42 protein-coding genes, 1 tRNA gene and 2 pseudogenes are annotated in these 42,957 nt (G+C 66.0%); 25 read left to right on the top strand and 20 right to left on the bottom strand.

Going from position 1 to position 42,957, the window contains the following annotated elements; translation table 11 throughout:
- Nucleotides 1-124 precede the first annotated feature (124 nt).
- The 7 genes and pseudogenes from Q4C89_RS02970 to Q4C89_RS02945 all read right to left on the bottom strand — a co-directional run.
- Nucleotides 125-1,051, bottom strand: a pseudogene (locus Q4C89_RS02970) (glycosyltransferase family 2 protein); the annotation flags it as partial.
- Nucleotides 1,052-1,162: 111 nt separating this feature from the next.
- A pseudogene (locus Q4C89_RS15125) lies at nt 1,163-1,540 on the bottom strand (1-acyl-sn-glycerol-3-phosphate acyltransferase); the annotation flags it as partial.
- Between the two features lie 43 nt (nt 1,541-1,583).
- Nucleotides 1,584-2,522, bottom strand: coding sequence for a carotenoid biosynthesis protein (locus tag Q4C89_RS02965; protein WP_303101115.1), 939 nt, complete (start codon nt 2,520-2,522; stop codon nt 1,584-1,586).
- A gap of 217 nt (nt 2,523-2,739) precedes the next feature.
- The gene (locus tag Q4C89_RS02960) at nt 2,740-4,275 is read right to left on the bottom strand and encodes an NAD(P)/FAD-dependent oxidoreductase (RefSeq protein ID WP_303101114.1); all 1,536 of its coding nucleotides are present in this window, start codon (nt 4,273-4,275) and stop codon (nt 2,740-2,742) included.
- A 172-nt stretch (nt 4,276-4,447) separates the two neighbouring features.
- Nucleotides 4,448-6,127 carry an FAD-binding protein gene (locus Q4C89_RS02955; RefSeq protein ID WP_303101113.1) on the bottom strand — a complete coding sequence of 560 codons (1,680 nt, stop codon included), beginning with the start codon at nt 6,125-6,127 and terminating at the stop codon, nt 4,448-4,450.
- 102 nt (nt 6,128-6,229) lie between these two features.
- Entirely contained in the window at nt 6,230-7,999 is a 1,770-nt protein-coding gene (locus Q4C89_RS02950) for an ABC transporter ATP-binding protein (RefSeq protein ID WP_303101112.1), read from the bottom strand.
- A gap of 156 nt (nt 8,000-8,155) precedes the next feature.
- Nucleotides 8,156-9,910 carry an ABC transporter ATP-binding protein gene (locus tag Q4C89_RS02945; RefSeq protein ID WP_303101111.1) on the bottom strand — a complete coding sequence of 585 codons (1,755 nt, stop codon included), beginning with the start codon at nt 9,908-9,910 and terminating at the stop codon, nt 8,156-8,158.
- A 160-nt stretch (nt 9,911-10,070) separates the two neighbouring features.
- On the opposite strand from Q4C89_RS02945, the gene rpsF reads away from it, so the two are divergent.
- The 9 genes from rpsF (at nt 10,071) to Q4C89_RS02900 (ending at nt 15,950) form a co-directional block, all read left to right on the top strand.
- Entirely contained in the window at nt 10,071-10,379 is a 309-nt protein-coding gene (gene rpsF / locus Q4C89_RS02940) for a 30S ribosomal protein S6 (protein WP_303101110.1), read from the top strand.
- Between the two features lie 113 nt (nt 10,380-10,492).
- Nucleotides 10,493-11,407, top strand: coding sequence for a single-stranded DNA-binding protein (locus tag Q4C89_RS02935; RefSeq protein ID WP_303101109.1), 915 nt, complete (start codon nt 10,493-10,495; stop codon nt 11,405-11,407).
- Nucleotides 11,408-11,500: 93 nt separating this feature from the next.
- A complete protein-coding gene (gene rpsR, locus Q4C89_RS02930; protein ID WP_010886749.1) occupies nt 11,501-11,779 on the top strand; it encodes a 30S ribosomal protein S18 in 279 nt (92 codons plus the stop codon).
- A gap of 12 nt (nt 11,780-11,791) precedes the next feature.
- On the top strand, nt 11,792-12,232 hold the full coding sequence (gene rplI, locus Q4C89_RS02925) for a 50S ribosomal protein L9 (RefSeq protein ID WP_303101108.1): 441 nt from the start codon (nt 11,792-11,794) through the stop codon (nt 12,230-12,232).
- A 118-nt stretch (nt 12,233-12,350) separates the two neighbouring features.
- The gene (locus tag Q4C89_RS02920) at nt 12,351-12,713 is read left to right on the top strand and encodes a hypothetical protein (RefSeq protein WP_303101107.1); all 363 of its coding nucleotides are present in this window, start codon (nt 12,351-12,353) and stop codon (nt 12,711-12,713) included.
- 120 nt (nt 12,714-12,833) lie between these two features.
- On the top strand, nt 12,834-13,370 hold the full coding sequence (purE, locus tag Q4C89_RS02915) for a 5-(carboxyamino)imidazole ribonucleotide mutase (protein WP_303101106.1): 537 nt from the start codon (nt 12,834-12,836) through the stop codon (nt 13,368-13,370).
- Entirely contained in the window at nt 13,367-14,479 is a 1,113-nt protein-coding gene (gene purK / locus Q4C89_RS02910; RefSeq protein WP_303101105.1) for a 5-(carboxyamino)imidazole ribonucleotide synthase, read from the top strand. The genes purE and purK overlap by 4 nt, the downstream gene beginning before the upstream one ends.
- 131 nt (nt 14,480-14,610) lie before the next feature.
- Complete coding sequence (locus tag Q4C89_RS02905; RefSeq protein ID WP_303101104.1) at nt 14,611-15,798, top strand: VanW family protein; 1,188 nt, start codon at nt 14,611-14,613, stop codon at nt 15,796-15,798.
- Between the two features lie 76 nt (nt 15,799-15,874).
- Nucleotides 15,875-15,950 (top strand) — tRNA-Trp (locus tag Q4C89_RS02900).
- Between the two features lie 213 nt (nt 15,951-16,163).
- On the opposite strand, the gene Q4C89_RS02895 is transcribed toward Q4C89_RS02900, so the two are convergent.
- Genes Q4C89_RS02895 through Q4C89_RS02860 form a run of 8 tightly spaced genes read right to left on the bottom strand, consistent with a single transcriptional unit; the run spans nt 16,164 to nt 22,199 of the window.
- Entirely contained in the window at nt 16,164-16,967 is an 804-nt protein-coding gene (locus tag Q4C89_RS02895; protein WP_303101103.1) for an urease accessory protein UreD, read from the bottom strand.
- Entirely contained in the window at nt 16,964-17,614 is a 651-nt protein-coding gene (gene ureG, locus Q4C89_RS02890) for an urease accessory protein UreG (RefSeq protein ID WP_303101102.1), read from the bottom strand. The genes Q4C89_RS02895 and ureG overlap by 4 nt, the downstream gene beginning before the upstream one ends.
- A 17-nt stretch (nt 17,615-17,631) precedes the next feature.
- Nucleotides 17,632-18,273 (bottom strand): urease accessory protein UreF, encoded by a 642-nt coding sequence (locus Q4C89_RS02885; protein ID WP_303101101.1) that lies wholly within the window; start codon nt 18,271-18,273, stop codon nt 17,632-17,634.
- The gene (locus Q4C89_RS02880) at nt 18,270-18,731 is read right to left on the bottom strand and encodes an urease accessory protein UreE (protein ID WP_303101100.1); all 462 of its coding nucleotides are present in this window, start codon (nt 18,729-18,731) and stop codon (nt 18,270-18,272) included. Before Q4C89_RS02880 ends, Q4C89_RS02885 begins: the two co-directional genes overlap by 4 nt.
- Complete coding sequence (gene hypB, locus Q4C89_RS02875) at nt 18,728-19,408, bottom strand: hydrogenase nickel incorporation protein HypB (protein WP_303101099.1); 681 nt, start codon at nt 19,406-19,408, stop codon at nt 18,728-18,730. Before hypB ends, Q4C89_RS02880 begins: the two co-directional genes overlap by 4 nt.
- Entirely contained in the window at nt 19,405-19,782 is a 378-nt protein-coding gene (locus Q4C89_RS02870) for a hydrogenase maturation nickel metallochaperone HypA (RefSeq protein ID WP_303101098.1), read from the bottom strand. The genes hypB and Q4C89_RS02870 overlap by 4 nt, the downstream gene beginning before the upstream one ends.
- Before the next feature lie 3 nt (nt 19,783-19,785).
- Nucleotides 19,786-21,507: an urease subunit alpha gene (ureC, locus tag Q4C89_RS02865; RefSeq protein ID WP_303101097.1), complete on the bottom strand. Its 1,722-nt coding sequence runs from the start codon at nt 21,505-21,507 to the stop codon at nt 19,786-19,788.
- Nucleotides 21,504-22,199: an urease subunit beta gene (locus tag Q4C89_RS02860; RefSeq protein ID WP_303101096.1), complete on the bottom strand. Its 696-nt coding sequence runs from the start codon at nt 22,197-22,199 to the stop codon at nt 21,504-21,506. Before Q4C89_RS02860 ends, ureC begins: the two co-directional genes overlap by 4 nt.
- 228 nt (nt 22,200-22,427) lie before the next feature.
- Between Q4C89_RS02860 and urtA the strand changes: the two genes are divergently transcribed.
- From urtA to Q4C89_RS02830, 6 genes are all read left to right on the top strand, one after another.
- Nucleotides 22,428-23,606, top strand: a complete 1,179-nt coding sequence (gene urtA / locus Q4C89_RS02855) for an urea ABC transporter substrate-binding protein (protein ID WP_303101095.1) — start codon at nt 22,428-22,430, stop codon at nt 23,604-23,606.
- A gap of 107 nt (nt 23,607-23,713) precedes the next feature.
- Nucleotides 23,714-24,616 (top strand): urea ABC transporter permease subunit UrtB, encoded by a 903-nt coding sequence (urtB, locus tag Q4C89_RS02850; RefSeq protein WP_303101094.1) that lies wholly within the window; start codon nt 23,714-23,716, stop codon nt 24,614-24,616.
- A complete protein-coding gene (urtC, locus tag Q4C89_RS02845; protein ID WP_303101093.1) occupies nt 24,613-25,665 on the top strand; it encodes an urea ABC transporter permease subunit UrtC in 1,053 nt (350 codons plus the stop codon). The genes urtB and urtC overlap by 4 nt, the downstream gene beginning before the upstream one ends.
- Nucleotides 25,655-26,422 (top strand): urea ABC transporter ATP-binding protein UrtD, encoded by a 768-nt coding sequence (gene urtD, locus Q4C89_RS02840; RefSeq protein ID WP_303101092.1) that lies wholly within the window; start codon nt 25,655-25,657, stop codon nt 26,420-26,422. The genes urtC and urtD overlap by 11 nt, the downstream gene beginning before the upstream one ends.
- Nucleotides 26,423-26,575: 153 nt before the next feature.
- On the top strand, nt 26,576-27,280 hold the full coding sequence (gene urtE / locus Q4C89_RS02835; RefSeq protein ID WP_303101091.1) for an urea ABC transporter ATP-binding subunit UrtE: 705 nt from the start codon (nt 26,576-26,578) through the stop codon (nt 27,278-27,280).
- A 212-nt stretch (nt 27,281-27,492) separates the two neighbouring features.
- Complete coding sequence (locus Q4C89_RS02830) at nt 27,493-29,301, top strand: ABC transporter ATP-binding protein (RefSeq protein ID WP_303101090.1); 1,809 nt, start codon at nt 27,493-27,495, stop codon at nt 29,299-29,301.
- Here the strand turns inward: Q4C89_RS02830 and Q4C89_RS02825 are convergent.
- The 3 genes from Q4C89_RS02825 to Q4C89_RS02815 form a co-directional block, all read right to left on the bottom strand.
- A complete protein-coding gene (locus tag Q4C89_RS02825; RefSeq protein WP_303101089.1) occupies nt 29,286-29,801 on the bottom strand; it encodes a GNAT family N-acetyltransferase in 516 nt (171 codons plus the stop codon). The two genes, Q4C89_RS02830 and Q4C89_RS02825, sit on opposite strands and share 16 nt — an antisense overlap.
- Before the next feature lie 74 nt (nt 29,802-29,875).
- On the bottom strand, nt 29,876-30,262 hold the full coding sequence (locus Q4C89_RS02820) for an MmcQ/YjbR family DNA-binding protein (RefSeq protein WP_303101088.1): 387 nt from the start codon (nt 30,260-30,262) through the stop codon (nt 29,876-29,878).
- A 22-nt stretch (nt 30,263-30,284) separates the two neighbouring features.
- Nucleotides 30,285-30,557 (bottom strand): hypothetical protein, encoded by a 273-nt coding sequence (locus Q4C89_RS02815; RefSeq protein ID WP_303101087.1) that lies wholly within the window; start codon nt 30,555-30,557, stop codon nt 30,285-30,287.
- Nucleotides 30,558-30,629: 72 nt separating this feature from the next.
- Here Q4C89_RS02815 and Q4C89_RS02810 point away from each other — a divergent pair, with 72 nt between their 5' ends.
- The gene (locus Q4C89_RS02810) at nt 30,630-31,553 is read left to right on the top strand and encodes a metallophosphoesterase (protein WP_303101086.1); all 924 of its coding nucleotides are present in this window, start codon (nt 30,630-30,632) and stop codon (nt 31,551-31,553) included.
- A 21-nt stretch (nt 31,554-31,574) separates the two neighbouring features.
- Here Q4C89_RS02810 and Q4C89_RS02805 read toward each other — a convergent pair whose 3' ends face one another.
- A complete protein-coding gene (locus Q4C89_RS02805; protein ID WP_303101085.1) occupies nt 31,575-32,408 on the bottom strand; it encodes an enoyl-CoA hydratase/isomerase family protein in 834 nt (277 codons plus the stop codon).
- A gap of 178 nt (nt 32,409-32,586) precedes the next feature.
- On the opposite strand from Q4C89_RS02805, the gene Q4C89_RS02800 reads away from it, so the two are divergent.
- The 9 genes from Q4C89_RS02800 to Q4C89_RS02760 all read left to right on the top strand — a co-directional run bounded on the left by Q4C89_RS02800 (nt 32,587) and on the right by Q4C89_RS02760 (nt 42,360).
- On the top strand, nt 32,587-33,261 hold the full coding sequence (locus tag Q4C89_RS02800) for a hypothetical protein (RefSeq protein WP_303101084.1): 675 nt from the start codon (nt 32,587-32,589) through the stop codon (nt 33,259-33,261).
- Nucleotides 33,262-33,413: 152 nt separating this feature from the next.
- Nucleotides 33,414-38,225, top strand: coding sequence for a glutamate synthase-related protein (locus Q4C89_RS02795; RefSeq protein ID WP_303101083.1), 4,812 nt, complete (start codon nt 33,414-33,416; stop codon nt 38,223-38,225).
- 123 nt (nt 38,226-38,348) lie between these two features.
- Nucleotides 38,349-39,815, top strand: coding sequence for a glutamate synthase subunit beta (locus Q4C89_RS02790; RefSeq protein WP_303101082.1), 1,467 nt, complete (start codon nt 38,349-38,351; stop codon nt 39,813-39,815).
- A gap of 69 nt (nt 39,816-39,884) precedes the next feature.
- Nucleotides 39,885-40,106: a DUF433 domain-containing protein gene (locus tag Q4C89_RS02785; RefSeq protein ID WP_303101081.1), complete on the top strand. Its 222-nt coding sequence runs from the start codon at nt 39,885-39,887 to the stop codon at nt 40,104-40,106.
- Complete coding sequence (locus Q4C89_RS02780; protein WP_303101080.1) at nt 40,103-40,441, top strand: DUF5615 family PIN-like protein; 339 nt, start codon at nt 40,103-40,105, stop codon at nt 40,439-40,441. Before Q4C89_RS02785 ends, Q4C89_RS02780 begins: the two co-directional genes overlap by 4 nt.
- A 60-nt stretch (nt 40,442-40,501) precedes the next feature.
- Nucleotides 40,502-40,891, top strand: coding sequence for a hypothetical protein (locus tag Q4C89_RS02775; RefSeq protein WP_303101079.1), 390 nt, complete (start codon nt 40,502-40,504; stop codon nt 40,889-40,891).
- A 76-nt stretch (nt 40,892-40,967) separates the two neighbouring features.
- Complete coding sequence (locus Q4C89_RS02770; protein WP_303101078.1) at nt 40,968-41,552, top strand: TetR/AcrR family transcriptional regulator; 585 nt, start codon at nt 40,968-40,970, stop codon at nt 41,550-41,552.
- Nucleotides 41,549-41,866: a hypothetical protein gene (locus Q4C89_RS02765; RefSeq protein WP_303101077.1), complete on the top strand. Its 318-nt coding sequence runs from the start codon at nt 41,549-41,551 to the stop codon at nt 41,864-41,866. Before Q4C89_RS02770 ends, Q4C89_RS02765 begins: the two co-directional genes overlap by 4 nt.
- Before the next feature lie 47 nt (nt 41,867-41,913).
- Entirely contained in the window at nt 41,914-42,360 is a 447-nt protein-coding gene (locus Q4C89_RS02760; RefSeq protein WP_303101076.1) for a hypothetical protein, read from the top strand.
- 76 nt (nt 42,361-42,436) lie between these two features.
- Here Q4C89_RS02760 and Q4C89_RS02755 read toward each other — a convergent pair.
- On the bottom strand, nt 42,437-42,957 hold a 521-nt coding region (locus Q4C89_RS02755; protein WP_303101075.1), incomplete at its 5' end, for an SRPBCC family protein.

The following is a 42,957-nucleotide window of genomic DNA, read 5'->3' as shown; positions in this document are numbered from 1 at the left end:
TTCACGCGAGGATTTGGACAAAGGCGACGACAGGTCACCGGCGGAAAACGTCATGAGCCCAGCATAGCGGGGCGGTCCGGGGCAGGGGGCAGGCACCGGGTCCGGCGCACTCCTGGCGGTACTGCTACTGGCGATACTGGCGCCCCTTCCAGCTCACCTGCCGCCGCAGGGCCCGGCGGTAGACCGGCAGCATCAGCAGCGGCGTGAGCGGCCCGAGCAGGCCCTCGGCGAGGTCGGCGGGGCGACGGCGCCCGGCAATCAGGTTGGTGACGAGACGCTCGGCCACGCTCGCCAGCCGCAGCCGCCGCGCTCCCGGCACGGGCGCGAGCCAGGGCACCGTGTAGCTGGCGAGCAGGACAACGAACGACAGCGCCAGCAGCGCCCGGTTGCCGCCGTGCACGGCGAGCAGGTTCTTGCCGAAACCCTGCACCGAATCGGGATACGAGCGGTACATCCGCACGCTGATGCACTCCTGCCCCAGCGCGAGCGAGAGGGTGCCCCCGGCCCGGCGCAGCCGCTGAGCGAAACGGACATCTTCCAGCACCTCGCCGCGCACCGCTGCGTGCCCGCCAAAACGCCAGTAGGACGCCCGGCGAAAGGCCATCACCTGCCCGTTGGCGGCGCTGGCGGCGGGGACAGGAAACCGCAGCAGCGGCAGCGGAAACAGGGCGATCAGGGGCAGCTCGGCCAGGGGGGTGAGCAGCCGCTCGCCGGGGGTGACGTTGCGCTGGCGCGGCCAGACGCTGAGCAGGTCGGCCTGCGAGCGCTGAAGCTGCGCCAGGACCGCGCCCAGGGCGCCGGGATGCCAGGTGACGTCGGCATCGGTGAAAATCAACACGTCGCCGCTGGCGGCCTGCGCGAGCTGCTGGCAGGCCCAGGTTTTGCCCACCCAACCGGGCGGCAGCGGTTCGCCGGTCAGCACCCGCGCCCCGAGGTGCCGCGCGACCCCGGCGGTGCCGTCGCGTGAGCCGTCGTCCAGCACCAGCACCTCTGCCGCGCCCTGGGCCAGCAGGCCGGGCAGATTGTGCCGCAGGTCGGCGTCCAGCCGGGCCACCGTCTGGGCGAGGGCCCTCGGCAGCCCGTCAGAAGGAGTCGCCTCCCCGAACCGCACGAACCCTTCGGGCTTCTGCGTCCCGCGCACCAGCACCCGCAGGCCGACGGGAACGAGGGGCACGCCCGCCTGCCGCGCGGTCCACGCCGCGCCGGGGTGCAGGGGTCCGGGCGGGCCGGGGGGTTGCAACGCGCCTTCTGGGAAAACCACGACCCAGCCGCCGCTCCGGGCATGGCGCACGGCGGCGCGGACTTCTCCGGTGCCTATGGCCCCTGCCCGCCGCAGAAAGGGAAAGCGGGCGAGTTGCCGCTCGGTCATCATCACCCGGCAGTCCTGCCCGAGTTGCCAAGCGAGTTCGGCCAGCAGGTAGCCGTCCCACCACGACTGGTGGTTGGGGGCCAGCACCGCGCCGCCGGGCGGCAAAGGCCCGGTCACGAACACCCCGGCGAGGTCGGTGCGCAGGCTGCGGCGAATGCTGCCGCGTACCATGCCGCCTGCCCAGTCCCACCCGGCTGTCCACTTGTCTGCCCGCCTAGCCGCCACGCCGCACCGCCCGCGCCAGCAGCGCCCCCAGCACCATCGCCGCGAGGGTGACCGCCGCTTCCTTCAGCCGCCCGACGAGCACCAGCCCCCCCGGCAGAAAAAACGCCTCGGTAAAGTAAGCCAGCGAAAACGACGGCGAGAAGCCCTTTACCCTCTGCTCTCTCCCCTCAGCAAACAAGTCAGGTGCCAGTCGCGTAAAACCCCAGGCAATCAGCGTGCCCACTGCCCACCAACCCAGGAAATTCTGCACGGGTGCGCCGGCCCACAGCGGCTGCGGGTCGCTCCACAACCAGTAGCGCTGCGCGGTCATCAGCGGTTCCAGGCCCACGTCCCAGAGCATGATGAGCAGCCCCGCCAGCCAGGGCCGCCCGCCCGAGAGCAGCAGCCCCGCCAGGGTGAAGGCGAACCAGCCGAGCGGCACCATGAGCGGCACCGTCAGGACGGTGGGCGGCGGCGACGTGGCGTAGGAGTACTGTCCGAAAGGAATGCCGGTTCGACTGCCCAGCACCTCCACCCCCAGTCCGGTCAGGCAGGCGAACAGCGCCATCGCCCCTGCCCGCGCCCAGCCCACCCGCTCCGCCGCGAAACTCAGGGCCGAGGCGAACAGGGCCGCCGTGCTGAGCAGGCCCAGCAGGGGAAAGCCTTCAGGCCACAGCGGAACCGGGATTTTGAGGGCCACCGAGAGCGCCAGCCACCACAGCCAGGGCCGCATGAAGTGCAGCAGCGCCCGCCAGCGCCCCCGCAGAGTGCCGCTAAAATTCGCGCTCAGCGCGTCGCCTGCCAGGGCAAGCAAGAGCGACAGCGGCAGCCCCAGCACAATCAGGAACCAGCCGAGGCCCATGCCACCGGTCACCACCAGCGCCCCTAAAAAGGCGAGGCCGAGCGCGGCAAAGGCGAGGCCCCAACGGAGGAGTTGGGGGGGAATCAAAGTAGTCCCGCTCTGAGAGAAGTTGGAGGGCTGAAAGGTCTAAGGTATGCGTCAGAGGAGAAGCTGGTCTGGACGCCCCCCCTCCCCAGCCCTCCCCCACGAGGGGAGAGGGAGCCAAAAGCCTTTCGGCCTGCCCAATTCGTCGCATCTGCCAACGGCCCAGAAGGCCCTGCTCCGTTCCCAGGGGTTGGTAAGAAAGCCAGTCCTTCTAGCGGCCTCACTTCCAGCGCCTCCGGGTCAGGTCTTTGACGATGACCCGCGCCGCGTTGCGCCCGCTCGCGCCCATGATTCCGCCGCCGGGGTGGGTGCTCGCGCCCGTCAGGTACAGCCCCGCCACACCGGGCCAGCGGTACTGGCTCGCCTTCATCCAGGGACGGAAAGAGAACATCTGGTCGAAGGACATTTCCAGGTGCATAACGTTGCCCCGGTGCAGGCCGAGGTGGTCGTGGAGCCACTGCGGGGTCTGCACCAGTTCGCCCACGATGGTGTCGCGGGTACCGGGCGCGTAGTGCTCGAAGGCGCGCAGGATGTTTTCCCGCGCCTCGGCGGTGCGCGTTTCCCAACTGCCCGACGCCAGCTCGAAGGGGTAGTACTGCGCCCACAGCCACAGCACGTCGCCGTGTGGGGGGGCCAGCGAGTCGTCCACCGCGCTGAAACTCATGGCGACCAGCGGCGGGTCGGTGGTGGGCTGCCCCGCCAGATATTCGCCGTAGCCCTGCATAATCTGACGCTCGTTTTTGACCAGCAGGCCCAGTCCCATGCGGCTGTCCGGTTCGGTGTGGTGGCGGTACTTGACCTTTTCACTCAGGGCGAGGCGCAAAATCATGCCGAAGCCGTTGCCCACGCGCACATTCTTGGCGGCGGCGGGCACATATTCGGCAGGCAGTGCGCCAGCGGTGGTCAAAATGTGTGTGCCTGACACAACGGCGCGGGCGGTGTACGTTTCGCCATTCTCTAGCCGGATACCCTGCGCCTTGCCGTCCCGGATCAGAATTTCCTTGACGGGCGCGTTGGTGAAGACCTCGCCGCCCTCGGCCTCAATCGCTCGGCGGAGCGCTTTGGTCAGGCCGCCGCTGCCGCCTTTGGGCCGCGCCACGCCGCCCTCGTGGTACAGCGGATGCCACAGCAAAAACGGGGCGCTGAGGGGGTCGCTCGGTGGGGGGCCGCTCTGGGCCGCCATCCACACCAGCGGCGCACGCACCCGCTCGTCGCTGAAATATTCCTTCGCCACGTCGCCGTAGGGCCGCAGGATGCGCGGCAATTGCTCCATCCAGTCACGACCCTGCCCGCTGCTGACCACCATCTTGCCCATGTCCAGCGGTCCCGGCGCGGCGTTGAACAGGTCAGCCACCGAGCGGGCGAACGGCGTCCAGTCGTCCAGAAACCGCCCGTACGCCTCGCCCTGCCCCGGAAATTTCTCGTCCAGTTCGCGGATGGTTCGGGCGGGGTCGCGGTGGATGAACCAGGGCGTTTCACCGTCCGAGCAGTGGAACATGGGGTCGACTTCGAGGTAGTGCAGCCCGTGGCGCGTCAGTTCCAGTTCGCGCACGATGGGCGTCATCCGAATCAGGATGTGGGCGCTGCCGCCGTAGTCGAAGCGGTAGCCGGGCACCAGTTCCTCGGTGCTGACCGCCCCGCCGACCAGAGGCCGCCGCTCGAAGACCCCCACCTTCAGCCCTGCTTTGGCTGCGTAAGCCGCCGTCACCAGCGCGTTGTGGCCCGCGCCCATCACCAACAGGTCGTAATCCGGCATTTGAGGTCAGTCTGGCACGGCGGCGGCGGGACAGAGGGTGGGGGCGGGTACGCTCCTTTCTGCACCCGTGTGCCGAGGCCACTTTTGAACAGAGCTTTCCTCTCTGCCGACCGTATTCGCGGGATGTCGAGGATTTGGAGTCGTCCCCCGCACAGCAGTGCTGCCCTCTCCGTCAGCGGGCGGCACTTTGTAGAGGCTGACCGCCCAGCATGTGCTGCACCGCCGCGTAGCCGAAGGCCATGCTCGGGCCGATGGTCGCTCCGGGGCCGGGGTAGGTTTCGCCCATCACAGCGCTGGCACAGTTGCCCGTCGCGTACAGTCCTGCGATAGGTTGCCCGTTTTCACGGAGCACCCGCGCCCATTCGTCGGTCAGCACGCCGCCTTTGGTGCCGATGTCGCCTGGATACACCCGCGTGGCGTAAAAGGGAGGCGTCAGGATTTCTTCCAGGTTGGGATTCGGCAGCGAAGGGTCGCCGTAGTAGCGGTCATAGGCGCTCTGACCGCGTCCAAAGTCCACATCGACTCCAGCGCGGGCAAGGGCGTTGAAACGGCGAACCGTCGCTTCGAGCGCAGCGGGCGCCATGTTCATGAGGCGCGCCAGTTCGGAAAGGGTGTCGGCCCTCAGCACGTCGCCGCTCTCCAGCCACTCTTTCGGAAACGGCTGCCCAGGAAACAAGCCACCGAAGATGTAGCGGTCTTTGATTTTCCGGTCCATCACCAGCCAGGACGGAACTGTGCGGGCCTCCGGGCGGTCACTGGCATACATGCGGTCTACGAATTCGTGATAGGGCAATGCCTCGTTGAGATAGCGCTCGCCCACGCTGTTGACGATGATCATGCCCGGCTGCGCCCGTTCGGCGACGAGGAAAGCTGGCTGACCGCCCAGCATCGCCGTGGGTGCGCCCCACACCCGCTCCATCAGGTCTAGCGCCGCGCCCAGACGCAGGCACTCCCCGAGAATGTCCCCGGACTGACCTTCAGGAGCAGACGACCACTCGGCCTGGGTGGGCTGGGGCAGATACCGCTCGCGCTTTGGCTGCGACTGCGAGAAGCCGCCAGCCGCCAGCAGCACACCGCGCCGCGCCCGAATCTGGCGCTCCTGTCCATCGGGGCCACGAACGGTCACTCCGCTCACCCGGTCACCCTCGGTCAGCAGGCGCACGAAGGCGGTATCGGTGTACACGTCCTCCATGCCCCCCAAGTCTTTCAACGAGGCCAGCAGCCGCCCGACCAGCGCCTGCCCCAGTGCCGAGAGCTTCTTGCCGCTCAGCATGCTGATTACCGTCTCCACACCCATCTTGAGCGCGGCAACTTTCCCGCTCCAAGTGCGGGTCAGCATGTTCACGTCGTGAAAGACCGTGCCTCCGACAGCAAAGCCCTTGGTGTCCATGTTGGGGGGGCGCAGGCGCTTTGCCGTTTCGCCCAGCAGGTTGAGGTCAAAAAGCAGCGGTTCCACCGAGCGGCCCTGCGGCTTGCCGCCCGGACGTTCGGGGTAGTAGTCCGAGTAGCCCGGCATATGTGAAAAGCGCATGTGGCGGGTGCGGTCATGAAACAGCTGCATCATGGCTTGCCCATGCTCGACGTACGCCCGCAGCCTCTCAGGAGCCACGCGGTTGCCGACGGTGGCCTGCAAGTAGGCCCAGATGTCGTGCGCCGAGTCCTTTACTCCCGCTTCGCGCAGAAAGACGTTGTCTGGGATCCACACGCCCCCACCAGAAAGAGCCGTGGCACCGCCCAGCAGGGGGGTCTTTTCTATGACCAGTGCCGAGCTTCCTCCCAGTCGGGCAGTGATGGCTGCGGCGAGAGCGCCGCCGCCGGAGCCTACGATAATCACGTCATACTCGCTGTTCATGCTGTCCTCCCTCCTGTCCTTGCGTGTGCGGGGCAAAACGTGAGCAACCCTTCCCTGGCCTATCATGCTGCAAAAGCTTCGACAGAAGGTCAGGGGCTCCGCTCAATCCTCCTCCGCCCACAGCGCCCGCATCTCCGTGCTCGTGTCCAGCAACTGCTCAAGCGTGCCTTCTGCCGTCACCCGCCCGCCTTCCATCACCAGAATGCGGTGGGCGCGGGTCAGGGCGGCGCGGCGGTGCGAGACGACCAGACAGGTGGCGTCCATTTCGGAAAAGAGGCCGTCCCACAACTCGGCTTCGGTGCGGGCGTCCAGGGCGCTGGACACGTCGTCGAAGACCAGCAGGTCGGCCTGTTGCGCCAGCATCCGCGCCACGGCGGTGCGCTGAACCTGCCCGCCCGAGAGCTTGACGCCGCGTGCGCCGACCTGGGTCTGCTCGGCGGCGGGAAGCTGCGCCAGGTCGCTTTCCAGTCGCGCCAGCCGCACCGCCAGCGGGAGGCGGCCCGCGTCCTCGCCGCTCAGCACGTTGTCGTGCAGCGAGTCGGAAAATAGGTTGGGCAACTGCGCCGTGTACGCGCTGCGCGGCGGCACGAAGAAGGTGGCCGGGTCGTCCACTTCCACGCCGTTCCAGAAAATCTGTCCACCATCACGCGGAAGCAGGCCCAGCAGGGCGCGCAGGAGGGTGCTTTTGCCGCTGCCGATGCGCCCCGTGACCACCACGAATTCGCCGCGCTGGAGGGTGAAACTCACGTCGTGGACGCCGCTTCCGTCGGGATGGTGGGCACTGAGGTGCTGTACCCGCAGTTCACGCAGAGGCTCAGCACTGGGGCGGGTCGGCAGGGCGGGCAAGTCGCCGCGCAGGTGAATGTCGCGGTGCTGCACGGCTTCGTCCTGCGGAGCGTCCACCAGCAGGCGGTTCATGCGCTCGAAGCTGACGCCCGTGCGACGGTGGCGGGCAATCGCGTCCCCAAAGAAGCCCATGCTGCCTGTCAGCCTCGGCAACAGCCCGATAAACAGGACAAAATCCTGCACGCTCAGCGCTTCGCCGCGCACGCGGTTGGCCCCCAGCAGCAGCACCAGCCCCACGGCGATATTGACCATGTTGGTGTTGACGCCGCGAATCAGTTCGGTCAGCAGCACGTCCCGCAGCGCCGCCTGCTTGCGCGTTTCGCCCAGCGCTTGGAGGTGCGCGACCATCCGCCCCTCGCGCCCCGCCAGCTTGACGGCGCTCACGGCCCCAAACGTTTCCCCGATAAAGTCGGTCACGCGGGCGGTGGCCTCACGCATGCGGCGGCGATAACTGCGGATGGTGGGCGAAAGCCGCTGCACGAAGGCGATCATCAGCAGCAAGGGCGCACAGACCAGCAGTGTGATCAGCGGGTCCACACGGGCCATCAGCGTGACGGCGACCAGGGTGTAGACCAGAAAACCCGCACCGTCCACCCAGACCTCGGTGTAGCCCGCCACGTCGTCCACGTCGTCACGGAAGCGGCTGACGGCCTCGGCGGGCGTATCGGGCAGGCGGCGCGACCCCCTGGCGGTCAGCAGGTAGCCCAGCAGGTTGCGCCTGACCAGCGCGTCCAGCGTGTACCACAGCTCTATCCAGACCCGAAACGCCGCGTAGAACACCCCGAAGCGGCCCAGCCGCACCAGCGCGAACCAGCCCAACGCGACCCAGGCGGCGGCAATGGCGCTGGGCACGGCTTTTTCGGCGTCTTCCAAATGTCCGAAGAGGCCGCTGACCGCCAACGTCAGCAGCGCAGGCGAGGCGTGAACCGCGCCCCACAGCAGCAGATTGACCCCGAACAGCGCGGGATTGTAGGCAAACAGGCGTTTGGCGAGGGTAAAGGTTGGAGTTGCGGGGGTCGTGGTCATGGGGTTCCTTTGGGGGAGAAGGCGGATGGCGGATGGCGGTGGAAAGACCCCTCACCCCTGCCTGTGGCAGGCCCTCTCCCCCTGGTAGAGGGTCGTTTTTCCCCTCGCCCTTGGGGAGAGGGGCCTTGCGAGAGCAAGGGGGTGAGGGGTCTTCTCTCACGCCAGCACCGCTTCCGCCTCCCGTCCTGCCCGCAGAAGCTGCGCGTAGTGGCTCTGAGGATTTCGGGCCAGTTCCGCCCGCGTGCCGTCTTCCAAAATCTCGCCTGCGCCCAGCACCAGAATTCGGTCGGCGCGGGCCACCGTATCTAGGCGGTGGGCAATCACGATGGCCGTGCGGCCCGACAGCAGGCGGGTCATGGCGGCGGTGAGTTGCGCTTCGGTGGCGGGGTCGAGGCGGCTGCTCGGCTCATCCAGGATGATGACGGCGGGGTCTTGCAGCATCACCCGTGCAAAGGCCAGCAGTTGCGCCTGCCCCGCGCTGAGGCTGCCTGCTGGGAGTGGGGTGCGAACGCCCCTAGGCAGCCGCGAGAGCCACTCGCTCAGGCCCACTTCCGCCAGAGCCGCCTCCACCCGCTCGTCACTCACCGAATCGTCAAAAAAGCTGAGGTTGTCGCGCACGCTGGCCTGAAACAGCTGTACGTCCTGCGTGACCACCGCCACCCGTGAGCGCAGGCTGGCAAGCGTCACGTCCCGCGTGTCCACCCCCCCCAGCCGCACCGCGCCCGTCGTGGGGTCGTAGAGGCGCGAAATCAGGCGGGTCAGGGTCGTTTTGCCGCTCCCCGTGCGCCCCAGCAGCCCCAGCATTTGCCCGGCGGGAAGCACGAAGTCCACCCCGCGCAGCACAGGCGCACCCTCCGTGCCGCCGTAGCTGAAGCCCACATCCTTAAAGCGCACGTCCAGCGGGCCAGCAGGCAACGCCTGGCGGCCTTCGGGCAACTGCGTTTTCAGCGCCAGCAACTCGCCCACTCTTTCCAGACTCGCGCCCGCCTTTTGCAAGTCCTGAAGCTGGTTGGAAAGCTGGTCAATCGGTTCTTCCACCATCGTCATGTACTGGTAGAGGGCAAAGGCCGTACCCAGCGTAATCAGGCCCGCCGCGTACAGCCCCACCGCCGAGGCCAGCAGCGCGACATACCCGATGGCAAACAAAATCATGCTGAGTTGCCACACTCGCGCCCGCCGCTGCCACGACAGCACCGACTTGTGGAAAAAGTCGCGCTGCACCGCCAGAAAACCGCGCAGGTGGTACGGCCCCGCGCCCAGCGAACGCACGTCGTCCAGGCCCGTCAGCCGCTCCTCGACATACCCGAACAGCTTGGCGCTCGCCTCGCGTTCCTGGCGGGTCGGCTCCACGCCGCTTTTGCGAATGCGGTTCATGGCTGCCAGCGTCAGAAAGACGAAGAAGGTGATGCCCAGCCCCACCCGCCAGTCGGTGCGCCAGAACATCACCACTGCGCCCGTGAGCAGCAGCGCCGCCCCGAAGACCCGCACGGCGAACTGCGAAAAAAAGTTGCTGAGGGCCGTCACGTCGCCGTCTATGCGCTCGATCATCTCGCCGGGGGTGCGTTCCTTGTGTTCGTGCATGTCCAGCGAGAGCAGATGCGCCATCAGGTCGGCCCGCAGTCGGTTCGTCGCCTGCCAGCCGACCCGCGCCCCCAGATAAGTGGCGGCGGCGTTGAGCAGTTGTACGCCCACCGCCAGCAGGATGTAACTCAGGGCCAGCCGCGCCAGCAGGCCAGGGTCGGCCCCCGCGCCCAGTTTGGCGTTGTCCACGAAGCGCGAAAGCAGTTGCGGCAGGCTGAGGTTCAGGCCCGTGCCGACGATCAGCAGGGCCGCCAGCAGGAACACCGCGCCCCTCAGTGGCCCCAGGTAGGTGCGTAAAACAGAAAGGGTAGAAGAACTGGGGGCCGCCATGTGTTCAGGCTAGGGGGCGGGAGCGGGCCGGGGCTATAGGCCAGATGGCGGAGAAAGGGACGCGCCCCTCATCCTCACGGCCTGAAAATCTGATACCCTACTCAATTGTGCTGCCCTGACTTTGGGCGCATCAATCCCTACACCAAAAAGGAGGTGAACCATGAACCAGTACGACCTGAACCTCATCCTGAACCCCAACCTCAGCGCCGAGCAAGTGCAGATTGAGAAGGAGTACATCGAGAACGCCGTCAAGAACGCAGGCGCTGAAATCAGCAACCTCGACGACCTCGGCAACCGCCGCCTCGCCTACCAAGTGGGCAAGGACCGCGAAGGCTACTACCTGATGTACACCATCAAGGCTTCGGGCAACCCTGAAAAGGACATTGCCACCAGCCTGCGCCTGCGCGATCACGTCCGCCGCGTTCTGGTGGTCAAAGACCGCCCGGAGTGGAAGACCAAGAAAGCCTGATTTATGTCATTGACATAATGCAGGATTGTTGTTAGTCTCTTGTTACCCCGTTAAGGGCCGTCCACTTACGTTATCGAATCTAGTTATTTCGCCAGCTACACAAGGAGATTCTTATGGCCCGAGGCATGAACCACGTCTTTCTGATTGGCGCACTCGCCCGTGACCCCGAACTGCGGTACACCGGAAGCGGTCTGGCTGTGTTTGAAGCCACCATCGCCGGAGAAGACCGTGTGGTCGGCAACGACGGACGCGAGCGCAACATTCCCTGGTACCACCGTGTCAGCATTCTCGGCAAACCCGCCGAGTGGCAATCCGAGCGCGGCCTCAAGGCTGGCGACGCGGTTTTGGTGGAAGGCGCTCTGGAATACCGCCAATGGGAAGCCCCCGAAGGCGGCAAACGCAGCGCCGTGAACGTCAAGGCCCTCCGTATGGAGCAGCTCGGCACCCAGCCCGAACTGATTCAGGATGCAGGCGGCGGCGTTCGCATGAGTGGAGCCATGAACGAAGTCATGGTGGTGGGCAACATCACCCGTGACCCCGAACTGCGCTACACCCAAACCGGAGACGCTGTGCTGAGCCTCAGCATGGCCGTCAACGAAAACTACCAGGATCGGCAGGGCCAGCGGCAGGAAAAGGTGCATTACATCGATTCCACGCTCTGGCGCGAACTGGCCGAAGCCATGAAAGACCTGCGCAAAGGTGACCCTGTGCTGCTCGTGGGCCGACTGGTCAATGAGTCGTGGCAGGACAAAGACGGCAACAAGCGCAACAGCACAAGAATAGAGGCGACGCGAGTCGAAGCCCTTGCCCGAGGCGCGGCCCCAGGACAATCCACCGGGTACGCCGCAGCCACCCCCGCCGCACCTCGCCCGCAGACCGCGAGCAGTTCGGCGCGCCCGCAGCAGAGCGGCTATGGCAACACCAGCCAGCCTGCCCGCGCCGCGAACACGGGGAGCCGTTCGGGGGGCCTAGATATTGACCAAGGTCTCGACGACTTCCCACCCGAGGAAGACGACCTGCCCTTTTGAGCAGGAAGGGTCTGAGCGTCTGAGGCAGGGGGCCGCCACCGGCCTTTCTCCCAGACCTTGGACCCCAGGCGCACCAAGCGCCGAGGAACTCCCATGACCCAGCAAGGTAACAGCGGCGAACGCAAGCCGCGCGGGAAAGGCCCCAAGCGCCCCCGCAAGCCGAAGGTTGATCCTTTCTCCATCGGAGAACTGGAAATCACCGATTACAAAGACGTGAAGATGCTGCGCCGTTTTGTCTCCGACACCGGCAAGATTCTTCCCCGCCGCCGCACTGGCCTCTCGGCCAAGCACCAGCGCCGCATCGCGCAGACCATCAAGGTCGCGCGTCAGCTCGCGCTGCTGCCCTACACCGAGAAGCTGGTTCGGAAATAAGGAGTCCTTGACATGCAAGTGATTCTTCTGGAACCCAGCCGCCTGGGCAAGACCGGCGACGTGGTGAATGTCAAGGACGGCTACGCCCGCAACTGGCTGATTCCCCAGGGCAAGGCCGTCTCGGCCACCCGCACCAACATGAAGACCCTCGAAGCGCAGCTGCGTTCCATCCAGAAGCGCCAGGAGCAGGAAAAGGCCGTGGCCGAAGACCTCGCCAGCCGCCTGAACGGGGTTGCCGTGGAACTGAGCGTTCGCGCTGGTGAAGGCAAAATCTACGGCGCCGTCACCCACCAAGACGTGGCCGACAGCCTCGATAAGCTCGGTTTCGACGTGGACAAGCGCAAGATCGACATGCCGAAGACCGTCAAGGAAATCGGCGAGTACGACATCGCCTACCGTGCCCACCCCGAAGTCACCATCCCCATGAAGCTCGTGGTTCACGCCGCGAAGTAAACCCTTCAGGGAAAGCCTCCCCGCCCATCGTGGCGGGGTTTTTCTTTGCCACCGTCAGAGAAAGGTGCCTTGGTTTACCTTTCATGTTCTGACCTGCTGGCGAGCGCAAGCTGTGGGCATGAGCGAAAAAGACAAGAGCATCTTCGAAAACATCGCCGAAGCCGCCAAAGCGGGCGTGGACAGCCTCGCTGACCGTGCCCGTGCCGTGGGCCATGACATCGCCGCCAAAGTGGGCAACGAAGCCGACAACGCCAAAGACCGCGCCGAAGCCGAAGACGCCCGCACCCGCGCCGAGCAGCACGGAGCCGAGTATCGCCGCGAAATGGACGCCGCCAACAGCGACCTGGTAAGCGGTCTGGGCCAGGCCAAGGCCAAGGCCGACCAGGCCGCCGCCGACGTGAAAGACAAGGCCCAGGAAGCCGCGCAGGAAGTCAAGGCCGACGTGAAGGCCGTAGAGCGCGAAGCCGACCGCCACAGCTGAGCCGACCGCTGGCCCGCAAATCCGCCTTCCTTGGGGGCGGATTTTTTTGGGCTTTCCCCTCGGGGCGCGGTAGAACGCAGGGGCGCATTGCTGCCCAACCGGGCCGCTAGACTGGGCCGCGTGACGAGTGACTTTTCCGCTTCCCCGGCGCTTCCGCGCGTCGGCGTGGTGATGGGCAGCCGCAGCGATTTCGACACCATGCAGGGTGCGCTGGACCTTCTGCAACAACTGGAGATCGCTTACGAGGTGCGGGTGCTGTCGGCCCACCGCACGCCGCATCTGCTGCCCACCTACGCAGCCCGCGCCGAGCGGCTCAACCTCGCCTGCATCATCGCGGGGGCGGGCGGGGCGGCCCACCTGCCGGGCATGCTGGCGGCCTTTACCCGCGTGCCCGTGCTGGGGGTGCCCGTCCAGAGTCGGGCGCTGAGCGGGGTGGACAGCCTGCATTCCATCGTGCAGATGCCTGCCGGGGTTCCGGTGGCGACCTTTGCCATCGGGCAGGCGGGGGCCAAAAATGCCGCGCTGTTCGCTGCCGCCCTGCTCGCCACGACAGACGAGGGTGTGCGCTCGCGGCTGGACGCCTTCCGGCAAGCCCAGACGCGGGCCGTGCTGGACGATCCCTATTTCGAGGGCCACCCCGAGGCGGGCGAAGCATGACCGACCAGCCATCCGCGACCCTGGGCATTCTCGGCGGCGGGCAACTGGCCCAGATGCTGGCCCTCGCCGCCATTCCGCTGGGCGTGCGCCCCGTCGTTCTCGAACCCGACGCGCAGGCTCCGGCGCGGCTGTGTGCCGAGCACTTGCACGCGCCCTACACCGACCCGGCGGGCCTGGAACGGCTGGCGCAGTGCGACGTGGTGACGCTGGAGTTTGAAAATGTGCCCGTGGAGGCGCTGGATGCTTTGCGGGGCCGCGTGCCCGTGCGTCCGGGGGCCGACCTGCTGGCCCGTTCCAAACACCGCGCCCGCGAGAAAGCCGCCCTGCGCGAGGCCGGGGCGAAGACGGCTCCCTTTGTGGTCATCGAACAGGCTGCCGACCTGCAAGGCGCACTGCGGCAGGTGGGGGGCCGGGGCATCCTCAAAACCTCCGAACTCGGCTATGACGGCAAGGGACAGGCCCGCGTGTCGTCGGACTTCGAACTGGGACAGGCTTGGGACGACCTAGGCGGTGTGCCCTGCGTGCTGGAAGGGCTGGTGCCGTTCGAGCGCGAGGTGAGTCTGGCGGTGGCGCGCAGCGCGGCGGGGGGACTGGCCTTTGGGCCGCTGGTAGAAAATGTCCACCGGAACGGCATTTTGCGAACCTCGGTCTACCCGGCGCAGTCTCCAGACGGCACCGAGGCGCGGGCACGGGACATGGCGCGGGCGGTGGCCGAAGCCTGGGGGCTGGAAGGGCTGATGACGCTGGAGTTTTTCCAGTTGCCCGGCGGCGAACTGCTGGTCAACGAGGTCGCCCCCCGCGTCCACAACTCCGGGCACCTGACCCAGGACGGCGGCGGCGTCAGCCAGTTCGAGGCCCAGGTGCGGGCGGTGTTGGGGCTGCCGCTGGCGGACTTTGCCCCGCTGCTGCCCTGTGCGATGGTCAACTATGTGGGCGTCGAGGGAGCGGTGCCCGACTGGGCCGCCATAGACGCGCTGCCCGGCACCCACGTCCACCTCTACCACAAGGCCTGGCGGGCGGGCCGCAAGCTGGGTCATATCAATCTGGTGGCCCCCGACGAGGCGACGTTGCGCGAACGCCTGCGCGTGCTGGAAGGGCTGATTCCCTAGAGGATTTGACCGAAGAAGGGAGCATACGGAATTCGAAAGGCGGCTCCAACCTGACGGGTAAGTGACCGCATGTATCCTTAATAGTGATGCCTGCTCATGGTCGGTCAGCCTGGGGCGGGTAGCCTGGGGGGATGAAGCGTTTTCTTCTGCCCCTTCTGCTGACCGTGTCGGCTGCCCAGGCCCAGCCGACCGCTGCGGCTCAGAATTCTCCCCAAAGTCTTCAAGTCACGTTCAAGGCCGAGTTGAAAAAAATCGAGGGCGGCAAGGCCGTGACGGTTCCTGTCGTCAAGCAGTGGGTGCTGCCCGCCCAGTGGGTGGCCCGCAGCCGGGAGTACGGCAAAATCAGCTCCTACCTGCTGCCGACCCTCGACCGTATGGAAAAGGAAACGTCCGTCAGGGGCCGCCCCGCCAAGTTCGACCTGGTGGGCGGCAAGTGGGTCGCCACCGACCAACCCGAATGGAAGCTCGACCGCAAGGCCACCGAGGCCAAGATTCTGGAGGCGATTCGGGCCGGGGAGAAGTCGGTGGAGGTCGTCTACAACGAGAAAGTCCCGCAGCGCAGCGTGGCCTTGCTCATCGAGCGCGGCGTGCTGACCAACCTGGCGAGTGCCCGCAGTTCGTTCACGGGCAGCCCCGATTTCCGGGTCAAGAACATCGTGGTGGGGGCGTCCAAGCTGGACTACCTCTGGATCGCGCCGGGTGAGGTGTTCGATTTCAACAAGACCATCGGCGAAATCAGTGCCAAGACGGGCTATGTGCCGGGCTACGTCATCGCGGGGAACACCCTGGTGATGGAAGACGGCGGCGGCATCTGTCAGGTCAGCACCACCATTTTCCGGGCCATGTGGGAAGCGGGCCTGCCCATCGTGGAGCGCCAGCAGCACAGCCACCGCGTGGGCTACTACGATCCCATCGGCTACGAGGCGACGGTGTACGCGCCCAGCAAGAACCTGCGGATGAAAAACGACACGGACAAGTACCTGTTCGTGCAGGCGAGCTGGAACACGGCCACCCAGAAACTGCGCTTCGACATCTTCGGCACCGACCACGGGCGCAAGACGAAGGTGGGCGCACCTGTCGTGACCGACATCAAGCCGCCCGCCGCCCCCAGTTACAGCCCCGACAAGCGCGTGGCGCTGGGGCAGCAGCGCCTGCTCGACAACGCGATGGAAGGCATGACCAGTGTGATTACCCGCACCGTGACCTACCCCGACGGCACCAGCAAGCAGGACAGCATTAGAAGCGTCTACAAGCCATGGGGAGCCGTGTACGGCGTTCACCCCGACGACCCCCGGCTGAAAAAGAGCGCGGGCCAGTAAGCCTCCTGGGGCCTGACGCTTGCACCGACCCGCCGACTTTGCTACCCTACTTGAGCCTGATTTCAGGTGTGTTCAAGGGTTCTTAGCTCAGTTGGTAGAGCGGCGGTCTCCAAAACCGTAGGTCGAGGGTTCAAGTCCTTCAGGGCCCGCCATAAATTTCCCCGCCTAGCGCGGGGATTTTTCTTGTACCCCGGCTGGGCATGGCCCTTTTTGTGCTCTGTCGGTGAAAGAGCAGCGGAATAGGACCCGATAAAAGTTGGGCGTGACGGGGAGGGGAGCGCACACCAGCCGCAGGTCGTGAGGCAAAAGCGGCTTCCCACTTCGTCAGGCGGCCAGGGTTGCACGCTGTCCAACTCGGCTGGGCCTCACTCCATTTTTCTGGACAGCTCCAGCACCCGGCGTGGCGCTGTCGCCCCAATGGCCTCAAGCCAGTGCGAAACCCGTCGGTCCAGCTCTACGCCCCGCCGCTCAGCCAGTCGCAGCCAGAGCGCCCCCGAAACGTTACGACCTGCCGCTCCCGCAAGGGACGGGACGGTAAAGCCCTTGTCCTCGACACCCCACCACACCCCTGAGGCCCAGTAATTCGTGTCTCCCAGCACTCCCGGAGCGCGGCTGAACTCGTCCGGGCAAAAATGCTGCCTGTCCAGGTAGACCCGCCGCCCATCCACAACAATGCTCCCCTCGCTGCGGTACTCGGCAAAGCGCAGGGACTCGCCTGCCTGAACCCGCCCGGCGGCCAGGGTTTCGACCCAGCCGAATTCTGCCCCGCCTTCCAGGTCGGCCCGCACCGTCTGGTGAAAACGGCTGCCAGCAAAGGGAATGGTGCGCTCGGGGTAGTACTCCAGTCGCCCGCCCGCCGCCACCGTAAAGCGGATGTCCTGGGTGGCCGCTGCCCCGTCCGGCGAGGGCTGCACCCGCGTGGCCGATTGCGTAAGCAGCAGCGCCCGCGCCCCGGCGTCCACCTGCACACGAATTTCGCTGTGGTCGCCGCCCAGCACGCCACCCGTGGGGTTGATGATGTAGACCATCAGCGTGCCACACGGCAGACGAAAGGGGCGAACCACCATCAGCGGCGCTTTTTGCAGGTCCCTGAGCAGAAAGGTTTGACCGTGCCGCACCCCGAAATGCAGGTGCAGCACGCCCGTGCGGGTCTGGCGGGTCAGGCTCAAAGACCCACCTTCGGTCCCGGCACGTCGCGGAACAGCAGGTCGTGCTCGATCCAGGCGATGACCTCGCCCAGTCCCTCGCCGCTTTTGAGGTTGGTAAAGACATAGGGCCGCAGTTCTCCCGTCGCCGCCACCGTGCGCCCGGCGCGGGCATCGGCGTCCATCACGCGCAGGTCGGCCCCCACCAGTGGGGCGAGGTCGGTCTTGTTGATGACCAGCAGGTCGGACTGCCGCACGCCGGGGCCACCTTTGCGCGGCACCTTTTCACCGCCGGATACGTCCAGCACGAAGATCCAGGCGTCCACCAGTTCCGGCGAGAAGCTCGAAGCGAGGTTGTCGCCGCCCGACTCGATAAACAGCAGTTCCAGGTCGGGAAAGGCCGCGCACAGCGCCTCCGCCGCCTCCTGGTTCAGGCTGGCGTCCTCACGGATGGCGGTGTGCGGGCAGCCACCCGTCTGCACGCCCACGATGCGCTCGGGGGGCAGGGCAGCGGCGCGGGTCAGAATCTTCTGGTCCTCGAAGGTGTAGATGTCGTTGGTAATCACGGCGAGGTGGTAGCGGTCACGCAGTTCGCGGCACAGCACTTCCAGCAGGGCGGTCTTGCCGCTGCCGACGGGGCCGCCGATGCCGATTCTGAGGGGTGTGGTCATGGGTTGTCCTTTGGGTCTCAGGTCTGAAACAGCCGTTCTTCGAGGGTGGCCTGGGCCGCCGCCGCGATGTCCAGCAGCGGGGAAAAGCCGCCCAGGTCGTCCGGCGTGGCACTCAGCGCCCAGGTGACGCAGCGCCGGGCTTCGGTCTCACAGCGGGCGGCGCAGCCCTGGGCGTCCAGTCCGCCCAGTTTCATCAGGCGGGTGGCCGAGGTGATGCGGCCCAGCAGCCACGCCGAAACGTAGGCGGTGACCGCTTCCTCACGTCCTGCGCCCAGCACCCAGGCCACCGCGCCGAAGGTGGTGGCATGATGACGGGTGGGCGGCAACCCGGCCAGAGGCGTGGGCCACAGCCGCTCTGCCGCCCGGCGCAGATTGGCCCCCACCCGCAGGCTGGCGCGGCGCGGGCCTTCCACCAGCTTGAGGTCGTCGAGCAGGGCGTCGAGTTCGGCCAGCTCGGCCTCACCCGCACCCCAGGCCAGCGCACAGGCGGGAACGTCTTGCCTGCCCCAGCCGTGCACGAGCTGGCCCCGCAGAAAGGCCGTCAGGTCGTTGGCGGTTCGCACGTCGCCGCGCTGGGTCAGCGTTTCCAGGCCGTCGCTGAAGGCGTAGGCCCCGGTGGGAAAGGCCGAGTCGGCCAGTTGCAGCAGCCGCAGGGTCAAGGCTCATGCTCCCAGCTGGGCCGCCCGTGAAAGGGGCGCGTGGCCCGCTCGAACGGCACGCCCAGGCGCGTGAGCAGCAGTTCCAGCGGCGCGTCCCACAGCGCCAGAAACGCGGGGCCGTCTTGCACCAGGTCGCGGTGCAGGTTGCCGATGGCGTGCGCCACCCGGCAGGCCTCCGCCACGCTGCGCGGGGAAATCACGGCCACCTCCTCGGGCGCTGCCGCCACTACATAGCTCACCCCGCCGCGCACCTCCAGCACCAGCCCCGGCGTGAGCACCGTGCCGGTCGGAAACGCCAGCCGCAATTCCGCGCCGTCGGGGGCGCGCAGGCGGCGGCGCACCCGGCGGCGGTCGAGGGCGGTCATGGGGACGGCCACGCTGGGGCCAGAGTCTTCGGCGGCCAGGCCAGTGGCCGGAGAGGGAAGAACCGGGCGGCGCAGCCCGGTCAGCCGGGTCAACCCTCACCCCTCACGAAGGCGTACCAGGCGTCTAGCCCCGTGCCTGCTTTGCTGCTCAGTTCGATGATGGGCACACCGGGCCGGGCGCGGTCTATGTTCTCGCGGCAGAGGTCACGGTCAAAGCCCACCGCGTCTGCAATGTCCATCTTGGTGATCACCACCACGTCCGCCGTGTTGAACATGGTGGGGTATTTCAGCGGCTTGTCCTCGCCCTCGGTGGTGGAAATCAGCACGGCGCGGGCCGCTTCGCCCAGGTCGTAGGAACTGGGGCACACCAGGTTGCCCACGTTTTCCAGAAACAGCACGTCCAGCGCCGTCAGGTCGAACCGGGGCAGGATGCCCTGCACCATGCTGGCGTCCAGGTGGCAAATGGTGCCAGTCACGATCTGCTCGGCCTGGGCACCCCATTGCCGCAGGCGGGCGGCGTCGTTCTCGGTGGCGAGGTCGCCCACCGCCACGGCCATTTTCAGGTCGCCTGCCAGGTCTTGCAGGGTGCGTTCCAGCAGCGCCGTCTTGCCCGCGCCGGGGCTGCTCGCCAGGTTGATGGCCCGCACGCCCGCCGCCTGAAACGTCCGGCGGTTCTCGGCGGCGGTGTGGTCGTTGGCTTTCAGGATGTTCTGGCGCACGGTCACGATGCGGGGCGAAGTGGCCGGGGGGCCAGGGGGGAGGGTGGTCATGCAGGCTCCTTTTCGGGAAAAACAGCTTTGGGGAGGTCGAGTTCAAGGGCATCGAGTTCGAGTTCGTCGCCTTGCAAAAGTGTGGGGGTAGGCGAGTCGCACAGGGGGCAACGCAGACCGCGCGCCAGCTCCAGCCGGACGGGGCCGTGTTGCGGGCATTCGCCCACTCCGGGCACCCGCTCGATGCCGAGGGCCGCGCCCTGAAGCGGCGTTCCCTCGGCACAGGCGGGAAAAGCGGCGCTCAGGGCCTCGGGCACCATGCTCGACCACTCGCCCACGCGCACGGTCAGCGCCCGCGCCCGCGCCGCGCCGTGTTCGCGCAGCACCTCGCAGGCGACTTCGATCAGGGACAGGGCAATAGAGGCTTCGTGCATGGTTCAGAACAGGAAATATTTCTGCGCCAGCGGCAACTCGTCGGCGGGTTCGCAAGTCACCAGTTCGCCGTCCACCCGCACCTCATAGGTCTCAGGGTTCACGTCGATCTCGGGCGTTTCGGCGTTGAGGCGCATGTCCTTCTTGCCGATGTCGCGGGTGTGCTGCACGGCGCTGTAGGGGCGGCCCAGGTCGGGCAGGTGGCCTTCTTGCAGACTGACGCCCGACACGAAATGCAGACAGGTCGCGTCCAGCCCGCCCCCGAAGGCCGCGAACATGGGACGCGGGTAGACGGGCTGCGGCGTGGGAATGCTGGCCCCCGCGTCGCCCATCTGCGCGGCGACGACGAAGCCGCCTTTGAGAATCATGGCGGGTTTGGCCCCGAAAAAAGCGGGCTTCCACAGCACCAGGTCGGCCAGTTTGCCCACCTCCACGCTGCCGACCTCGTGGCTGATGCCGTGGGCGACCGCGGGGTTGATGGTGTACTTGGCGACGTAGCGGCGGGCGCGGAGGTTGTCGGCCCGCGTGTCGCTCCCCAGACCAGCGACCGTCAGCGGCCCGCGCTGCACTTTCATTTTGTGCGCGGCCTGCCAGGTGCGGGTAATGACCTCGCCCACGCGGCCCATCGCCTGCGAGTCGCTGCTCATCATGGAAAATACGCCCAGGTCGTGCAGCACGTCCTCGGCGGCAATCGTTTCGGGACGGATGCGGCTCTCGGCAAAGGAAACGTCTTCGGGAATGCGCGGCGAGAGGTGGTGGCAGACCATCAGCATGTCCAGATGCTCGTGGATGGTGTTGACGGTAAAGGGCATGGTGGGGTTGGTGCTGCTCGGCAGGACGTTGGGCAGTCCCGCCACCTTGATGATGTCCGGCGCGTGTCCGCCGCCTGCGCCCTCGGTATGAAAGGTGTGGATGGTGCGCCCGGCAAAGGCCCGGATGCTGTCTTCCACGAAGCCCGATTCGTTCAGGGTGTCGGTGTGGATGGCGACCTGCACGTCGTACTCGTCGGCCACGCTCAGCGCGGCGTCGATGGCGGCGGGCGTGGTGCCCCAGTCCTCGTGGAGCTTGAGGCCCAGTGCCCCGGCGCGAATCTGCTCGGCCAGCGGCGCACGGGTGCTGGCGTTGCCCTTGCCCAGCAGCCCGAAATTGAGCGGCAGTCCGGCGAGGCTTTCCTGCATGCGGTGAATGTGCCACTCGCCCGGCGTGCAGGTGGTCGCCGAGGTTCCGGCGGTGGGGCCGGTGCCTCCGCCGATCATGGTGGTCACGCCCGATTCCAGCGCCGTCCAGCACTGCTGCGGGGCAATGAAATGGATGTGGGTGTCCACCCCGCCCGCCGTGAGGATGTGGCCCTCGCCCGCCACGATTTCGGTGCTCGCCCCGATGGTCAGCCCCGCCGAAACGCCGCTCTGGGTGCCCGGATTGCCCGCCTTGCCGATGGCGCTGATACGCCCGTTTTTCACGCCCACGTCGGCCTTGACCACGCCCCAGTAGTCCAGAATCAGGGCGTTGGTAATCACCAGGTCGGGCACGTCCGCTGCTTCTCGCGTGGCGGTGCTGCTTTGGCCCAGGCCGTCGCGGATGACCTTGCCGCCGCCGAACTTGACCTCCTCGCCGTAGGTGGTGTAGTCCTGCTCGACTTCGATGAGCAAGTCCGTATCGCCCAACCGCACCCGGTCTCCGGTGGTGGGGCCGTACAGGTCGGCGTACTGTTTGCGGGTCAGCTTCATGCCTGTCCTCCCGGCTCCATAAAGCCGCCTTCCGCCGCCCGCCGGAGCGCGGCTTCCTTTGCCCCGGGCGCGTCCAGCTCGCCGCTGATCAGCGCGTTCATGCCGTAGACGATGCGCGTGCCGCCGAGAGACACCAGTTCCACCTCACGCTCCTCGCCGGGTTCGAAGCGCACGGCGGTTCCGGCGGGGATGTTCAGGCGCTGACCGTAGGCCGCCGCCCGGTCGAAGCGCAGCGCCGCGTTCACCTCGAAAAAGTGAAAGTGGCTGCCGACCTGAATGGGCCTATCGGCGGTGTTGGCGACCACCAGCGCCGTGACTGGCCGCCCGGCGTTCAGCTCGATTTCGCCGCTCTCCAGCAGGTATTCGCCCGCCACCCGCGCACTCGCCGCGCCCCGGATGGGGTCGTGAATCGTGACCAGCTTGGTGCCGTCGGGGAAAGTGCCCTCCACCTGAATGTCGTGAATCATTTCCGGCACGCCGTCTTGCACGTCGTCGGGCGTCAGGATGGTCGCGCCGTAGCTCATCAGGTCTTCCACGCGCTGCCCGTCGCGGATGCCTTCGAGCACAGCGGCGGTAATCAGCGCCACCGCCTCGGGATGATTGAGCTTCAGCCCCCTGGCCCGGCGCTCTTTCGCCAGCGCCGCCGCCACGTAAATCAGCAGTTTGTCGCGCTCTCGTTCGGTGAGTTGCATTCGTGTTCCTCCGAGAAGTCGAAACCGGGTCGCTAAACCGGGTCTAATTTTCCCACCCTGAGCCTAACGCCGCCGAATTGCCAGAGTCGAAAGATTTTCTAAACAACCTGCATAAATTGGTCAATGCTTCGGACTAACCTCACCTCGTTGATGCAATTTGTTAAAAGAAATTTTAGCAAATTGCAAAAATAGAATCGTTTGGCCCGGAAGTGCCCCAAGGAGACCCCCATGAAACGTGAATCTGCTCTGCTGCTGACCCTGCTGCTGACCCTGACCCCGGCCCAAGCCCAGGCCCCGAGCACCGTCAAAGTCGGTGTGCTGCACTCGCTGACCGGCACGATGGCGATTTCGGAAATCACCGTCGCCAACGCCGCACAACTGGCGATAGACGAAATCAACGCCAAGGGCGGCGTCATGGGCAAGAAACTGGTGGTCGTCAAGGAAGACGGCGCGTCCGACTGGCCCACCTTCGCCACCAAGGCCGAAAAACTGCTGACCCAGGACAAGGTATCGGTGGTTTTCGGGGGCTGGACGAGCGCCAGCCGCAAGGCGATGCTGCCCGTGTTCGAGAAGAATAGGGGGCTGCTGTTTTACCCCGTGCAGTTCGAGGGCAACGAGTGTAGCCCCAACATCATCTACACCGGGGCGCAGCCCAACCAGCAGGCCCTCCCCGCGCTCGACTGGGCCATCAGCAAGGGGTACAAGAACATCTTCTTGCTGGGCAGCGACTACGTGTACCCCCGCACCGCCAACCTGATTCTGAAAAAGCACATCGCTGCGCAGGGAGCCAAGCTCGCGGGCGAGGAATACGTCGCGCTGGGCGGCACCGAGTTTTCCAGCGTCATTAACAAGATTCGCAGCGCCAAGCCCCAGGTCATCATCAACACCCTCAACGGCGACTCGAACGTGGCGTTTTTCAAGCAGTACCAAGCGGCGGGCTACAACGCCAAGACCCTGCCCGTCATCTCCTTCTCGATTGCCGAGCAAGAAGCCCAGAGCATCGGCCCCGCGCTGCTGAGCGGCCAGTACGCCACCTGGAACTACTTCCAGAGCCTGCCCAACGCCGCCAACAAGAAATTCGTGGCCGCCTACAAGAAGAAATACGGCGCGAACGCGGTCGTGACCGACCCGATGGCCCACGCCTACATCAACGTGTACCTGTGGAAAGCCGCTGTCGAGAAGGCCAAGTCCTTCAACCCCGCTGCCGTCCGCAAGGCCATCGTGGGCATCAGCATGGACAGTCCGCTGGGCAAAATCACCGTGGACAAGAGCGGCAGCCTGACCCAGGCGGTCTACACCGGACAAAGCGGCGCGGGCGGACAGTTCAAGGTCGTGGCCCAGAGCAAGGGCGTGGTGGCCCCGCAGCCCTACGACAAGCTGGCTTTCCCCGGCAAGACCTGCCCCTGATGCGTACACGCGGCTGACCTGGAGCCGCCAGCGGCGGGCTGTGGGCGAAAGACGCCTCATGGCCCGCCCCCTTTTTCCCTCCTTTTTTCCCACTTCAAGGAGACCCAGTGGATTCTCTTTTTCTTGCCAACCAACTGTTTACCGGCCTCTCGGTGGCGTCCATCCTGCTGCTGGCGGCGCTGGGCCTGGCGCTGACCTTCGGGCTGATGCGCGTCATCAACATGGCGCACGGCGAATTTCTGATGCTGGGCGGCTACCTGACCTACCTCGCCGCCAAGTGGACCCAGCCGACCCTCGGCGACGGCTACCTGTGGGTGGCGTTTCCGCTGGCGTTTTTCGGGACGGCGCTGCTGGGGGCGCTGCTGGAATTTCTGGTGATCCGGCGGCTGTACGGCAGGCCGCTCGACACCCTGCTGGCGACCTTCGGCATCAGCCTGATGCTGCAGCAGGCAGCGCGGCAAATCTTCGGCAGCACCGGGGTTCCGGTCACGGCCCCCGCTTGGCTGTCGGGGAGCCTCACCCTCGGCGGCGTGACCCTGCCGGGGAGCCGCCTGTTCGTCATCGCGCTGGCACTGGTCGTCCTGGGCGGGCTGTGGTGGCTGCTGACCCGCACCCGCTTCGGGATGGAAGTGCGGGCGGTGAACCAGAGTCGCGAGATGGCTTCGGCGCTGGGCGTCAATACCCGCCGCCTCGACCTGCTGGTCTTTGCGCTGGGCGCGGGTATTGCGGGCATCGCCGGGGTGGGCCTCGCGCTGCTGTCGCCCGTCAATCCCACGGTGGGCGCGTCTTACATCGTCAACGCCTTCCTGGTCGTGGTGGTCGGCGGCGTGGGCAGCATTCTGGGTGCGGGCGTGGCGGCGGTGCTGCTGGGCAGTATCACGGCGCTGGCCGAGGGGCTGACCAGCGTCAGTCTGGCGCAGGCGGCGCTCCTGGTGCTGGTCGTGGCCTTCTTGCAGTGGAAACCTAAGGGGCTGTTCCCCACCCAGTCCCGTGCCCTGGAGGACTCATGAAACGCGGTGAAACCCTCGCGCTGCTGGGCCTGACGCTGCTCTTGCTGCTCGCACCCTTTGCCTTAGGCGGCTACGCGCTGACCCTGCTGGGCCGGGTGCTGGCACTGGCGATTGCCGCGCTGGGCGTGTGCGTGGTGTGGGGCCGCACCGGGATTCTCAGTCTGGGTCAGGGGCTTTTCTTCGGACTGGGCGGCTACGCGCTCGCCATGCACCTCAAGCTGGCGGCGACGCCCAAAGGCGAACTGCCCGACTTCATGGTCTACAACGGCGTGGAGAAGCTGCCCTGGTTCTGGCAGCCCTTCCACTCGGCGCCCTTCGCCCTGCTGATGGTGGTGGTGCTGCCGGGACTGGCGGCTTACCTCATCGGCTGGCTGATGTTCCGGCGGCGGATTACCGGGGTTTTTGTGAGCATCATTACCCAGGCGCTGGTGCTGGCCTTCGTGACGTGGCTGAACGGGTCGCAGGGGCTGACCAGCGGCACCAACGGCCTGACCGACTTTCAGACCTTCCTGGGCCTGAACCTGCGCGGCGACGGGTTTGCGCGGGGGCTGTACTGGGTCACGGTGCTGGCGCTGGCGCTGACGCTGGCGGTCACGGCGTGGCTGCTGCACACGCCTTTCGGTTCGCTGCTGACCGCCGTGCGCGACAACGAAAACCGCAGCCGCTTTCTGGGCTACGACCCGGCGGCCTACAAGGTGGCGGCGTTCGTGCTGGGCGGCGTGCTGGCGGGCCTGTCGGGGGCGCTGTACACCCTGCACCTGGGCACCATTTCGCCCGCGATGATTGGCGTGGCCTTTTCTACTGAACTGGTGGTGTGGGTGGCGCTGGGCGGACGCGCCAGCCTGTGGGGGGCTGCGGGCGGCCTGATTCTGGGCCAACTCGCCAAAGACCGCATTTCCAGCGCCGCGCCGGATGCGTGGCTGTACATCATGGGGGCGCTGTTTGTCGGCGTGGTCATGTTCCTGCCGAACGGCGTGGCGGGCCTGATTCGCCCACCCGCAGCCAAGCGGCCCGCGCCCGAACTGCGGGAGGTCAAAGATGTCGCCTGAGACGAATGGAATGCTGCTGCAAGTCCGTGACATCACGGTGTCGTTCGACGGATTCAAGGCCATTCAAAACCTGTCGCTGAACGTGGCCCCCGGCACCCTGCGCGTGCTGATCGGCCCCAACGGAGCCGGAAAAAGCACGCTGCTGGACACCATCATCGGCAAGGTGCGGCCCGTGAGTGGCGAGGTGCGCTTTGAGGGCGAGCGCATTTCGGGGCTGCCCGAATACCGCATTGCCCGGCGCGGCATCTGCCGCAAGTTCCAGGCTCCGGGCGTGCTGGAGGGCCTGAGCGTGCGCGACAACCTGCGGCTGGCGCTGCGGGGCAACAAGGGCGTGTTCGCCAGCTTTTCCCCCAGGCCCAACCCCGCCGAGGAAGCGCGGGTGGACGAACTGCTGGCCCTGACCGGATTGGCAGCGCGGGCCGAGATGCGGGCGGGCGACCTCGCCCACGGCGAAAAACAGTGGCTGGAAATCGGGATGGTGGTGTCTGCCCGGCCCAAGCTGCTGCTGCTGGACGAACCCACCGCCGGAATGACCGCCCAGGAAACCGTGCAGACCGCCGAACTGATTCGCTCGCTCGCCGGAGACCATGCCGTGCTGGTCATTGACCACGACATGCACTTCGTCGAACTGCTGGCGGCCCCCGTCACTGTGCTGCACCAGGGGCAGGTCTTCCGTGAAGGCGACCTCGAAACCCTTAGAAACGACCCCGACGTGATGGAGATTTATCTGGGCAGGCCCAAGGAAGCAGCGGACTGATGGCGGGCAGGCGTCGAACAAAGGTCGGAGAAGCCCCCTGACCCCCTGCCGCGCAAGCCCTTGTCCCCAATGTAGGTCAGATAAGCGAACATTCGCCCGTTCCATCATCCATCAGCGAAGTGGACCCATCATCCATCTTCAACAAGGAGACCCATGCTCAAACTCGAACAGGTCAACGCGGCCTATGGTGGCAGTCAAGTGCTTTTCGATATCGATCTGGAAGTGAACGACGCCGAGGCCGTGACCCTCATCGGGCGCAACGGCGTCGGCAAATCCACCCTGCTGCGCACCATTACCGGGCTGCACACGTCCGCTTCGGGGGGGGTGCGCCTGAACGGGGAACAGATGGAAAAAGAACCCGCTTTTGCCCGTGCCCGCGCTGGGCTGGCCTATGTGCCGCAGGGCCGGGGGTTGTTTCCACACCTGACCGTCCACGAAAACCTGCTGATGGGCTTGCCTGCCCTCACGGGCCGGGACGCCGCCAAAAAGGAAATTCCGGCGCTGGTCTACGACCTGTTTCCGATTTGTCGGGACATGGCGGGGCGCAAGGCGGGCAACCTGTCGGGCGGGCAGCAGCAGCAGGTCGCCATCGGACGGGCGCTGGTCACGCAACCGCGCTACCTGCTGCTGGACGAACCCACCGAAGGGATTCAGCCCAGTATCGTGCAGGAAATCGAAACGGCGCTGGGCCGCATTCGCAGCGAGTTGCGCGTGGCGGTGCTGCTGGTCGAGCAATATCTGGACTTTGCCTGGGCTTTCGCTGACCGTTACTACGTGCTCCAGCGGGGCCGGGTGGTCGAAAGTGGCCTGACCGCCGAAGTGCCGCCCAGCGCCGTGCAGCGGTACATGAGCGTGTAGGCGAGGGTTTGGACAACTTTGCAATCTCGTTGGGTGCAGAGGGTGACAAATTAACCGTGTTGAGCCGGGTGTCCCTTTCGAGCGTCCCCGTTCTGTCCCCAATATTTTGTCCGGTGCTTCCTTTGTGGAGGCATTCTTTCATTTGCCTCCAGGGGTTTCCAGCCGCTGGGCACACTTTTCCGCCGCTCGGCGGCCCCTAGACTGCCGCCCACATGATGCGCCCCCTGCCCAAATCGGAAGACCTCAGCAACCGTGAACTGCTGGGTGTGCTGACCCGCACCCTGCCCGACCTGATTCGCAGTGCGCCCGCGCTGGTGTCGCTGATGCTGGGCATGGCGGTCATTCAGGGGCTGGTGCCCGCGCTGACCATCCTGCTGGGCAAGTGGACGGTGGACGGCGTGGGGGCGGCGGTGCAGGGCCAGCCGAGCAATTTGCCCCTGCTGGCGGCGGCCTGGGCAGGCGCGGCGCTGCTGGGGCAGGTGACGCAGGTGGCGGCGCAGGTCTTGCAGGGGTACGCCGCCGACCACTTCACCGTGCAGACCATGCAGCGCCTGATGGGCAAAATGCGTGACCTGCCGGGGCTGGACGTGCTGGAAGACGCCCGCTTTCACGACGACATCGAGATTTTGCAGCAGGGTGCGCCGCGCCGCCCGCTCAATCTGGTGTCCACGCTGCTGTACCTGATTCGCGGGACGGTGAGCGCGGTCAGCGTGTCGGCCACACTGCTCAGCATCGGCTGGTGGGTGCCGCTGGTGGTGGTCGCCGGAACCCTGCCCGCGCTGCTCAAGCAGATGGAGTTCTACAAACTGGGCTGGAGCATCTTCATTCAGCGCACCCAGGACTCGCGGGAGGTCAACTACCTTCAGCGGGTTGCCATGCGCCACGAGTATGCCAAGGAAGTGCGGCTCTATGGGCTGCTGCCCTACCTGCAAAGCCAGTACCTGACCCGCACGCTGGCCTACCAGAAGACCATGCGCGGCGTGCGGAACAAGCAACTGCTGGGCATCCTGCCGTATCAGGTGCTGTCGCTGACCGTCACGGCGGGGCTGTTCGTCTATGTCGTGTCGCACGCCGGGAACGGGCGGTACACGGCGGGCAGCGTGGTGCTGGTCATCACGGCGCTGGCGGGGCTGCGCGACGAACTCCGCGCCATTTCCGAGTACATCAGCGTGGGCACCGAGCATCTGAACTGGTTTGCCAAGTTCCACCGCTTTCTGGACGCCCAGCCCAGTGTCGTTCAGCCCGCGCAGCCGCGTCCTCTGCCTGCCGGGGTCACGCTGACGCTGGAGGACGTGTCGTTCGGGTACAAGGGCGGCGCACCCGCCGTAGAACACCTCACGCTGACGATTCCCGAGGGGCAGACCGTCGCCATCGTGGGCGAGAACGGAGCCGGAAAAACCACGCTGGTCAAGCTGCTGCTGCGCTTTTACGACCCCACCTCGGGCCGCATCCTGCTGGGCGGCGCGGGCGAGGAAACCGACCTGCGCGACGTGGACGCCTCGGCGTGGCGCTCACAGGTGGCGGCGGTGTTTCAGGATTTCGCCCGCTTCGAGTGGACGCTGCGCGACAACATTCTGCTGGGCCAGCCCCAGGACGACGAAAAGCTGAACTGGTCGGTGGAGGCGAGCGGGCTGGGCGCGGCACTCAACCGCGTGGACGGCGGCCTGGACGCCCGCATCGGTCAGGCGTTCGGCGGGCTGGACCTGTCGGGCGGGCAGTGGCAGAAGCTGGCGACCGCCCGCGCCCTGTACCGCGAGGCCCGCGTTCTCATTCTGGACGAACCCACCGCCGCCCTCGACCCCCGCAGCGAAAAGGAAGTCTTCGACGCCTTTGCCCGCATGAGCCGGGGCCGCACCACCCTGCTGATTACCCACCGCCTGGGCAGCGTGCTGATGGCCGACCGCGTGCTGGTGATGAAACAGGGCCGATTGATCGAGGACGGCACCCACGCCGAGCTGTTGGCGAAGGGCGGCGAATACGCCGAGCTGTGGCAGTTGCAGGCGAGTCAGTACGAGGGCTGAGTGGGTAAATCCAGTGCCATGATTTCCAGCTCCTTGCTCCCGCTTTGTGCTGTTCCTACCGCTGAAAATCCCGCTTTCCTGTAGACATGTCGCGCCCGCCCGTTTTCCATTTCAGGGTCAATCAGCACGCGGCGCAGTTCAGGCCGTAGCTCTTGCAGATGTGCCATAAATGCCGTTATCAGCGGCGCAGCCAGCCCCCGCCCTAGCCAATGCGACTCCCCAATAAACAGGTCAATACCCCAAGTTTCGCCTGAATCGCTGCGCCACGCGACGCAATCGCTGTCCTCGGCCACTGGATACGCCTGAGCATAGGCAAAAGCCAGACTGTCAAGCGCGGCGATAAACGCCAAAACATTCCGCTGGGGCGCGAAATAATGTGCCTCTACCTGCTGGGACGTGCGGTCCCCGTCATCCCAAAACTCACGGACGTGGGGAAGCTGGAGCCACCCGTGCATGAGCGGCAAATGCTCGGGTGTCAGGGGCTGAAAGGTGATATTCATGTCCCCTCCAGAATCTCCCCTGCTATCACTTCCAATCCCTCTGCCCTTTGCGCGGATGCGGTCAGGCGCAGCGTTCACAGGCTCTCCGGCAGTTCCAAATCCGCCCGCTCCGCCTTCGTGAAGCCCTTTTTCGTGACCAGCAGGTAGCTGCCGTGCAGCAGTTCGCGCACCAGTTCGCCCGGCACGGTGCCGTCCAGCGTGACCGTGACCCAGTGTTTTTTATTCAGGTGATAGCCCGGCACCACGCTCTGCGGGTACATCTGCCGCAAATCGTGACCGCGCTGCGGGTCTACCTTGACGCTTAGGCGCAGCGGCTCCTGCGTGATGTCGGTCAGGGCGTACATCTTGGACTTGGTGAAGTAGCCGACCTTGAAGACCAGCGTCTCGTCGTCGAAGGGAAAGGTTTCGAGCGAGTGGGGCAAGGCGTCGCACACGCCGCGCAGGTCTTCTACCGTCCGCATACGCCAGAGGATAGCCTCCGGGTCAGCCCTGGGTGGTCGCGTCGAGGCCCTGTGCCTCCTGTAATTCCACGTTGGCGTCGGTGGCTTCACCTGTAGTCCCGGTCATGGCCGCCACCTGTTCGGCGCTGAGGCCCTCGCCCGTGTGCACCTTCACGCCGCTGGCCGGACGCTGGGCATGATCGGCGGGGGGTGGGCCTTGCTCGGCCACGACCTCGGTGTTCTGGGCGTGCTCGTCGGCGTGGACGCTCAGCTCGGCGGCGACGGGCGGCACGGTGTCACGTTTGGCATCGGTCATTCGGGCAGCATGCCACCCGATTGTCAGCCCTGCTTGACGAAGTGCGCCCCCCCGGGTGGCGATACTGGCCCGGTGCGCCGTTTCCTTGCCCTCCTGCCTCTGCTGCTCACCTGCGCCAGCGCGACCCGGCTGGTGCTGCTCAGCGATTTCAACGGGGCGTATGGCAGCACCAGCTATCCGCCTGCGCTGACCCGGACGGTAGAGCGCGTCCTGACCGACTGGAAACCCGACCTGGTCATCTCGGCGGGCGACCTGATCGCCGGACAGAAGGCCAGCCTGACCGCGCCGCAGGTGCAGGCGATGTGGGCAGCCTTCGACCAGAGCGTGCGCGGGCCGCTGGCCCAGGCGGGCATTCCCTTCGCCCCCACGCTGGGCAACCACGACGCCAGCTTGCCGGGCGACCGCCGCGAGGCCCAGCGCTACTGGCAGGCCCACCCGCCCAGGCTGGACTATCTGGGCCGTTCGGCCTTTCCTTTCCGCTACTCCTTCCGGTTTGGGGAACTGTTTTTTGCGGTGCTGGACGCCAGCGGGCCAAACGTGGACGCCGCGCAGCGCCGCTGGCTGGCCGCGCAACTCGCTGCGCCCCAGGCCAGGGCTGCCCGCTTCCGGCTGGTGCTGGGCCACTTGCCGTTGTCGGGCCTGAGTGCGGGCAAGAACAAACCCGGCGAAGTCATCCGCGAGGCCGGGGCGCTGCGGGAGGTGATGGAGCGGGGAGGGGTGACCGCCTACATTTCGGGCCACCATGCCGCCGCCTACGCGGGGAGGTTGGGTGGCCTGAACGTCCTTGCCAGCGGCGGCATCGGGGGGCGGGATTATGTCGGCTTTCCCGGCACGGCCCGCAGCACGGTCACGGTGCTGGACGTGGAGCAGGACGGCCTGCGTCTGACCCTCTACGACGCCGAAACAGGCCGCGAAATTCCCCTGACCAGCCTGCCGCCGCGCATCCGTGGCCTAGGTGGGACGGTGGAGCGCCTGCCTCAGCCCTGGCTGCATTGAGGGGCTGCGCTGAGGAGCAGGTCAAATCGGCGCGTCTTCCATGAACTTCGGTTCCCGCTTCTCGCGTTTGGCGGCGAGGCCCTCGTGGATGTCCGGCCCGGTAAAGCCCAGGAATTCGAGCGCCAGTGACGCGTCGAAGGTCGGCCCCATCGCCCGCAGCCAGTTGTTGAGGGCGTATTTGGTCCACCTGACGGCGGTGGGGCTGCCCGCCGCCAGCTTGCGGGCCACCGCCCACGAACGGTCGAGCAGTTCTTCGTCCGGTACGCACAGGCTGACCAGCCCGATGCGCTCGGCTTCCTCGCCGCTCACCGCTTCGCCCGTCAGCAGGTGGTATTTGGCCTTGTTCAGCCCGCACAGGAGGGGCCAGATGATGGCCGCATGGTCGCCCGCTGCCACGCCGAGTTGCACATGCCCGTCCAGAATGCGGGCCGACTTTGCCGCCACGCTCACGTCGGCCAGCAGCGCCACCGCCAGCCCCGCGCCCACACAGGGGCCGTGAATGGCGCTCACGATGGGTTTGCCGCAGTTGACCACGTTGTACACGAGGTCGCGGGCTTCTTTCCACACGCGGGCCAGCGCCGTGAAGTCGCTCGCCATCTCCTCAATCAGTGCAAAGTCGCCGCCTGACGAAAAGCCCCGGCCCTCGCCACGAATCAGCACACAGCGAATCCCGCTCGCCGCGTCAATGTCACGCCAGATGTGCGTCAGCGCGGCGTGTCCGTGTCGATCCACGCTGTTGAGCGTCTTTTCGTTGTGGATGACGATTTCCAGAATGCCGCTGTTTTCGCCTTCGGTATGCAGCGTGACTGTCAGGCCCGGATAGGCTCCGGGGGCCGTAAGGGAAGCGGGGGTCATGTCGGGCAGGCTAGAGCATCTGGCGGAAAACTCGCTTTCCGTGCAGCTTCTTGTACTGCGTCAAGACAAAAGCCCGATTGCCGACCAAGTGTTGACGAAGTGTTCATGACGCCCGATACTGAAGACGCCCTCACAGCCGCCTTTCCCTCCCGCTCGCGCATGAAATAAGGAGTCCGACGTGTCTTTTCCCTTTTTGCCGAGGGCGTCAGTCGTGCTGGGTCTGTTGACGCTGAGTGCCTGTGGTTCTTCTCCCACTCCCCCCACGCCGAAGGGGGAGGTCGTTCAGGTCACCGACAGCGAGTACGGCGTGAACTTCGAGTACACCACCAGCCGGGACTTCAGCTACGCGCTGGCCGCCCTGCCCGGCTATACCCACTCGGCAGCCGAGGTGCATCTGCTGGCCCTGGTCAACGAGGAGCGCGTCAAAGGTGGGGTCTGCCCGGTGCGCGGCGGGGGCCAGCGAACCTACGGCCCGGCGCGGCCCCTACTGTTTGAAGGCCACCTGCACCGCGCCGCCAGCGACTACGCCCGCGAGCTGGCAGAGTCGGGCAGCGCGGTGCTGGCCCACCGCAGCGCCCTGACCGGACTGGTGCCTTCGCAGCGGGTGGTGGGTGCCGGATACCGCCCCCTGCCTCCGAAGGGCGCGGCGCTGGAATTCAATGAAAGCCTCGCCGCCGAGTGGCTGAAGTCCGACCCCGCCGGAGTGGTCGCCGCTTGGAAAGCCAGCCCCGAACACTGCGCCGCGCTGTACGAACCGATGCCGAGTTTCAGTCATGGCGCGGTGGCCCGAGTGGAAACGCGGGTGCAGGGGCAGGCCGTCACCTACTGGGTCCTCAATACGGCGGGGTACTGACCGAGCAGAACAGAGCGGCCCGAACAGGGCGGAAATGTGTGCAGAGACGGCCCCGTTATAAACAACGGCCCTGCATGAACTTGCGCTTGCCCGTACCCTGGAGCCAACAGCCTGACAGGGTTCAGGTCATCGCCAGCGCAAGGGGTGCAGACATGGAAAAGTGGAGTCAGCGGGAAACCCCGGAAGTGGGGCCACAGATGCCGGAGTACACGACGGCAAGAGAAATTATGCAGACCAGTCGCCAGGGTATGTATTCGGCCCAGGAACATGACGCCTGTGGTGTGGGCATGGTGGCCCACATCGGCGGGCAGAAAACGCACGACATCATCTCGCAGGGCCTGAAGATTCTGGAAAACCTCGACCACCGTGGGGCCGTCGGCGCTGACCCGCTGATGGGTGACGGCGCAGGCATCCTGATTCAGATTCCCGACGAGTTCTACCGCGCCGAGATGAAGGCGCAGGGCGTGGACCTGCCGCCCCCCGGCGACTACGGCGTGGGCATGATTTTCCTGCCGAAAGAAATCGCCTCGCGCCGCGCCTGTGAGCAGGAACTGGAGCGGGCGGTGGTGGCCGAGGGGCAGGTGGTGCTCGGCTGGCGCGACGTGCCCGTGAGTGCTGACATGCCCATGAGTCCGGCGGTGCGCGAAAAAGAACCCGTCATCCGCCAGATTTTCGTCGGGGCCGGTCCCGATACCCTGGTGCCCGACGCGCTGGAGCGCAAGCTGTACGTCATTCGCCGCCGCGCTTCCAACGCGATTCTGGGCCTGAACTTCACGCACGGGCAGGAATACTACGTGCCCTCCATGTCGTGCCGCACCATCATCTACAAGGGGCTGCTGCTCGCCGACCAGGTGGGCGAGTACTACCTCGACCTTCAGCGCCCTGAAGTCGTGTCGGCGCTGGCGGTGGTTCACCAGCGGTTTTCGACCAACACCTTCCCCGAGTGGCGACTGGCGCACCCTTACCGCATGGTCGCCCACAACGGCGAAATCAACACCGTCAAGGGCAACTTCAACTGGATGCGGGCCCGCGAAGGGATTCTGAGCAGCCCCGTCTTCGGTGACGACCTGAAAAAGCTCTACCCGATTTCCTTTGAAGGCGAGTCGGACACGGCGACCTTCGACAACGCGCTCGAACTGCTGACCCTGGCGGGCTACCCGATGGCGCAGGCCGCCATGATGATGATTCCCGAGGCCTGGGAGCAGAACACGCTGCTCGACGACCGCCGCCGGGCCTTCTACGAGTACCACGCCTCCATGATGGAACCCTGGGACGGCCCCGCCGCGATGGTCTTTACCGACGGGCGACAGGTGGGCGCGATGCTCGACCGCAACGGCCTGCGCCCGGCCCGCTACCTCCAGACCCGCGACGGTCTGGTGGTGCTCGCCTCCGAATCGGGCGTGCTGCCCATTCCCGAAAGCCAGATTGTCCGCAAGTGGCGCCTCCAGCCCGGCAAGATGTTCATGATCGACCTCGAACAGGGCCGGATTGTCGAGGACGACGAACTCAAGATGCAGTTCGCCCAGGCCAAGCCCTACCGCCAGTGGGTCGAAAACACCCGCCTGCGCCTCGACGACTCCGACGAGACGGGCACGGTGGACGAATTCAGCGAGTCGCTGCTCAAGCGTCAGCAGGCGTTCGGCTACACCCAAGAAGACCTCAAGTTCCTGCTGGGGCCGATGGCGCTCTCGGGCGAAGAAGGCATCGGCAGCATGGGCAACGACTCGCCGCTGGCGGTGCTGAGCAGCCGTTCCAAGCCGCTGTACAACTATTTCCGGCAACTGTTCGCCCAGGTGACCAACCCGCCCATCGACCCCATCCGTGAAGCGGTGGTCATGAGCCTGCGCTCCTTCGTCGGGCCGCGCCCCAACCTGCTCGACATCAACGCGGTCAACCCCGCCATGCGTCTGGAAGTCGAGCAGCCCATTCTGGATTTTGACGACATGGCCCGCGTCCGCAACATCGAGGCGCATACCCGTGGCAAGTTCAAGGCGTTCGACCTCGACATCACCTACCCCGCTGACTGGGGCGCACGCGGCATTGAGGCCAAGCTGGCGACCATCAACGCCTGGGCGGTGGACGCCATCGAGTCGGGCCACAACATCATCATCCTGACCGACAAGCGCGTGGATCGGAACCGGGTGGCGATTCCCGCGCTGCTGGCGCTGTCCAGCGTGCATCACCATCTGGTGCGCCAAGGCCTGCGCATGCGGGTGGGGCTGGTCGTCGAAACCGGGGACGCCCGCGAAGTCCACCATTTCGCGGCGCTGGCGGGCTACGGCGCCGAAGCCATTCACCCCTACCTCGCGCTCGAAACCATCACCGACCTGCACGCGCCCATTCCGGGGATGCCCGACCTCTCGGCGATTACGCCCGAACAGGCCATCTACAACTATGTCAAGGCCATCGGCAAGGGCCTGAGCAAAATCATGTCCAAGATGGGCGTCAGCACCTACATGAGCTACTGCGGCGCTCAACTGTTCGAAGCGGTGGGCCTGCAAGAAAGCTTCGTGCAGAAGTACTTCTACGGCACGGCGAGTCAGGTGGGCGGCATCGGCATCTTCGAGGTGGCGGAAGAAGCCCTGCGGACGCATCAGGCTGCCTTCAGCGAAGACCCGCTGCTGGAAAAGAACCTGGACGCGGGCGGCGAGTACGCTTGGCGCACACGCGGCGAGGAGCACATGTGGACGCCCGACGCCGTCGCCAAGCTGCAACACGCGGTGCGCGGCGGGCAGTTCAGCACCTACGAGGAATACGCCCGCATCATCAACGACCAGAGCAAGCGCCACATGACGCTGCGCGGCCTGTTCGAGTTCAAGACGGCGGGCGCGACTCCGGTGCCCCTCGAAGAAGTCGAGAGTGCCGCCGAAATCGTCAAGCGCTTTGCGACAGGCGCGATGAGCCTCGGCTCCATTTCCAGCGAGGCGCACGCCACCCTCGCCGTCGCCATGAACCGCATCGGCGGCAAGAGCAACACCGGGGAAGGCGGCGAAGACCCGGCCCGCTACGAGCGCGAAATGCGCGGCGAGACGCTGGGTGAGGGCGAAACCCTGGCGAGCATTCTGGGTCAGGAGCGCGTGGAAGTGGACTACCCGCTGCAAAGCGGCGACAGCCTGCGCTCCAAAATCAAGCAGGTCGCCTCGGGCCGTTTCGGGGTCACGGCAGGGTACCTGAGCAGCGCCGACCAGATTCAAATCAAGATGGCGCAGGGGGCCAAGCCCGGCGAGGGTGGACAGCTTCCCGGCGGCAAGGTCAGCGAGTACATCGGCTTCCTGCGTCACTCGGTGCCGGGCGTGGGCCTGATTTCGCCGCCACCCCACCACGACATCTACTCCATCGAAGACCTCAAGCAGCTCATCCACGACCTCAAGAACGTGAACCCGCGTGCCGACATCTCGGTCAAGCTGGTGTCGGAAGTGGGCGTGGGCACCATTGCGGCGGGCGTGGCGAAGGCCAAGGCTGACCACATCGTGGTGGCGGGGCACGACGGCGGCACGGGCGCGAGTCCCTGGAGCAGCATCAAGCACGCGGGCAGCCCCTGGGAACTGGGCCTTGCCGAAACGCAGCAGACGCTGGTGCTCAACCGCCTGCGTGACCGGGTGCGCCTGCAAACCGACGGGCAGCTCAAGACCGGGCGCGACGTGGTGATTGCCGCGCTGCTGGGGGCCGATGAATTCGGCTTCGCGACGGCGCCGCTGGTGGCCGAAGGCTGCATCATGATGCGCAAGTGTCACCTCAACACCTGCCCGGTAGGGGTGGCGACGCAAGACCCGGTACTGCGCGCCCGCTTTACCGGCAAGCCCGAACACGTCATCAACTACTTCTTCTTTGTGGCCGAAGAAGCGCGGCGGATTATGGCCTCCTTAGGCATTCGCAAGTTCGACGACCTGATTGGCCGCTCGGATTTGCTCGACACCCGCGCCGGAATCGAGCACTGGAAGGCGCAGGGGCTGGATTTTAGCCGCGTGTTCTACCGCCCCGAAGTTCCTGCCGAGGTCGGCACCCGTCACCTCGACGTGCAAGACCACGAACTCGACAAGGCGCTTGACCTCAAACTGATTGAGAAGTGCCGCCCCGCCATCGAGAAGGGTGAGCGCGTTCACTTCCTTCAGGAGGTGCGGAACGTCAACCGCTCGGTGGGGGCCATGCTCTCGGGCGAACTGGTGCGTCACCGTCCGCAGGGCCTCCCCGACCAGACCGTGTTTATCCAGATGGAAGGCACGGGCGGGCAGTCCTTCGGCGCGTTCCTGGCTCCCGGCCTGACGCTGTACCTGATCGGCGACGCCAACGACTTCGCGGGCAAGGGCCTCAGCGGCGGGCGCGTGGTGGTGCGGCCCAGCATCGAATTCCGGGGCAAGGCCGAAAACAACATCATCATCGGCAACACGGCGCTGTACGGTGCGACCAGCGGTGAAGCGTACTTCCGGGGCGTGGCAGGCGAACGTTTCGCGGTGCGTCTGTCGGGCGCGTCGGCGGTGGTGGAAGGCACGGGCGACCACGGCTGCGAGTACATGACCGGCGGCACGGTGGTCGTCCTCGGCCCCACCGGGCGCAACTTCGCAGCGGGCATGTCGGGCGGCGTGGCCTACGTCTACGACCCCGAAGGCACTTTCGAGAAACGCTGCAATCTCAGCATGGTGGGCCTGGAACGGGTGCTGCCGGAAGACGAACAGATGCAGAGCGCCCGCCCCTGGCACCTCCACACGGGCCGCGCCGACGAGGTGCAACTGCGTGAACTCATCGAGAACCACCACCGCTGGACGGGTTCGCAGGCAGCCAGCGACCTGCTCGACGACTGGGACAATGCCCTCAAGAAGTTCGTGAAGGTGATGCCCCACGAGTACGCCCGCGCCCTCAAGGAGCGCACCGAAACGGCGAGCACCGCCGCAGGCGACAAGTTCACCCCTGAAAGCATGCAAGCCGGCCCCAGCGAGAAGGGCGGTCAAGGGGTGCTGACGAAGTAGTTCCCTTCTCCCCCTCTGCCCCTGCGGGGCATCTCCCCCACAGGGGGGGAGAGGTGACCTTCCCTCCCCCTCTTCGTGGGGAGGGGGTACTCCCCGCCCACCACGCACCAAATGGAGTTTCCTATGTCCAAAATCACCGGTTTTCTGGAGCAAGACCGTATCAAGGAGCAATACGCGCCTGTCGAGGCCCGGCTCAAGCACTACCGCGAATTCATGTTGCCGCTCGACCCGGCGGCGGCCCGCAAGCAGGCGACCCGCTGCATGGACTGCGGCATTCCGTTCTGCAACAGCGGCTGTCCCGTCAACAACATCATTCCCGACTTCAACAACCTGGTCTACGAGGACGACTGGCAAGAAGCCCTGACCGTGCTGCACAGCACCAACAACTTCCCCGAATTCACCGGGCGCATCTGCCCCGCGCCGTGCGAGGCGGCCTGCACGCTCAACATCAGCGGTGACCCGGTGGGCATCAAATCCATCGAACTCGCCATTATCGAGCGCGGCTGGCAAGAAGGCTGGGTCACGCCCGAACCCGCAGCGGTCAAGACCGGGAAAAAGGTCGCCGTGGTCGGCTCTGGCCCCGCTGGTCTGGCGGCGGCGCAGCAACTCGCCCGCGTCGGGCACGACGTAATCGTGTTCGAGAAGAACGACCGCGTGGGCGGCCTGCTGCGCTACGGCATTCCCGACTTCAAGCTGGAAAAGTCGCACATCGACCGCCGCGTGGCGCAGATGGAAGCCGAGGGCGTCACCTTCCGCACCGGCGTGCTGGTGGGTGACTGGGACGACGGGAGCCGCGTGACCAACCTCAGCACCGAGCGCGTGACCCCCGCAGAACTCAACGAACAGTTTGACGCCGTGCTGCTGGCGGGCGGCTCGGAAACCCCGCGTGACCTGCCGGCCACCGGGCGCAACCTGAGCGGCATTCACTTTGCGATGGAATTCCTGCCGGGGCAAAACCGCGTCAACGCGGGCGACAAGCTCAAGGGGCAACTGCGTGCCGAGGGCAAGCATGTGGTGGTCATCGGCGGCGGCGACACGGGCAGCGACTGCGTGGGCACCAGCAACCGCCACGGGGCCGCCAGCGTGACCCAGTTCGAGGTCATGCCCCAGCCTCCCGAGCAGGAGAACAAGCCGCTGACCTGGCCCTACTGGCCCATGAAACTCCGCACCAGCACCAGCCACGAGGAAGGGGCGGTGCGCGAATTTGCCATCGCCACCAAAGAATTTATCGGCAAGGGCGGCAAGGTCACGGGCGTCAAAACCGTGCGTGTGGAGATGAAAGACGGCAAGCTGGAAGAAGTTCCCGGCACCGAGGAAACCCACAAGGCCGACCTCGTGCTGCTGGCGATGGGCTTTACCAACCCGATGAGTCCGGTGCTGGACGCGTTCGGCGTGGAAAAAGACCCGCGTGGCAACGCCCAGGCCGGAACCGACGAAGGCACGGGCTACGCGACCAACGTGCCGGGCGTGTTCGCGGCGGGCGACATGCGCCGGGGGCAATCGCTGGTCGTCTGGGCCATCCGTGAGGGGCGGCAGGCGGCGCGGGCCATTGACCAGTTCCTGATGGGCGAGAGCGTGCTGCCGCGCTGAAGCAGAGAGCGGATGATAAAGGGCGGATGGCTTGCGGGCTGTCCGCTTTTTTGTTGCTACAGTTGGTCCATGAGTCTGCTGGAGCGCATCACGGTCAGGCCCGAGCAATGCGGCGGGCGCCCCTGCATCCGGGGAATGCGAATTCGGGTTTCGGACGTGCTGGACATGCTGGGAGCGGGCGAAGCCGTCGAAACCATTCTGGCAGATTACCCCGATCTGGAGCGCGAGGACATTTACGCCGCGCTGCTCTGGGCTGCCCGTTACATTGATCATCCACGCCTGAGCGCATGAGCCTGACCTACTGGCTGGACGCCCAGTTGCCGCCCACGCTCGCGCCCTGGCTTACGCGAACTTTTGACGTCGTGGCCTTCAGTGTCGCTTATCTGGGGCTACGAGATGCCGATGACGCCGTCATTTTTCAGGCGGCGCGAGAGGTGGGAGCAGTGATCGTGTCCAAAGATTCGGATTTTCTGGAACGGGTATTGCGGCTGGGGACACCACCCCAATTGCTCTATGTCACCTGCGGAAATACGACGAAACTGAAACTTCAGGACGTCTTTGTCAAGAATTTTGCCCAGGCCAACCTGCTTTTACAGTCGGGTGAGCCTGTCGTAGAAATTGCCTGACCCCTCACCGTTCAACTTTAGGCGGACACCTGCGCGACTTGCCGCCGTTAGCCTGATGTCATGAACCGTGAAAATCGCCGGGCTGTCTTGCTGCTCGGGGTGCTGATGGTGGGGCCGGGGCTCCTGCTGGCGCTGCTCGGCCATCAGGCGGTCGTTTCCTCCGCGTGGTCGGGGCCGCTGGAGACACGCTGGGCGGGCACGGAATTGCGGGAAATGAACGTCTTGGGTCACAAGGGCATGGTGCGCGGTCAATTTCTGGAACTGCGCTGCCGCCGCTTGCCCGTGCTCAAAACGCGCACAGATGACGGCTGGTTCGGCCCGGAATGGCGCGGGAAACCCGTGTGGGAAGCCGGGAAAGTCACCTATCAACCGGGCTGGGAGGGGGCCAGACCCAGGGTTGCCCCTGTCAGCTTGGGCACTCCGCTCTGGCTGAACCTTTGCCCCCGCTGACGGGTTCGCTGGCCGCTTTGTCATGTCGGCAACAGGGGCCGCTGACCCCCGTGCTACGCTGGCGGCTACGCACGCTATGACCGACTCTGCCAAACCCCGCCGCGAACAGATTTATGACGTTGCGAGCCGCCTGTTTTCCGAACGTGGGTACCACGCCACGTCCATGCGTGACCTGGCTGGCGAACTCGGGATACAGGGCGGCAGTCTCTACGCGCACATCAGCGGCAAGGAAGACCTGCTCGTCGAGATCGTGCGTGGGGCGTCACAGCAGTTCGACGACAGCCTGTTTACCCTGCGCGAACTCGACCTGCCCGCCGACCAGAAGCTGCGCGAAGCCATGTTCCGCCACATCCGGGTGGTGGCCGACAACATGGACAGCGCCACCGTGTTTTTTCACGAGTGGAAACATCTGTCCGAGGAACCTTACGCGCAGGTGGTGGCCTGGCGCGACACCATCGACGCCTTTTACCGGGAACTCGTCGAGCGCGGCATCGAGGAAGGGGTCTTCCGGGCCGACCTGGACGTGCGAATGACCGCCAATCTGGTGCTGTCGGCGGTCAACTGGACCTACACCTGGTATCGCCCCGGCGGCACCCTGACGCCCCGCGACATCGCCGAGCAGTTTGCCGAGATGCTGCTCTCGGGGCTGAGGCAGGCATGATTCCGCCCACTGTCACCCTGGCGCTGCGTCAGGCGCTGGTGCAGGCCCAGGGCCGCGCCGCCCGGCTGGAGCGCACCCAGCAACTCGAAATCGGGGAAGACCTGTTTATCCGTATCGCCCCCGGTGGGCGCAGGTTCCTGCTGTTCTGTCTGGATGCCGAGCCGACCCGGCAGCAGGCCGAGGACATCGCCGCCGTGCTGGGGCTGAGCGAGCCTGAATACGGCTGGCACCAGGGCGCGACGCTGCGTTCGCTGACCGTCGTGGAGGCGGGGGCGGAACAGGTGGGCACAGAGCCGGGGTCCGGCCAGTCCTAACTAGGCGAATGCTCAAAGTCTGGAGCGAGCTGCCTGAGAGTGGGGCCATGAAGAGGCTGCTCCTGCTGTTGCCCCTCACCCTCGCTTCGTGCGGCCTGTTCGGCACGCCGAAAAGCTACGACGTGTCCGGCACCGTCTCCGGCACGGCCCCCACAGGCACCGTCCGGCTCGCGGTGGTCGGTGTCGGCTTGACTGGCGTGGTCAAGGCCGACGTGCCGCAAATCGCCGTGACTCTGCCCGGTAACCAGAAATTCGCCCTCGACTACCCGAACGTGGCCGACGGTATCTATCAGGTCATCGCCTATGTGGATGCCAACGGCGACGGCAGCTACAACCTGGGCGAAACCCGCACCCAGAACAACGGCAAATACCTGATCTACAGCACGAATGGCGTGTTCAGCGGCCTGACCAACGTCAAGGCCGGATGGAACTATGTGGTGGGCCTGAGCGTGACGCAGCCGGGCCGGATCACCGACTATGACCTGACCTGGTAATTCTGCGCCAAAGGCAACAGAACAGGAAAAAGGGCGGCCCCTCGCGGAGTCGCCCTTTTTTGGTGGTTGCCCTGGCTCAGGCCTTGGGGTTGGTGCCCTCGAAGGTCGCCTTGAACTTCTGGAGGTCTTCGGCGATCTGCTGGCCGGGTTCCTCGCCGAACAGTTTGGCGACGGCGGCACCCAGCGGGCCAGCGGGGGGACGGTAGCTGAGGGCCACATGCACGCGGGTCTTGTCGCCTTCGAGGCTCTCGAACTGCACGCTTCCGGCGTTGTCCACCGTGGCTCCGGGCAGGCTGTGCCAGCCGATGCGTTCGCCGGGCTTGTCGTTGACGATTTCGGCTTCCCACTCGACATGGGTGCCGAGGGGGGCCTTGGCGACCCAGCGGCTGCGCTTGTCGTCCAGCACGGTCACGCTCTCGAGGTGGCTCATGATCTGGGGCAGGTTTTCCAGCTTGCGCCAGTAGTCGTACACGGCCTTGGCGGGGCGGTCAATCACGACGCTGTGCTCGACAAAAATCGGCTTGGCGGCGCTGGCAGCACCGGACAGGCCAGCGGCTTCCATCACGGGGTCTTTGCCGGTGGCGGCCTTGTAGGCGA

The organism is Deinococcus sp. (assembly GCF_030523985.1).
In the GTDB taxonomy this organism is placed as follows: Bacteria; Deinococcota; Deinococci; order Deinococcales; family Deinococcaceae; genus Deinococcus.
The sequence above is the reverse complement of the archived record's forward strand: the minus strand, read 5'-3'. Positions and strand labels throughout refer to the sequence as shown.

Bases quoted from the DNA above. Each gene is read 5' to 3' on its own strand.
- Q4C89_RS02905 (WP_303101104.1), top strand. From the start codon at position 14,611: ATGAAGCGTTTTCTTCTGCCCCTTCTGCTGACCGTGTCGGCTGCCCAG.
- hypB (WP_303101099.1), bottom strand. From the start codon at position 19,408: ATGACCACCCTCCCCCCTGGCCCCCCGGCCACTTCGCCCCGCATCGTG.
- Q4C89_RS02955 (WP_303101113.1), bottom strand. From the start codon at position 6,127: ATGAACAGCGAGTATGACGTGATTATCGTAGGCTCCGGCGGCGGCGCT.
- Q4C89_RS02820 (WP_303101088.1), bottom strand. From the start codon at position 30,262: ATGCGGACGGTAGAAGACCTGCGCGGCGTGTGCGACGCCTTGCCCCAC.
- Q4C89_RS02780 (WP_303101080.1), top strand. From the start codon at position 40,103: ATGAGCCTGACCTACTGGCTGGACGCCCAGTTGCCGCCCACGCTCGCG.
- Q4C89_RS02950 (WP_303101112.1), bottom strand. From the start codon at position 7,999: ATGACCACGACCCCCGCAACTCCAACCTTTACCCTCGCCAAACGCCTG.
- urtC (WP_303101093.1), top strand. From the start codon at position 24,613: ATGAAACGCGGTGAAACCCTCGCGCTGCTGGGCCTGACGCTGCTCTTG.
- rplI (WP_303101108.1), top strand. From the start codon at position 11,792: ATGCAAGTGATTCTTCTGGAACCCAGCCGCCTGGGCAAGACCGGCGAC.
- rpsR (WP_010886749.1), top strand. From the start codon at position 11,501: ATGACCCAGCAAGGTAACAGCGGCGAACGCAAGCCGCGCGGGAAAGGC.
- Q4C89_RS02795 (WP_303101083.1), top strand. From the start codon at position 33,414: ATGGAAAAGTGGAGTCAGCGGGAAACCCCGGAAGTGGGGCCACAGATG.
- Q4C89_RS02815 (WP_303101087.1), bottom strand. From the start codon at position 30,557: ATGACCGATGCCAAACGTGACACCGTGCCGCCCGTCGCCGCCGAGCTG.
- Q4C89_RS02860 (WP_303101096.1), bottom strand. From the start codon at position 22,199: ATGCAACTCACCGAACGAGAGCGCGACAAACTGCTGATTTACGTGGCG.
- urtD (WP_303101092.1), top strand. From the start codon at position 25,655: ATGTCGCCTGAGACGAATGGAATGCTGCTGCAAGTCCGTGACATCACG.
- Q4C89_RS02960 (WP_303101114.1), bottom strand. From the start codon at position 4,275: ATGCCGGATTACGACCTGTTGGTGATGGGCGCGGGCCACAACGCGCTG.
- Q4C89_RS02765 (WP_303101077.1), top strand. From the start codon at position 41,549: ATGATTCCGCCCACTGTCACCCTGGCGCTGCGTCAGGCGCTGGTGCAG.
- Q4C89_RS02770 (WP_303101078.1), top strand. From the start codon at position 40,968: ATGACCGACTCTGCCAAACCCCGCCGCGAACAGATTTATGACGTTGCG.
- Q4C89_RS02760 (WP_303101076.1), top strand. From the start codon at position 41,914: ATGAAGAGGCTGCTCCTGCTGTTGCCCCTCACCCTCGCTTCGTGCGGC.
- urtA (WP_303101095.1), top strand. From the start codon at position 22,428: ATGAAACGTGAATCTGCTCTGCTGCTGACCCTGCTGCTGACCCTGACC.
- Q4C89_RS02935 (WP_303101109.1), top strand. From the start codon at position 10,493: ATGGCCCGAGGCATGAACCACGTCTTTCTGATTGGCGCACTCGCCCGT.
- Q4C89_RS02945 (WP_303101111.1), bottom strand. From the start codon at position 9,910: ATGGCGGCCCCCAGTTCTTCTACCCTTTCTGTTTTACGCACCTACCTG.
- Q4C89_RS02920 (WP_303101107.1), top strand. From the start codon at position 12,351: ATGAGCGAAAAAGACAAGAGCATCTTCGAAAACATCGCCGAAGCCGCC.
- Q4C89_RS02870 (WP_303101098.1), bottom strand. From the start codon at position 19,782: ATGCACGAAGCCTCTATTGCCCTGTCCCTGATCGAAGTCGCCTGCGAG.
- Q4C89_RS02805 (WP_303101085.1), bottom strand. From the start codon at position 32,408: ATGACCCCCGCTTCCCTTACGGCCCCCGGAGCCTATCCGGGCCTGACA.
- Q4C89_RS02775 (WP_303101079.1), top strand. From the start codon at position 40,502: ATGAACCGTGAAAATCGCCGGGCTGTCTTGCTGCTCGGGGTGCTGATG.
- Q4C89_RS02830 (WP_303101090.1), top strand. From the start codon at position 27,493: ATGATGCGCCCCCTGCCCAAATCGGAAGACCTCAGCAACCGTGAACTG.
- ureC (WP_303101097.1), bottom strand. From the start codon at position 21,507: ATGAAGCTGACCCGCAAACAGTACGCCGACCTGTACGGCCCCACCACC.
- Q4C89_RS02790 (WP_303101082.1), top strand. From the start codon at position 38,349: ATGTCCAAAATCACCGGTTTTCTGGAGCAAGACCGTATCAAGGAGCAA.
- rpsF (WP_303101110.1), top strand. From the start codon at position 10,071: ATGAACCAGTACGACCTGAACCTCATCCTGAACCCCAACCTCAGCGCC.
- Q4C89_RS02785 (WP_303101081.1), top strand. From the start codon at position 39,885: ATGAGTCTGCTGGAGCGCATCACGGTCAGGCCCGAGCAATGCGGCGGG.
- urtE (WP_303101091.1), top strand. From the start codon at position 26,576: ATGCTCAAACTCGAACAGGTCAACGCGGCCTATGGTGGCAGTCAAGTG.
- Q4C89_RS02825 (WP_303101089.1), bottom strand. From the start codon at position 29,801: ATGAATATCACCTTTCAGCCCCTGACACCCGAGCATTTGCCGCTCATG.
- purK (WP_303101105.1), top strand. From the start codon at position 13,367: ATGACCGACCAGCCATCCGCGACCCTGGGCATTCTCGGCGGCGGGCAA.
- ureG (WP_303101102.1), bottom strand. From the start codon at position 17,614: ATGACCACACCCCTCAGAATCGGCATCGGCGGCCCCGTCGGCAGCGGC.